This is a genomic window from Amycolatopsis sp. N2S4-7 (assembly GCF_058119595.1).
In genome coordinates this window covers 222,671-279,806 of record NZ_CP172299.1, presented here as the reverse complement: position 1 = coordinate 279,806, position 57,136 = coordinate 222,671, and the positions used below count along the sequence as shown (strand labels likewise).

The window sequence follows — 57,136 nt, the reverse complement described above, 5'->3', positions numbered from 1 at the left end:
ACCAATCACCGCGCCGGGTCTCCCCCGCGGTTCAAGCGCGGCCGCCGAGTCTGGCGCGCAAGCCGGTCCGCCGCCGCCGCGGTAGCCGCCCCTCGACCGCGTCCTCCAGCAGCGCCCCCACCGTCTCGCGCGCGCACGCCTTGTTCGCCCCGATGCCTCCCGACGGGCCGCGCTTGATCCAGCCGGCCACGTACGTCCCCGGCACGCCCGAAACCCGGCCGGCCACGTTCGGCACGGTCCCCGTCTCCTCGTCGAACGGCAGCCCCGGCACCGCGGCACCGCGGAAGCCCGCCGCGCGGATCACGCGGCCCGCCGGGATCTCCACCTCGCCCGCCGGGCCCGAGGCGACCACCCCTCGGACCTCCGTGTCACCGCGGAACGAAACCGGCGACGAATGGAACCGCAGGACGATCCGGCGGCCGTCCGGGGGCGGGGACGACCAGTCCACCACCGACCGCGGCACCCCCTGCAGCAGTGCCGCCTTGTCCCCCGGTGCGGCTTCGTCGATCGCCGTCTCGATGCGCGGGTCGTGGGTGTCCACCACCAGGTTGCCGCGGGCTGCCAGGGCCAGCAGTTCCGGCCGGGTGCAGGCCGCCGTCTCCGGGCCGCGGCGGGCCAGCAGCACCACCTCGCGCACCTTGGCCGACCGCAGCCGGGCCAGCGCGGACGGCGCGATCGCCGTCCCCGCCAGGGAATCCGGGTCCGCCGTGAGGATGCGGGCGATGTCGAGGGCGACGTTGCCGGTCCCCACCACGACGACCCGCTCGGCCGAGAGGTCGACGGGCACGGCGTCCGGGTGGCCGTTGTACCAGCCCACCACGGCCGCCGCCGGCAGACTGCCGGGCAGGTCCTCGCCCGGGACGCCGAGGCGCCGGGCTTCGGTGGCGCCGACCGCGTAGAGCACGGCGTCGTACTGGGCGGCCAGCTCGTCGGGGACGGCTTCGGTGCCGAGGCGCAGCCGGAGCCGCGGGTGGTCGTGGAGCCGCGCGAACGTCTCGCCGATCTTCTTCGTCGACGGGTGGTCGGGCGCGACGCCGTAGCGGATCAGGCCGCCGGCCACCGGCAGGCGGTCGATCAGCGTGACCCGGGAGTTGGTGTGCAGCAACAGGTCCTCGACGGCGTACATCCCCGCCGGGCCGGTGCCGACGACCGCGACGTCCAGCGGCGCGAAGTCGCTCGGCAGGATCCGGCCGAACTCCGGCGGCGCCCACCGGTGGAAGTTCGGGGCGGCCGTGGCCTGGGCGAGCACGTCCTGTCCCGCGTAGTACTCCGCGTTGATCTCCTCGTACGCCCGCAGCGGCCCGGTCAGGTCGCCGGCCGGGAAGATCGCGTCGACCGGGCAGGCGTCGGCGCAGGCGCCGCAGTCGATGCACGTGGCCGGGTCGATGTAGAGCATGTCCGTGCGCCCGAAGCCCGGCTCGTCCGGCGTCGGGTGGATGCAGTTGACGGGGCAGACCGACACGCAGGTCGCGTCGGCGCAGCACGTCTGGGTGATCGCGAAGGCCATGGCGTCAGATGAGGTGCGCGCGCTGGTAGAACCACAGCGACGGCTTGGTCAGCAGTCCGGCGGAGTGCAGGAACTCCATCAGCCCGGAGCAGCTCGAGCGCAGCATCGACTTGTGGTGCTCGTTCGCCTTCGCCTCGCGCCGCGCCCGCTTGCCGTCGAGCCCGGCGTTCTCGTAGACCCGGGCGTTCACCATGCTGGTGACGATGAAGTACGACGCGATCGCGACCACCAGGCCGTTGATCTGCCGCCGCAGCCAGCCGGCGCCCTCGAGCCGCTCGCGGGTCTCCTCGCGGGCGAACTTCATGTGGCGCGACTCTTCGACCACGTGGATGTTGTTGATGGTGCGCACGAACGGGGCCACGCGCTCGTCGCGCATCCAGTCGCGCTGCATGACGTCGAGGACCTCTTCGGCGACGAGGATCGCCGCGTAAGCCGCCTCGCCGGTGGCGGTGGCCTTGAAGACCCGGCCCAGCTCGACGACGAACCGGCGCGGCCGGTAGGCGGGCGCGCGCAGCTTCGCCGCGCCGCGGGCGAACATGATCGAGTGCCGGCACTCGTCGGCGATCTCGGTCAGCGCCCACTGGAACGCCGGATCGGTCGGGTCCTTGGCGTAGAAGTCGCGCAACACCATCTGCTGCAGGATCATCTCGAACCAGATCCCGGTGCTGGCCACCGACGCCGCCTCCTGGCGGGTCAGCTCGCGCTGCTGCTCCGGCGTCATCTCGGCCCAGTAGGAGGTGCCATAGAGCGTGCTCCACTCCGGACTCGCGCCGTGGTGGGCGGTGTCCAGCGGCGTCTCCCAGTCGACCTCCTTGACCGGGTCGTAGGAGAGCTGCTCCGACGAGTCGAGCAGGCGCCGCGCCACGGCCTCCCGGTCCGACACGCCCGGTTCGCTGATGCTCGTCACGACCGACCTCCTCGTCAGGTGTTACCGCAGTTCACTGTTACCAACCGTAACACATACTCGGCCGGGTGCACACCGGGACGCGGGACGCCGGACACGCCGAGGCCGGCTGCTCGCACCCGGAGCCAGTTTCGGTGTACATTCGTTCACTCAATCGCCTCGATCGGCAGGAACCGGTGCTCTCACCCAGCGACTCCCCCGCCCGGCCCGGCCCCTTCGGCTCCGGGCTGCTCGGGCCACTCGGCCAGAACGTCGCCGCGTTGCGCCGGCGCGTCCAGCGCCTGCTCACCGCGGCCCTGATCGCCACCAACGTCATCGGCGCCCTGGTCGTGGTCGGGCTCGCGGCCCTGCTCATGCCGGCCCCGGGCATGTCCGGCGACCTCCTGCGGGTCACCGCGGTCGCGGTGCCGGTGTACGTCGTCGCCGCGGTCGTCGCCGGCACGCTCTGGGGCACCCGCGGCGCGCTGCGGACCCTGCGCTGGGCCGCCGACGGTCGCCGCCCGACCGACGCCGAACGCGCCGCGAGCCTGCGCGTCCCGCTGCGGCTCACCGTCGTCCAGGCCGTGCTGTGGGGTATCGCGACGCTGCTGTTCGGCGGGCTCGCCGCGCTCGTCCAGCCGAAGGTGATGCTGACCGAGCTCCTGGTCGTCGCCTTCGCCGCCGTCGTCGTCTGCGCGATCGCCTACCTGTTCGGCGAGTTCGCGCTGCGGCCGTACGCGGCGCTCGCCCTCGCCGACACCACCGAGCCGCGCCCGGTCAACGGCGGCGTCAACCTGCGGATGCTGCTGTTCTGGTGCCTGGGCACCGGGGTGCCGGTGGCCGGGCTGGTGGTCACCGCGGTGCTGGCGTGGGTGCGCGGCGACGTCTCCACGACGAAACTCGCCGTGTCGGTGATCGCCCTCGGCCTGGTCGTGCTCTGCTTCGGCCTGCTGGTCACGGTGTTCACCGCCCGCGCCGTGGTGAACCCGATCCGCTCGGTGCGGGACGCGCTCGCCCGCGTCCGGGCCGGCGACTTCGACGTCCGGATCCCGGTCTACGACGGCACCGAGCTCGGCCTGCTGCAGGCCGGGTTCAACGACATGGCGGCCGGGCTGGCCGAGCGGGAACGGCTGCGCGACCTGTTCGGCAGGCACGTCGGCCACGAGGTCGCGACCGAGGCCATGCGGACGTCCGAGGGCAGCACCGCGCTCGGCGGCTCCGTGCGCACGGTGTCGGTGCTGTTCGTCGACATCGTCGGGTCGACGACGCTGGCCGCGAGCCGCCCGCCCGAGGAGGTCGTCGAGCTGCTCAACCGGTTCTTCGCGGTCGTGGTGGACGAGGTCGACCGGCACCACGGGCTGGTCAACAAGTTCGTCGGCGACGCCGCCCTGGCGGTCTTCGGCGCGCCCGCCCCGCTCGGCGACCACGCGACCTGCGCCCTCGCCGCCGGCCGCGCGATCGCCCGCCGGCTGGCCGCCGAGGTCCCCGACGGCCCGGCCGGGATCGGCGTCGCGACCGGGGACGCGGTCGCGGGCAACGTCGGCGACCCGCGCCGTTTCGAGTACACGGTGATCGGCGACCCGGTCAACGAAGCCGCCCGGCTGACCGAGCTGGCCAAGAACGCGCCGGGCCGCCTGCTCGCCTCCTGGACCGCCGTCGAAGCCGCCGCCACGGACGAGGCAGCCCAGTGGACGGCGACCGAGGACGTCACCCTGCGCGGCCGCACCCGCACCACGACCCTCGCGTCCCCGCGCGTCCCGGCCTAGCGCCGCGGGTCGATGTGGATCTTCGGGCCCCCGCCCGCCACCCGCTCCCCGGCCAGCACCGCGCCGGCTTCGCCGAGGCCGACGGTCGCCGCGACGAGCGGGCGGGGGTCGACCGCGCCGCTCGCGTAGGCGGCGATGGTTTCGGCCAGCCCGGGTGAGGCGGACAGGACGCCGACGGCCGTGACGTCCTTCAGCACCAGCGCCCGGGTGTCGAGCCGGCTGGGGCGGCCGGCCAGTCCGATGCAGACGACCCGGCCGGCGGGTTCCACGAGGTCCACGGCGAGCGCGGGCAGGTCGGCGGCGCCGGTGGCGTCGACGACCGCGTCGAAGGGCAGGTCCGGGAGCGTGTCGCGGGTCCAGACGTGCTCGAAGCCCAGGCCACGGGCGAACGTGTCGCCGTCCTGGCCCATGAGGTGGACTTCGGCGCCCGCCGCCCGCAGGAACATCGCGGTCAGCAGCCCGATCGTCCCGGGCCCGAGCACGAGGGCCCGGTCGCCGGCACCGGCTCCGGCCGCCCGCGCCGCGCGCAGCGCGTTGCCGCCCGGCTCGACCAGCGCGCCGAGCACGGCGTCCACCGAGCCGGGCAGGGCGTGCAGCGACCACGCGGGAACGGCGAGCTTCTCGGCCAGCGCGCCCGGCCGCCCGCCGCGGATGCCGACCTCCTGCCGGTTCTCGCAGGTGTGCTGGTGGCCCTTCCGGCAGCGGCGGCAGGTCCGGTCGCCCAGCATGGTGTCGCCCATGACCCGGCGCCCGAGCCAGGCGAGATCCACGCCGTCGCCCACCGCGGTGACCGTGCCGGCCCACTCGTGCCCGAGCCGCATCGGGTACGCGGAGTGGCCCTGGTGCAGGTAGGTCATCTCGCCGGTGAAGAACTCGACGTCGGTCCCGCACACGCCGGCCCGCTCGACGTCGACGACGACCTCCCCCGCCACGGCCTCGGGCACCGGGACTTCCCGCACCGAAAACTCCCGCGGCCCGGTGAGCACGAAGGCCCGCATCGTCGACGTCATGGCTGCATGCTCGCACCCGCCGCCCGGCGACGAACCGGCCCCCTGATGAACACTTGCCTTTTTATTGACAGCTGTCCATTATCTACGGCGTGGAGGCCGACTGGACGACCGAAGCCCCCGCCAAGGACCGGCGGGTGCGCCGGTCGCGTGCCGCGCTGATGCGGGCCGCCGTCGAGCTCGTCAGCGAGCGGGACTCGGCAGCCGTCCCCGTCTCCGACATCGCCGAGGCGGCGGACGTCAGCCGCCAGGTGCTCTACCAGCAGTTCGGGGACCGGGACGCGCTGGTGCTGGAGGCCGCGCTCGACCTCGTCCGCCGCGAACTGCTGGACGAGCTCGCCCGGGCCACCTACCCCGACGACTCCCGCGAGTCGATGCTCGCGCTGGCCCGGCACTTCGCCGCGCACCGGCGGTTCTACCGGGCCCTGCTGACCAGCTCGTCGGCGTTCGCCCTCAACAAGGCGCTGACCGGGCTGTTCCTGCCGCTCAACCGGCAGCTCATCGGCCGGCACGGCGACCGGCTCGGCCCGCGGGGGGTCGAGGACCTGGCCCTCTTCCTGACCGGCGGGGCCGCCGCGGTCGTCAACACGTGGGTCATCGAGGGGCCGGACCCGCTCGATCCCGAGGAGTTCGCCGACCGGCACACGCTGCTCCGGTCGGTCGTCACGGCGATGATCACGAAGGAGCCCGGCCGGTGAACCCGATCAGCCACCTCATCGAGCGTCTGCTCAAGCTGCCCCCGCCGGTCACGCGCGACCTCACCGTCCAGCGGGACCTGCGCGTCCCGATGGCCGACGGCGCCGAGCTGCTGGCCGACCGGTGGGCGCCGCGCACCGGCGGCGACGGGCTGCCGACCGCGTTGCTGCGCAGTCCCTACGGCCGCCGTGGGGTGTTCGGCACGGTGCTGGCCAGGCCGTTGGCGGAGCGCGGCTTCCAGGTGCTCATGCAGAGCACCCGCGGCGGTTTCGGCTCCGGCGGCGTCTTCGACCCGCTGCGGCAGGAACGCGAGGACGGCGTCGCGACGCTGGAGTGGGTCGTGCGGCAGCCGTGGTTCGGCGACGCGATGGTGCTCGTCGGCGGCAGCTACCTGGGTTACGTGCAGTGGGCGGTGGCCGACCGCCTGCCGCCGCAGGTCAAGGCGATGATCCCCCAGATCACCGAATCCGGGCTGACGCTGGAGTTCCTGCGGGAGGACGGCCTTTCGCTGGAGACGCCGTTCGGCTGGGGCGTCCAGGTCGCGGTCCAGGAGCGCCGCTTCGCGCTGCTGCGGCAGCGCGCCCAGGCGAAGAAGCTGAACCGCGCGCTGAACACGCTGCCGCTCGGCCGGGCCGACGTCGTCGCGATCGGCCACCGCTCCGACTACATCCAGGACGTCCTGGCCCACCCCGGGAACCACCCGCGGTGGGCCGCGATCAACCACCGCGACCGCGTCGCGGACGTCACCGTGCCGGTCAGCTCGATCGGCGGCTGGTACGACATCTTCCTGCCCGGCCAGCTCCGCGATTTCCGGACCCTGCAGGACGCGGGACGGCGGCCGCGGCTGACGGTCGGGCCGTGGACCCACGCGGGACGGCCCGACCTGCTGGCCGGCTTCGGCACCACGCTCCGGGAAACCCTCGGGTTCGGGCTCGCCCACGCCCGCGGCGAGGAACCGCCGGAGCGGGCGCCGGTCCGGCTGTTCGTGATGGGCGAGGAAGCCTGGCGCGACTTCGCGTCATGGCCGCCGGAGGGCTATGCGCCGCAACGGTTCCACCTCGGGTCCGGCGGCACGCTGACGCCGGGCGCGCCGGGCGCGTCGGAGCCCGACGGCTACCGCTACGACCCGGCGGACCCGACCCCGGCGGCCGGCGGCGTCCGCATGGCCCCCGACGCCGGCCGGGTGGACAACGCGGCGCTGGAAGCCCGCGCGGACGTCCTGACCTACACCACGGCCGTGCTGGACGAGGACGTCGAGGTCATCGGGGAGGTGAGCGCGGAGATCTGGTTCCGCTCGAGCCTGCCCTTCGCCGACGTCTTCGTCCGGCTCTGCGACGTCGGCCCGGACGGCCGTTCGGTCAACGTCTGCGACGGGCTCACCAGCCTCACGGACGCGGACGAGCTCGCCGCCGTCCCGGTGCGGTTGTGGCCGACGGCCCACCGGTTCCGGCGCGGGCACCGCATCCGGGTCCAGGTCTCCAGCGGCGCTTTCCCGCGCTACGCCCGCAATCCCGGCACCGGCGAGCCCCACGCGACCGCGGTCACGCTGCGCGCGGCGGACCAGGAGGTCCACCACGACCCCGGCCACCCGTCGGCGATCGTGCTCCCGGTCCGCACCTCGTGACCGGCCGAGGTGCGGGGGTAAGGCCCTGGCCGGCCAGGTGCGTCCCTCGCCGCCAGGTCGCACCCTAGCCAGCCGAGGGCTTTTCCCAGCGCCAGATCGCGCCCTAGCGGGCCAACCGCGTTCCCCGCCGCCAGCTCGCGCCCTAGCCGGCCAACCGCGCCCCCGCCGCCAGATCGCGCCCTCCCCCGCCAAGCGCTTTTCCCAGCGCCAGATCGCGCCCTAGCCGGCCAACCGCGCTCCCCGCCGCCAGATCGCGCCCTAGCCGGCCAACCGCGCTCCCCGCCGCCAGATCGCCCGCGTGTTCAGCGTGTCGCCGATGTCCACCGTCGGGTCGCCGTCGACCAGGAGGAGGTCGGCGCGGAGGCCTTCGGCGATGCGGCCCCGGTCGCCCAGGCCGAAGCGGCGCGCCGTGGTCGCCGTGGCCGCGCGCAGGGCCTGCGCCGGGGTCAGGCCGGCCGCCACGAGGTACTGCAGTTCGTGGTGCAGGCTCGCTCCGTGCGCCAGGCCGCCGAAGAACGTTTCGGCCATGGACGCGTCGGTGCCGGCCAGCAGGTCCACACCCGCGCCGTCCAGCGCCCGCACCGTGGCGAAGACGTCTTCGAGCTTCCCCTGCGGGTAGCGGTCGTAGCTGGAGCGCAGGGTCTCGTCCCACTTGGCGTCGAGCCGGCCGGCGACGCGCGGGTCGTCGGCGAGGTCGCCGCCGCCGATGCCCATCATCGAGGCGTTCAGGCAGATGCAGGGGACGACGAACATCCCCGTCTCCGCGATGAGGGTGATGATCTCCTCGGTGTGCGGGCGGTCCATGAACACATGGACGACGCCGTCGACCCCGGCCTCGGCGGCCATCCGGGTGGCGTCGAGGGTGAGGGCGTGCGCCACGGTGAGCGCGCCGTGCTTCTTGGCTTCGGCCACCCCCGCGTCCAACGTGGCCTGGTCGAGCATCGGCAGCCCCGGGTGCCCTTCGACGCTGCCGTCGTCGATCATGAACTTGATGTAGTCGGAGCCGCGCGCCAGCAGCTGCGGGACGAACGCGGCCGCCTCCTCCGGTGTGGTGGCGAACGGCATCAGCGGCCGGACCGGCGGCAGCTCCCCGGCCGGCCGGAACCCCTCCGGCATCAGCTCGCTCGGGTGCCCGCCCGGCGGCGTGATGGCGAAACCGGCCGACCGCACGTCGGCGACCGTGTCGTCGCCGGTGACCTGCCCGCGGTTCTCGCGGGTGTTCATGCCCTGCATCTCCAGCTCGGTCGTCACGCCGAACCGCAGGGCCAGGGCCAGGGAACCCGGGGCCGAGTGGACGTGCGCGTCGATGAGGCCGGGCAGCAGGGTCGCTCCCCGGCCGTCGACGACGTCGGCGCCGTCGGGCACCTCGCCGCCGACCTGGCGGATCCGGCCGCCCTCGACGACGACGGTCCGGACCCCGAGGGCCTTCTCCCCGTCGAAGACCCGGGCACCGGTGATGGCGGTGAGCGCCACGGCGACCCACCTCGCTTCCTGACTCGAACGGATTTACATACCCAATGCTATGCATTTGACCTAAGGTATGCAAATGCCGGGTGGTCCACTACGCTCCACCGGGTGAGCGCTTCCGGCGATGCCCCCCTGGACCAGATCGGCCCGGCGCTGTCGAGGCTGCGCCGGCGCACCCCGGCGTCGGGCAAGGACCTGTCCCGCAACCTCGTGCTGAACGTGGTCGCCGACGCACCGGGCGAGATGACGGTCGGCGGGCTCGCCACCGAGATGGGCGTCGCGCAGCCGGTGGCCAGCCGCACGGTGGCCGCCTGCATCGCCGACGGCCTCCTGCGCCGGGCGGCGTCCCAGGCCGACGGGCGCCGGACCGTGCTGGAACTCACCGAGCGCGGCGAAGCCGAACGCGGCCGCTTCGCCGCCGAGCAGCGGAAAGCGTTCGAGGACATCACCGCAGAATGGTCACCCGAGGACCGGGACCGGTTCGCGCGGCTGCTGGTCCGCTACAGCGCCGACGCGGCCGCCTGGTCCCGCCGGCGCTGAACCCGGCGGTTATTTTCCCATTTCCCCAAACGGTGCGAAAACCCACCATCACAGCCTGGGCCCCATTCCCGCGGACACGCCGGAAAGCGTGTAACGCACATCGGGCGAACCCGACTAACGCGGCGGAGAACGCCATCGGGGAGGCACCGTGGACGTCAAGACCGAACGGCCGTCCGGGCAACAGGAAGCCGTCGCCGCGCGAGCCGGCCGGCGCACCGAAGAACGGCGGGCCAAGATCGCCCTGCTGCGCACGCCCGGCGGCATCGCCCACGCCGACCAGCCGAGCCGCGTGGCCACCCGGATCGACCGCCTCGGCCGCTACTACCCCGACGTGCGGCCGGTCAGCCCCGCGGCGATCGCGGCGGGCGACCCGGCGGCGATGACCGCCGCGAGCGCCATCCTCGAGCGGATCATCCTCACCAACGACCTCCTCGGCGTGGGCTACCTCGAAGGCGGCGTCCGGGCTTCGAGCGCGGTCGGCCGGGTGAACATCCGCGACGACCGCGGCCGGCTCGCCGGCTACGGCACGGGTTCGCTGGTGTCGCCGGAACTCCTGCTCACCAACCACCACGTGCTGCCCGACGCGACGACCGCCGGGTTCAGCGTCGTCGAGTTCGACTACCAGGACGGCGTCGACGGCCTTCCCCGGCCCGTGCGGGCGTTCGGGCTGGACCCGGACCGCTTCTTCATCGCCGACGAAGGCCTCGACTTCGCCCTCGTCGCCGTCAAGGCGACCGCGGACGAACTGAGCCCCTTCGGCTTCAACCGGTTGATCGGCACCGAAGGCAAGGCGATCGTCGGCGACTTCGTCACCATCATCCAGCACCCCCAGGGCGGCAAGAAACAGGTCGCGCTGCGGGAAAACCGGATCGTCGACGTCCTCGAACAGTTCCTCCACTACGAAACCGACACCGAACCGGGGTCGTCCGGCTCGCCGGTGTTCAACGACCAGTGGGAAATCGTGGCGCTGCACCACGCCAGCGTCCGGGCCGACGGGCACGCCGAGTTCGGCAATTTCCTCAACGAGGGCATCCGGGTCAGCCGATTGCTGGAGTTCCTGCGCGGGAAACAGTTCCCCGCGGCGCAGCAGGCGCTCCTCGACCGGCTTTCCGCCCGGCCCGAACGCGCGACCCCGGCGCCGCGGCCGTCCCTTCCGGACGCCACGCCGCAGGTGCTCACCCTCACGACGCCGTTCGACATCCGGCTGCGCGCCGAACCCGCCGCCGCGAAACCGGAAACCGGCCGGATCGACCCCGACTACTCGAACCGCGAAGGCTACGACCCGGGCTTCCTGCCCGGGCACACCGTGCCGCTGCCCGGCCTGCCCGACGCCCTCGTCCCGCTGGCGGCGATCAACCGGCAGGCCACCCGCGAACCGCGGTACGTCCTGCCGTACCACCACTTCAGCGTCGTCATGCACAAGGAGCGGCGCCTGGCGCTGTTCACCGCGGTCAACATCGACGGGCGCACCAGCCAGTCCCTGCACCGCGAGGCCGACCACTGGTCGCTCGACCCGCGCGTGGACGTCGCCGAACAGGTCGGCGAGGAGATCTACCGGGACAACCCGCTCGACCGCGGCCACCTGGTGCGCCGTCTCGACCCGGCGTGGGGCGCGACGGAGGCGATCGCCCAGCTCGGCAACGACGACACGTTCCACTTCACGAACTGTTCGCCGCAGCACAAGGACTTCAACCAGAACAAGACCACGTGGGCCGGGCTCGAGGACTACGTGCTGAAGAACGCGGACAACGCCGACCTGAAGGTCAGCGTGGTGACCGGTCCCGTGCTGGCCGAGGACGACGACCGCTACCGCGGTGTGCGGCTGCCGCGCCAGTTCTGGAAGGTCGTCGCGATGGTCAAGGCCGACGGCACCCTCTCGGCGACGGCGTACCTGCTGAGCCAGGAAGAGCTCATCAAGGGCCTCGAAGCGGCGACGGAGTTCAGCTACGGCGCCTACCGCACCTACCAGGTCCCGGTCCGCCGGATCGCCGAGCTGACCGGGTTGACGTTCGGCGACCTGCCGGACGCCGACCCGCTGGCCGGCCTGGAGTCGACGAGCCAGGCGAAGGAGATCCGGGGCGAAGGGGACCTCGTGCTCTGACGCCTCAGCGGACTTCCGCGACCCGGTAGGCGATCCCGCCCTCGACCAGGTAGCCCGAGCCGACGCCGACGACGTCGTTGAGCCAGGCGTAGTCCGGCGAGCCGGTCTCGAAGAGCGGGTTGGTGCGGAAGTAGTACCGGGCGGGGTCGATCTCGTGCCGCCGTCGCGGATCGGCCACCTGCTCCCGCAGCTCGGGCGGGGTCACCCAGCGGCCGCCGTAGCTCATGTGGACCAAGGCGCCGTCGTGGGTGCGCAGCGTCAGGCGGACGTCGAGCGTCATCGTGCCGTCCCGGCGGAACCGCGCCCAGTCGCCGCCGCCGCGGACGACTTCGCCGCGCAGCCGCGGCCCGTGGAACGTGCCGCCGGCGGCGCCGAAGAGCACGCGGGGCCCGATCGGCAGCGGGTCGTTCAGGTCGACGACGAGGTCGAAGAGGTGCTCGGTGCGGACGTCCCCGACGTCCTTGATCCGCGGGTCGGTCACGCGGCCAGCCTTTCCAGGGCGGCGTCGGCGGAGACGCCGGAGCGGGCGCAGAGCGCCGCGAGGTCGAAGGAGAAGTGTTCGCTCGCGATGCGGTCGTCCGCGAAGGTGAACCGCAGGAACACCGGCAGCTCGGCGCGGCGGCCGTGCGGCGTGAGGCCGAGCCAGCCTCGTGCCATGGTCAGGTGGGCGGTTCCCCAGCACGCGAGCGTGCCGCCGGAGCACGCGTGGCCCTCCAGCGTCACGGCGTAGTCCGGGAACGACGTGAAGAACCCCCTGAGCGCCTTCTCGTTCTCGGCCAGGCCGCGCGCGGTCACGCCGAACGCGGGCGCCTCCAGCACCACGCCGGGGTGGAACAGCCGCAGCGCGGCCGGCACGTCCTGCCGGCTCTTCGCCTCGGCCAGGGCCTGGACCAGCTCGAACATCCGGTGATCGTCCATGACGGCTCCTTTCGCCCACAAAACATACGACCGGACGTATTCTTTTGGCAAGGGCTGTGCCAGGATGGTCCCGATGACCGAACTCGAGGACCGGCGGCTCCTGCGCGGCGCGCGAGCCCGGCAGCGGATCGCGCGCCGCGCGGTCGACATCGCGTCCGTGGAGGGCCTGACCGGCCTGAGCCTGGGGCGGCTCGCGACCGACCTCGGGCTGAGCAAGAGCGGGATCCAGACCCTGTTCAAGACCAAGGAGAACCTCCAGCTGGCCGCGGCCGAAGCGGCACTGGCGGAGTTCACCGCGGCGGTGCTCGTCCCGGCCCGGGAGGTCCCCGACGGCGCCGCGCGGCTGCGGGCGCTGACGGAGAACTGGATCGCCTACGCCGAGACCCCCCTGTTCGAGGGCGGCTGCTTCTGGTCCGCGACGCTGCCGGACTTCGACAGCCGCCCGGGCCAGGTCCGCGACGTCCTGCTCGCCCAGCACGACGCCTGGCTCGCCCACCTGGCGGCCCGGCTGCGGCACGCCGTCGAGGCGGGCGAGATCCGGGACCTGGATCCGGACCTCACGGCGTTCCAGCTCGACGCGGTCCTGGTCGCGGCCAACACGGCAATGCGCCTGGGTGACACGAGCGCCGCCGGGAAGGTGCGGCGGATCGTCGACCAGCTCTTCGGCAGCTGACCGGGGGCGCCAGGCCCGCGCCTGCCCCGGCCGAACGCCGGGAGCACCACCTCCGCGCCGCCGGGCGGGCGCCCGCCGCCAGTCCCGCGCCCGAGCGCCAAGGCGGGCCGATCGCTTCCTCCGCGTCCCCGCGATCGCGAACCGGCGCCCCCTCAGTGCGTCGGTCGCGCGGGCCGTCCATCGAGGATCTCGAAGGCGTGCCGCCGGTGCTCGGCGAACAGCTCGAGCGCCCCTTCTCGGTCGCGGTCCCTGAGGGCGTCGGCGAGCTGCCGGTGCTCGGCGGGAATCCCCGCCAAATAGCCCTCCGTTTCCACGCCGATCCGGGTGAGCAGGAACAGGTGGACCTGGGAGCGGATCGCCTGCCAGGCCTCGCGCAGGCGACGGTGGCCGGCGGCGGCGTACACCGCGTCGTGGAAGGCGAGGTCGCTGCGGACCATCTCGTGCTCGTCCGCCGCGCGTTCCATCCGCCTCACCGCGGCGTCGATCGCGGCCAGGTCTTCGTCGGACGCGCGGTCGACCACCAGCCCGACGGCGAGCCCTTCCAGCGCCGCGCGCAGGCTGTCCAGCTCGGCGACGTCCTCTTCGGACAGTGCGGTCACCGTCGTGCCCCGGTGCCACTCGCCGCGGACGAGGCCCTCGCGCTCCAGCTTGAGCAGCGCCTCCCGCACCGGCCCGCGGCTCACCCCCAGCGCCTCCGCCAGCTCCACCTCGCGCAGCGGGCTGCCGGGCGGGGAGACGCCGTCGAAGATCGCGTCCCGGATGCGGTCGGCGACCTCGTCGGCCAGCCCGCGGCGGCGGGCGGGCGCCATGCCCCGCGTACTCGTCATGTCCGAATGTTAACATTGCGACATGAGCATCCCCCGCTTCCACCTCGCCATGCCCGTGGACGACCTCGCCGCCGCCCGTCGCTTCTACGGGGAGGTCCTCGGCCTCGACCAGGGCCGCAGCAGCGAGACCTGGACCGACTGGAACCTGCACGGCCACCAGTTCGTGACGCACCTGGCGCCGGCCGGGCCGAAGCGGATCCACAACCCCGTCGACGGCCACGACGTGCCGGTGCCGCACTTCGGCCTGATCCTCACCGTTCCCGAGTTCCAGGCCCTCGCCGACCGGCTGCGCGCCGCGGGGACGGAGGTCGTGATCGAGCCCTACGTCCGCTTCGAGGGCCAGACCGGCGAGCAGTGGACCATGTTCCTGCTCGACCCGGCCGGGAACGCCCTGGAGTTCAAGGCGTTCGCCGACGACTCACAGGTCTTCGCGGTCTGAGACCGGTGAGCCATCTGAGACGTCGGAGGCCCGCAACGAACCCGGGTGCGCCTTCGCCGCCGGATCGCGCCGGGTCTTGACGAGGCTCGCGACCGTCACCACGACCAGGATGCCGATGATCACCGCGAGGCTGACCGGCGTGGCGATCTCGGGCACCCGCGCGTCGATGTCGACGTGCGCCCAGTGCAGGATCAGCTTGACCCCGATGAACGCGAGGATCACCGCGAGCCCGGCGGAAAGGTAGACCAGCCGGTCGAGCAGCCCCTTCACGAGGAAGTACAGCGCCCGCAGGCCCAGCAGGGCGAACGCGTTCGCGGCGAAGACGATGTACGCCTCTTCGGTCACGCCGAACACCGCCGGGATCGAGTCCAGCGCGAACAGCAGGTCGACACCGCCGATCGCGACCAGGACGACCACCAGCGGAGTGACCGCCCGGCGGCCCGCCACCCGGGTGGTCAGCCGGCCGCCGTCGTAGGCGTCCGAGACCGGCAGCACGCGCCGCGCGGTCCGCACCACGACGTTGTTTTCGATGTCGGGGTCGGAGTTCCGGTGCCGGAACAGCTGCACGCCCGTGTAGATCAGCAGCAGGCCGAACAGCAGGAACATGAAGGAGAACAGCGCCAGCAGGGTCGCGCCCAGAGCGATGAAGATCGCCCGCATGACCAGGGCGAGGACGATCCCGAACGTGAGCACCTTGTGCTGGTGCTCCTCCGGGACGGCGAACGTCGTCATGATGATCACGAAGACGAACAGGTTGTCGACCGACAGGCTCTTCTCGACGATGTAGCCGGCGAAGTACTCGGCGCCGAACTCGCCGCCGTGCGCCAGCGTCAGCCACACCCCGAACGCCACCGCGACGAGGATGTAGCCCACCGACCAGGCGACCGCCTCGCCGAACCCGACCCGGTGCGGCCGGACCGCGGCGAGCACGAGGTCGAGGGCGAGCAGCCCCAGGATGACGCCGATGGTGGCGAGCCAGGTGCCGACCCCGATGCCCATCCGCTCCCCCGCTCCCGGTCCTGCCCGCGATCCTAGGGGCGGACCGGCGAGCGCGCACGGCAGCTCCACAGTGGACGGTCAGGGCGCGGAGAGGTCGGCCGCCGCCAGCGGCGCGTGCGGATCGAGTTCGACGCCGCCGGCGCGGAGGGTGTCGTCCACGATCCCCCACACCCAGCGGGCCAGCAGGGCGGCCAGCTCGGCGCGGTCGACGCCGCGGGGGTGCTCCAGCCACCGCGAGGTGCTCGACTCGACCAGGCCGACCAGCCCGAACGCGACCGCTTCGCAGACGCGCGTCTCCACCCCGAACAGGCCGAGGTAGTGCTCGAACACCACGGTCAGCTGCCGCGCGATCGCGGTCTTGCCGTCGGCGAAGACGTCCGCGGCGCCGTCCGTGCCGGTCACCGCGTGCCGGGTCAGGTAGCGGTAGAGCGACCCGTGCTCGGCCAGCCAGCGGGTGTGCGCGCCGATCGCCGTGCGGATCAGGTCCATCGGCGTGCCGCTCGGGGTCCACAGCGGCGCGAACTCGGCGGTGATCAGCTCGGCCACCCGGCTCGCGATCGCGTGCTGCAGGTCGGCGGCGCCGTCGAAGTGCCGGTAGAGCCGCGTGCGGGCCACGCCGGCTTCGTCGGCGATCTGCTCGGTGGACACCTCGGGCCCGTGCCGGGCGATGGCGCGCAGGCCGGCTTCCACGAATTCGCGGCGACGGCGGTCGCGCTGGCCGGCCCACCGCGCGGCCCGGCCGTCGGGGGACCTCGGCGGGTTCGGCGACGTCATCACACCGGAGTGTAGCGGCGTCCGGTTATGACGTACGCTGCTGTACCTCTTACTTTGGGTACCCCCGGATGACGGAGCGTGCCGAACCGGGAGAAACACCATGGGACCAGCTGACGAAGAGCCACCGGACGCGGTGCTGCTCGCCGCGCTCCGCGGCGGCGACCTCGACGCCGGCGGCGTCCTGTACCGCCGGCACGCCGAGCCGCTGCGCCGGACGGCGAGCGCCTGGGCGAAGCAGCCCGCGGAGCGCGACGACCTGGTGGCCGAGACGTTCGCGCGGGTGCTGGCCGTCGTGCGCGCCGGCGGCGGACCGCACGGCGAGCTGCGGCCCTACCTGGTCGTCACGATGCGCAACCTGGTGGCCCGGTGGAGCAGGCAGGGCAGCCGGGTGGAACTCTGCGAGACGGTTCCCGAGGCGGCCGTCAGCACCGGGGGCGCCGAGGAGCTGGCCCTGCACCGGTCGATCGAGAAGCTGGTGTGGTCGGCCTACTGCACGCTGCCCGGCCGGTGGCGGACGGTGCTCTGGCGGACCGAGGCCGAAGGCGACACCCCGACGGAGGTGGCGCCGCTGCTGGGGTTGTCGCCCAACAGCGTCGCGGCACTGGCGATGCGGGCGCGGGAAGGGCTGCGGCAGGCGTACCTGCAGGTCCAGGTGCCCGACGCCGAGGAGCCGATCTGCCGCGAGCCCCGCCGCCGGATGGGCGCGTGGGTCCGGGGCACGCTCTCGCCGCGCCGGGCGAACGCGATCGCCGACCACATCGCCGGCTGCGGCTCGTGCCGGTCCGTCGCGTCCGGCCTGGACGAGGCGAACCGCGAGCTACCCGGTGCGGTGAACCGCCCCCGGCACCCGCTGCGCGCTCACTGACCGGGTTTGCGGGCCACCCCGCCGACCGCGGTCCGCACTGCGGCGCCCGGGTCCTCCGGGGTGTCCGGGTGCCACCGGCCCACCGGCACCAGGCCGGGCTCCACCAGCTCGAAGTCGCCGAAGAACGCCAGGATCTCCTCGTGGGTCCGCAGCACGCCCGGCGTGCTCGACTGCTTGCTGACGTTCTCCAGCCGGCGGAGCTGGCTCTGCTCGCCGTCGGCGACGTCGGAGTGCGACAGGTGCGAAAGGACGTACAGCGAGCCCGGCGGCAGCAGCTCGCGGTAGGCGCGGATGGCCTCGCGGACCCCGGTCGGGTCCGGGAGGAAGTGCAGCACGGCCACGGTGAGCAGCGCGATCGGCCGGGTGAGGTCGAGGATGCCGGTGTCCTGGACGGCGTCCCACACCTGGTCGGCGTGGCAGAGGTCGGCGTGGAGGACGGTGTGGCGGTCCGGGTCGCCGTCCTCGTCGAGCAGGATCCGGGAGTGCGCGACCGCCACCGGTTCGACGTCGACGTACACGCAGCGGCTCTCGTCGTCCAGGTTGTCGGCGACCTCGTGCACGTTGCCCATCGTGGGGACGCCGGAGCCGAGGTCGAGGAACTGGTTGATGCCGTTCGCCAGGCAGTACCGCACGGCGCGGCCGAGGAAGTCGCGGTTGGCCCGCACGGCGACGCGCAGCTGCGGATAGGCCTTGAGGGCCTGTTCGCCGTACTGCCGGTCGATCGCCCAGTTCGCCGTCCCGCCCAGCGCCCAGTCGTAGGTGCGGGCGGCGTTGGGCCGCTCCAGGTCGATTTCCGCCGGCAGGTGGTCGGAGTCCATGGGCGCTCTCCTCGGACGAGTCGGGGCAGTATGCCACCGCGTGGGCGTTGCGCGAAGGTTGCCGGGGCCCCGGCGTGCCGGGTTACCGTGAAGCCACGGCCCCAGGAGGTGCGGTGGACGAAGGAGTCTGCGCGGTCCGGCCCGGCACCGACGTGGCCGGGCACGCGCGCCTGCTCGCGGGCATCCACGACGTCGTCCTGGCCGGGCGGCCGCCCGCGTCGGCGCCCCGCCGGCTGGTCGAACGCTCGTGGCGCCGCGTCGCCGCGCAGGGCGTCGATCCCGACCGGCCGCCCGCCCCCGACCCGGTCGGCGCCGCCGAGGTCGAACGGCGGCGGACGGTCTGCCGGCTGAACGAGGTCCTGCCCGAGCTGCGGGGCGCGCTGACGTCGGTGGCCGAAGACGCGCACCACCTGATGGTCGTCACCGACGCCGACGGCGTCGTGCTGTGGCGCGAGGGCGCACGCCGGGTGCGCCACCGCGCCGACTCGCTCGGCTTCACCGAAGGCGCCACCTGGTCGGAACCCGCGATCGGCAGCAACGCGATCGGCACGGCGCTGGCCGAGGCGGCACCGGTGCAGCTGTTCGCGGCCGAGCACTTCGTGCGCTCGCACCACGCCTGGACCTGCACCGCCTCCCCCGTGCACGACCCGCGCACGGGCGAGCTGCTCGGGATCGTCGACGTCAGCGGCCCGGCCGAGACCGTCCACCCGATGACCGTCGCCCTGGTCGGCACGTCCGTGCGGCTCGCCGAGGCCGTGCTCCGGCAGCGGCACGAGGCCCGGCTGGAGGCGCTCCGGCAGCTCTCGGGCCACCTCCTCGCCGGCGTCGGCGGGCCCGGGCTCGTCGTCGACGACCACGGCTGGGTCGCCGCCCTGCGCGGTGTCGCGGGGATCGGCCGGGTCGCCGCGCCCCGCCCGGGCGTCCCGGTCGCGGTCCGCGGGGTCGGGGCGTGCGAGCCCGAGCCGGTGCCCGGCGGCTGGCTGCTGCGACCGAGCCGCCGGGAGGCCCTGCGGCTCACCCTCGACCTCGGCCACGAACCGCCGCGCGCGATCGTCGAAGGATCGGTGCGGTGGACGCACCCGCTGGGCCGGCGGCAGGCGGACCTGCTGCGGCTGATCGCGGCCGCCGGCCCCGCCGGGGTGCCGGCCGCGCAGCTGTCGGAGACGCTCTACGGCGACCGCACGCACCTGGTGACCGTGCGCGCCGAGCTGTCGCGGCTGCGCAAGCTCGTCGGCGACCTGCTGCTCGCCCGGCCGTACCGGATCGCGCCGGGCATCGAAGTCGTGCTGATGCAACCTTAGGGCAACCCTTACGCGGACCCGGCCCGCCGGGGTTGGCTGCGGTGAGCGCGCCGCCGACGAAGACGGTGCCCGAGACGGGGAGGTCCGCTCATGACCCAGACCCTCGAACCGGCCGCGGCCCTCGACGAGGCCCGGCAGCGCGTCGACGGCTGGCTCGCCGACTTCGAGGCCGCGCTCGCGGCCCGCGACGCCGGCCGGGCCGCCGCCCTCTTCGCCACGACGTCGTTCTGGCGCGACCTGGTCGCGTTCACCTGGAACCTCAAGACGGTCGAGAACCGCGACGGCGTCGAGGATCTGCTCCTCGCCACCATGGACAGCACCGACGCGAAGGGGTTCCACACGACCGAAGACCCGACCGAATCCGACGGCGTCGTCGAGGCGTGGATCGGCTTCGAGACGGCGGCCGGCCGCGGCCGCGGCCACCTGCGGCTCACCGGCGAAGGCGCGTTCACGCTGCTGACGACGCTCTACGAGCTCAAGGGCCACGAGGAGCCGCTCGGCGCCACCCGGCCGATGGGCGCCGAACACGGCATCCACCCCGACCGGGTCACCTGGGCCGAAGCGCGGCAGGCGGAGGCGGCGGAACTGGGCACGACGCGGCAGCCGTACGTCGTGGTCATCGGCGGCGGCCAGGGCGGGATCGCGCTGGGGGCCCGGCTGCGCCAGCTCGGCGTGCCGCACGTGGTCGTCGACCGGCACGCCCGGCCGGGCGACCAGTGGCGCGGCCGGTACAAGTCGCTGTGCCTGCACGACCCGGTCTGGTACGACCACCTGCCCTACCTGGACTTCCCGCGGACCTGGCCCGTCTTCGCGCCGAAGGACAAGATCGCCGACTGGCTGGAGATGTACACGAAGGTCATGGAGGTGAACTACTGGTCGTCGACGACCTGCAAGCGCGCCTCCTACGACGAAGAAGCCCGGGAGTGGACGGTCGTCCTCGACCGCGACGGCGAAGAAGTCGTGCTGCGCCCGAAGCAGCTGGTGCTCGCGACCGGCATGTCCGGCAAGCCGAACGTGCCGGTGCTGCCCGGGCAGGACCGCTTCCGCGGCGACCGGCACCACAGCTCGCAGCACCCCGGGCCGGACGCCTATCGCGGCAAGAAGGCGGTGATCATCGGGTCGAACAACTCCGCCTTCGACATCTGCGGCGCGCTGTGGGAGGCCGGCGCCGACGTCACCATGGTCCAGCGCAGCTCGACGCACATCGTGAAGTCGGATTCCCTGATGGAGCTGGGGCTGGGCGACCTGTATTCGGAGCGCGCGGTGGCGGCCGGGATGACGACACAGAAGGCGGACCTGACGTTCGCTTCGCTCCCCTACCGGATCATGCACTCCTTCCAGCAGCCGGTTTACGCGGCGATCAAGGAACGCGACCAGGAGTTCTACGACCGGCTCGAAGCCGCCGGCTTCCGCCACGACTGGGGTGACGACGACTCCGGGCTGTTCATGAAGTACCTGCGCCGCGGATCGGGCTACTACATCGACGTCGGCGCGGCGGACCTGGTGGCCAACGGGGACGTCAAGCTCGCGCACGGCCAGGTCACGTCGCTGACGGAGACGTCGGTCGTGCTGGCGGACGGCACCGAGCTCGAGGCGGACCTCGTCGTCTACGCGACCGGGTACGGCTCGATGAACGGCTGGGCGGCGGACCTGATCAGCCAGGAGGTCGCGGACAAGGTCGGCAAGGTCTGGGGCCTGGGCTCGGCGACGACCAAGGACCCCGGCCCGTGGGAAGGCGAGCAGCGGAACATGTGGAAGCCCACGCAGCAGGAGGGGCTCTGGTTCCACGGCGGGAACCTGCACCAGTCACGGCACTACTCGCTGTACCTGGCGCTGCAGCTGAAGGCCCGCGCCGAAGGCATCCCGACGCCGGTGTACGGGCTGCAGGAGGTCCACCACCTGTCCTAGGGCCTGTCCTCGAAGCCGGAGGAGCAGGGTGGCCAGGTCGGTCAGCCCTCGTCGCCGGGGTGTGCCGTCGGCGCAGGGAGAAGCGGATGGCCCGGCTGGAGTAGCCCTTGTCCGCCAGCACCCGGCTCGGCCGCGTCGGCGGACGGCCCGGACCGGGGCGGCGGAACTCGACACCCGCCATGACCGCGGTGAACTGGGTGCAGTCGTTGACGTTGCCGCCAGTCAGCACCACCGACAACGGCCGCCCGTGACCGTCGCAGCCGAGAGGGATCTTGGTGGTGGGTCCACCCCGGGACCGGCCGATGGCATGATCATCTGGCTCGCTGTGCCCGCCGCGCGCGTGTGCGCCGGTCACCCACCCGCGGGCGTCCCTTCGCCCCCGAAGCGGGCAGCAACGGCTCGATCACCGGCCACTGCTCATCAGTCAGCTCATGCCTACGCACCACAACCCAAGATCAAGCAGTCACCACCAGCTATGAGGACACGCCCTAGGACCCGGGCGCGCCCACGGGGTCGCCGAACAGCAGGGCGGTTCCGTGGGCGCGCTTGAAGTACAGGTGGGCGTCGTGCTCCCAGGTGATCGCGATCCCGCCGTGGAGCTGGATCATCTCCGCCGCCGCGTGGGAAAACGCTTCGCCGCACACGACCTTCGCCGTCGTGACGGCTTCGGGATCACCGTCCACAATGGCCGCGTACAGCGCCGAACGGGCCGCTTCGACGTGGACGTGCACGTCTGCCATCCGGTGCTTCAGCGCCTGGAACGAGCCGATCGGGCGGCCGAACTGACGGCGTTGCTTCGTGTACTCGACCGTCAGCTCCAGCGCGCGGGCCGCCGCGCCGACCTGTTCGGCGGCGACGGCGATCACCGCCGTGTCCCGCAGCTGCCGCAGCTGCTCGGTGAACCCGCCGGTGTCCAGGCGCCGGGCCGGGCTCGACGCGAAGTCGGCCACGGCGAGCCGGCGGGTCGGGTCGAGCGTGGTGACGCGCTCGCGGCGGACGCCGGCCAAGGGCACTTCGAACAGGCCGACGCCGTCCGCGGTGCGGGCCACGGCCAGGAGGACGTCCGCGAGGTCGCCGTCGAGGACGTAGTGGGCGCGGCCGTCGAGTCCGGCGGCCGACGCGGTGAGCCCGGGCGCCCACTCCTCGTCGGCCCAGGCCAGCGCGGCGAGGCTGGTGCCCGCGGCGATGCCCGGCAGCAGCCGCTCGCAGGCTTCGTCGTTCCCCGTGCGCAGCACCGCTTCCCCGCACAGCACGGCGGAGCCCAGCATCGGCGCGGGGGTGAGCGTCCGGCCCAGTTCCTGCAGGACCACGCACGTCTCGGCGAGTCCCGCGCCCGCGCCGCCGTAGCGCTCGGGGATCGCGAGGGCGGCGACGCCGATCTGCTCGCACAGCGTCGACCAGAGCTTGTCGTCGTAGCCCAGCGGCGACTCCATCGCGGCCCGCACCGCCTCCGGCCCCGACCGCCGGGTGAGCAACGCGCGCACGGCGGCCCGCAGCGCCTGGGCTTCTTCGGTCTCCAGCGGATCCGTCATCCCGCACCCGCCAGCACCCGCGCGCGGTGGAACGCCCCGCTCCCCCAGGCTCCGGCCAGCGCGCGCACCTTCGTCAGCCGCAGCCCGAGGTCGTGCTCGGCGGTGTAGCCGATCGCGCCGTGGACCTGCAGCGCCGTGCGCGCGGCCAGGTTCGCCGCGTCGCCGGCCATGACCTTCGCCGCGGAGACGTCGCGGTCGAAGGTGTCCCCGGCGACGGCCGCGCCGTAGAGCAGCGGCCGGGCCAGCTCCAGCCGCGTCACGACGTCGGCGAGCAGGTGCTTGACCGCCTGGTACTCCCCGATCAACCGGCCGTACTGGCTGCGTTGTTTCGCGTACGCCACCGAGGTGTCGAGCAGCCATTGCCCGGCCCCCAGGAGCTGGGCGGCCACGGCCAGGACACCGCGGTCGAACGCGGCCGTGCCGGCCATCGGGGTGCCGGGGACGCGGAACAGCCGCCGGACCGGGTCGATCGAGCGGACCAGTTCCGCGGCAGTGCGCTCCGCGCCGGTGAGGTCCAGCACCACGCCCGCGACGTCGGCGTCCAGCGCGAGGGGGACTTCCGGCGGCGCGACGACGGTGGCCAGGAGGTCGCCCTCGGCCAGCGCGGTGAGCCGGTCGCCGGTCAGCAACGCCGGGGCGACCGCCGCCGACTCGACGAGCGGGCCGGGGACGGCGTGGTAGCCGAGCGCTTCGAAGGCGACCACCAGGTCGACCGGACCGGCGCCGAGGCCGCCGTGTTCTTCGTCCACGAGCAGCGCGAAGACCCCGAGGTCGGCGAGCGCGCGCCAGAGCTTGAGGCCGCGGTCGTGCTCACCGGCGGCCCAGGCCCGCGCGGCGGCCGCGGTGTCCGCCCCGCCCAGCAGTTCGTGCAGGGTCGCGGCGAACTGCCGTTGCTCCGGGGAGAGCTGGAACTTCATCGGCGGGCCTCCCTCGGGAGCTTCAGCAGCCGCTCGGCGATCGTGTTCCGCTGGATCTGGTCGGTGCCGCCGTAGATCGGCCCGGCGAGGGAGAACAGGTAGCCGTGCACCCACGCCGGGTCGGTCTCCGCCTCCGGGCCGAGCACCTCGAGCGCGGTCTCGTGGAGGTCGACGTCGAGGTGGGACCAGAACAGCTTGTTCACGCTGGACTCCGGGCCCAGCTCCCCGCCTTCGGCGAGCCTGCTCACGGTCCCGAACGTGTACAGCTGGTAGGCGCGGGCGCCGATCCAGGCGTCCGCCACCCGGTCCTGTGTGGACGGTGGCGACCCCTGCGCACGCCACAGGTCGACCAGCCGGCCGGCCGCGGCGAGGAACCGGCCGGGACTGCGCAGGGACAGGCCGCGCTCGTTGTTGGCGGTCGTCATCGCGACCCGCCAGCCCTGCCCCGCCTCGCCGATGACGTCGGCGTCGGGGACGAACACCTCGTCGAAGAAGATCTCGGCGAACCCGGGCTCGCCGTCCAGCTGCGGGATCGGCCGGACCGTGACGCCGTCGGCGCGCAGATCCGCCATGAAGTACGTCAGGCCGTGGTGGCGCCGCGCGTCGGGGTCGGTCCGGAACAGGCCGAACGCGCGGTCGGCGAAGGCCGCGCGTGAGCTCCACGTCTTCTGCCCCGACAGCAGCCAGCCGCCGGCGGTCCGCACCGCCGTGCTGCGCAGCGCCGCGATGTCGCTGCCCGCTTCGGGTTCCGACCACGCCTGCGCCCACACCTGCTCGCCGCGGGCCATCGGCGGGAGGATCCGGTCCCGCTGCTCCGGCGTGCCGTGCGCGAACAGGGTCGGGCCGAGCATGAAGATCCCGTTCTGGCTGACCCGGCCCGGCGCGCCCGCCGCGTAGTACTCCTCCTCGAACAGCAGCCACTGCAGCAGCGAGGCGTCGCGCCCGTGGTACTCGCGCGGCCACGACACCACCGACCACCGCGCCTCGGCCAGCTCGGCCTCCCACTCGCGGTGCGCGGCGAACCCTTCGGCGGTGTCCATCGACGGCAGCGCCCGGACGTGCCCGGCCAGCCACGCGCGGGCCTCGTCGCGGAAGGCCGCGGAAGCCTCGTCGACGTCGAGGTCCATCAGCCCCCCTGGTTCGCGTCGCGCATCGACCGCGCGGACTGCCCGCCGAGCGGGTCTTCCGACGTCTCCGCGTTGTGGGCGTGCGCCAGGTGGTGCAGCCCGAACACCGAGTCCATGCCGGACCGCAGGCCCATCAGGTCCTCGGCCTGGTTGACGGCCTTCTTCGCCAGCGCGAGGCCGAACTGCGGCATCGCGCTGATCTTCTCCGCCAGCTCGAGGGTGTGCTGCTCGAGTTCGGCGCGCGGCACGATCCGGTTGATCATGCCCCAGTCCTTGGCCTGCTGGACGGAGAAGCGCTCGCCGGTGAACAGGACCTCCTTCGCGGCGCGCGGCCCGAGCGCCCACGGGTGCGCGAAGTACTCGACACCCGGAATCCCCATCCGCACCACGGGATCGGCGAAGAAGGCGTCGTCGGAGGCGACGACGAGGTCGCAGATCCAGGCGAGCATCAGCCCGCCCGCGATGCAGGCGCCCTGGACGCTGGCGATCATCGGCTTCGGGATCTCGCGCCAGCGGCGGCACATGCCGAGGTAGACCTCGGACTCGCGGGCGAACCGCTGGTCTCCCCCGGCCCGGTCGGTGTGGTCCCACCACAGCACCGCGCGGCGGTCGAACGACTGGTCCACGTCCCGGCCCGGGGTGCCGATGTCGTGCCCGGCGGAGAAGTGCTTGCCCGCCCCCGCCAGCACGATCACCTTCACCTCGGCGTCGTCCACGGCCCGGGCGAAGGCGTCGTCGAGCGCGTACGTCATCGCCGAGTTCTGGGCGTTGCGGTAGTCGGGCCGGTTCATGGTGATCAGCGCGACCGGTCCGCGCCGCTCGGAGCGGACCACCGGTTCACTCATGCCTTCTCCTCACTGAGCAGCCGCTTCAGCACCTTGCCGGAAGCGTTGCGGGGCAGCTCGTCCAGGAACTCGACGAACCGCGGGGTCTTGTAGTTGGCGAGCCGCTCGCGGCAGAAGGCGACGACGGCGTCCGCGCTCAGCCCGGAGCCGACGACGAAGGCCTTGCCGACCTCGCCGAGCCGGGCGTCCGGGACGCCGACGACGGCGACGTCGCGGACGCCGGCCAGCTCGGTCAGCGCGTGTTCGACCTCGGCCGGGTAGACGTTGAAGCCACCGCAGATGTACATGTCCTTGAGCCGGCCGGTGATGGTGAGGTTGCCGTCGTCGTCGAGCTCGCCGACGTCGCCGGTGTGCAGCCAGCCCTCGTCGTCGATCGCCTGCGCCGTCGCTTCGGGGTCGTCGAGGTAGCCGAGCATGACGTTGGGCCCGCGGAGGACGATCTCGCCCGGCGAGCCCTGGATCGCCACCTCGAAGCCCGCCGTCGCGCGGCCGGACGTCCGGGACACGAGCTCGGCGTCGTCGCCGGGGCGGCACATCGTCACCACCACGGCTTCGGTGAGGCCGTAGGCGGTGAGGACGGTGTCGAAGCCGAGCTCGGACCGCATCCGGCGGACCAGGGACGCCGGCACCGTCGCCGCGCCGGTGACCGCGAGCCGCAGCGACGAGACGTCGTGGTCGCGCGTTTCGCGCAGCAGGGAAGCGAAGATCGTCGGCGCGCCCGGCAGCACCGAGATCCGCTCCCGCTCGATCAGCTCGAGGGCCGCGCGGACGTCGAACACCGCCTGCGGGACGATCGTCGCGCCGGTGAGCAGGCCGACGACGATCCCGGCCTTGTAGCCGAAGCTGTGGAAGAACGGGTTGACCACCAGGTACCGGTCGCCGGCGGTGACCTGGCCGCACTCCGCCCAGGCCGCGGCGACGTCGACCACCTGGCGGTGGGCCGAGAGCACGCCCTTGGACCGGCCGGACGTGCCCGAGGTGAACAGGACGTCGCTGACGTCGCCCGGGGCGACCGCGTCCGCGCGCGCCTCGGCTTCCACCTCCGTGACCTGCTCGGCCCGGGCGAGGAACTCGTCCCAGCCGAGTGTCCCCGGCACCGGCCGGTGCGGCTGCTCCAGGGGCACGCGGACGACCGTGGCGAGGTCCGGCAGCGCGACGCCGGTCGCGACGATCGCGGCGTGGCGGTCGGCGCCGAGGAAGTCCGCCGCCACGACCAGCGCCTTCGCGCGGCTGCGGGCGAGCAGGTCGACGGTCTCGGCGGCGGTGAACCGGGTGTTGACCGGCACCAGCGTCGCGCCCGCGTAGAGCGCGCCCAGCGCCGCGAGGACCCAGTGGTGGGTGTTCGGGAGGGTGATCGCCACCCGGTCGCCGGGCCGGACGCCGGACGCCATGAACGCCCGGGCGGCGGTCCGAACACGTTCCAGAAGCGCGTCGAAGCCGAGCCGCAGCGCGCCGTCTACGAGAGCCTCCGCGGACCCGAACTTCGCGGCGGCATCGCGGACTACGGCCGGGATCGTGGTCTGTCCCACCACACCCTCCTCTGGACCGGCAAACTAGAACGTGTTCTCATTACCCTAGGTCCCGGACCGGCCCGGCAGCAAGGAGGCGTGCGTGGAACCGACGCGATTCCGCCGCGAGGTCGCGGGCTGGCTCGCCGACAACCTGACCGGCGAGTTCGCTCGGCTGCGTGGCCTGGGCGGGCCGGGCCGCGAGCACGAGGCGTTCGACCTGCGCCTGGCCTGGGAACGCCACCTGGCCGCCGCGGGCTGGACCTGCGTCGGCTGGCCGGTCGAGCACGGCGGCCGCGGCCTGTCGCTGGAGGAGCAGGTCGCCTTCCACGAGGAGTACGCGGCTTCGGGTGCCCCCGCGCGCGTCAACCACATCGGCGAGCAGCTGCTCGGCCCGACGCTCATCGCCTTCGGCACGCCCGAGCAGCAGCGGCGGTTCCTCCCCAAGATCGTCACCGTCGAAGAGCTCTGGTGCCAGGGCTACTCCGAACCCGGCGCCGGCTCCGACCTCGCCGCCGTCGCGACGTCGGCGGTCCGGCGCGGCGGCGAATGGGTGCTCAACGGCCAGAAGATCTGGACGTCCCTGGCCCACGTGGCCGACTGGTGCTTCGTCGTGGCCCGCACCGAACCCGGATCCCGGCGCCACCACGGCCTGTCGTACCTCCTGGTCCCGCTGCGCCAGGACGGCGTCACCGTCCGGCCGATCCAGCAGCTCACCGGCACCTCCGAATTCAACGAGGTGTTCTTCGACGACGCCCGCACGCCCGCGGACCTGGTCGTCGGCGAACCCGGCGACGGCTGGAAGATCGCCATGGCCACGCTCGGCTTCGAACGCGGCGTCTCGACACTGGGCCAGCAGATCGGCTTCCGCCGCGAACTGGACGACATCGTCGCCGACGCGAAGCGGACCGGGACCTACGACGACCCGCTGCTGCGCGCGGACCTCACCCGCGCCCGGATCGGCCTGCGGGTGCTGCGCGCCCACGCCCTGCGGACGCTCGGGCGGCCCGCCGGGCCGGAGGTCGCCGTCGGCAAGCTGCTGTGGGCGCAGTGGCACCGCGGGCTCGGCGAGCTCGCCATGCGGGCCCGCGGGGCGCGGTCGCTGGCCGCCGGCGGGGCCGAGCTGGACGACGCGCAGCGGCTGTACCTGTTCACCCGCGCGGACACGATCTACGGCGGTTCGGACGAGATCGAGCGGAACATCATCGCCGAGCGCGTGCTCGGCCTGCCGAGGGAGGCACGCCCGTGAGCCCGCAGACAGCGCCTTCGAAAGGCGTACCCGGCCACGACCTGCTGTCCGGGAAGGTCGTCGTGGTCACCGCCGCGGCCGGCACCGGCATCGGCTCGGCCGTGGCCCGCCGGTGCCTCGAAGAGGGCGCGAGCGTCGTCGTCAGCGACTGGCACGAGCGGCGCCTCGGCGAGAAGGCGGCCGAACTGGCCGCACTGGGCAAGGTGCACGCGATTCCGTGCGACGTCACGCAGGAAGACCAGGTCCAGGCGCTGATCGACGGCGCGGCCGACCACTTCGGACGGCTCGACGTGCTGGTCAACAACGCCGGGCTCGGCGGGACGAAGTCCGTCCTGGACATGACCGACGACGAGTGGTCGCGCGTCCTCGACATCACGCTCACGGGGACGTTCCGCTGCACGCGGGCCGCGCTGAAGCGGTTCGTCGCCCAGGGCGGTGGCGGCGCCATCGTCAACAACGCGTCGGTGATCGGCTGGCGCGCCCAGGCCGGGCAGGCGCACTACGCCGCCGCGAAGGCCGGGGTGATGGCGCTGACCCGGTGCTCGGCCCTCGACGCCGCCGAACACGGTGTCCGGATCAACGCCGTCGCGCCGAGCCTGGCCATGCACCCTTTCCTCGCCAAAGTGACCAGCGACGAACTCCTCGACGACCTCACGAAACGGGAGGCGTTCGGCCGCGCGGCCGAGCCGTGGGAGGTCGCCAACGTCATGGTCTTCCTCGCCAGCGGCTACGCGAGCTACCTCACCGGCGAAGTCGTCTCCGTCAGCAGCCAGCACCCCTAGGAGCCCCTGTGCCCGAAGCCTTCCTCCTCGACGCGGTCCGCACCCCGGTCGGCCGGCGCGGCGGCGCGCTGTCCGGGTGGCACTCCGCCGACCTCGGCGCGCACGTCATCAAGGCCGTCGTCGACCGCACGGGCGTCGACCCGGACCTGGTCGACGACGTCATCCTCGGCTGCACGGACACCCTCGGCCCGCAGTCGGGCAACATCGCGCGCACGGCGTGGCTGGCGGCGGGTTTCCCGGACCACGTGCCCGGGGTGACGATCGACCGGCAGTGCGGGTCGAGCCAGCAGGCCGTGCACTTCGCGGCGCAGGCCGTCATGTCCGGCACGCAGGACCTCGTCCTGGCCGGGGGTGTGCAGAACATGAGCCGCATCCCGATCAGCGCGGCGATGCTGGCCGGGCGCGAGTACGGCTTCGACGACCCGTTCTCCGGTTCGAAGGGCTGGCAGGAGCGCTACGGCAGTGCCGAGGTCTCGCAGTTCCGCAGCGCGGACATGATCGCCGAGCACTGGGACATCAGCCGCGAGGCCATGGAGGAGTACGCGCTGCGCAGCCACCGGCGGGCGCTCGCGGCCATCGACTCCGGCCGGTTCGACGCGGAGATCGCGCCGGTCGACGGATTCCGGCACGACGAGGGGCCGCGCCGGGACACGTCGGCGGAGCGGATGCGCGGCCTCAAGCCGTTGAGCGAAGGGTCCCGGCTGACGGCGGCGGTGGCCAGCCAGATCTCCGACGGCGCGAGTGCGGCGCTGCTGGCGTCGTCGTCGTTCGTCGAGGAGCACGGCCTGACGCCGCGGGCCCGCATCCACCACCTGTCGGTCCGCGCGGCGGACCCGGTGTGGATGCTGACCGGCCCGATCCCGGCCACCGCGCAGGCACTCCGGAAGACCGGGCTGGGCATCGGCGACATCGACCTGTTCGAGGTCAACGAGGCGTTCGCCAGCGTGGTGCTGGCGTGGCTGGACGAAACCGGCGCGGATCCCGACCGGGTGAACGTGAACGGGGGCGGCATCGCCCTCGGCCACCCGATCGGGGCCACCGGCACGAAGCTCCTCGCGACGCTCCTGCACGAGCTGGAGCGCCGCGAGGGGCGTTACGGCCTGCAGACGATGTGCGAAGGCGGTGGCACCGCCAACGTCACCATCATCGAACGGCTCTGATCAGCCGAGGGCGCGCAGCTTCGGCAGGACGTCCTCGGAGAACTGGGTCAGGAAGCGCTCCTGGTCGTGGCCCGGGCCGTGGAAGACCAGGTGGTTCAGGCCCGCGTCCAGGTACGGCTTGATCTGGGCCACGGCCTCGTCCGGGTCGGACGCCACGATCCAGCGCTTGGCGACCTGCTCGATCGGCAGCTCGTCGGCCAGCCGCTCCATCTCCTCGGCCGAGGAGACGCTGTGCTTCTGCTCCGCCGAGAGCGACAGCGGCGCCCAGAACCGGGTGTTCTCCAGGGCCTTCTCGTGGTCGCGGTCGTAGGACAGCTTGATCTCGATCGTCCGGTCGACGTCCTCGACGGTCTTCTCCGCCGCCTCGGCGCCTTCCTTGACCGCGGGCATCAGCTTCTCGGTGTAGAGGTCCATGCCCTTGCCCGAGGTGCAGATGAACCCGTCCCCCGCGCGGCCCGCGTACTTGGCCACCACCGGGCCACCCGCCGCGATGTACACCGGCACCGGCTGCTCCGGCCGGTCGTAGATCTTGGCGTCGACCAGCTCGTAGTAGTCGCCCTTGAAGTTCACGTTGTCGCTGGTCCACAGTTCGCGGATCAGCTTGATCGACTCGCGCAGCCGCGCGAAGCGCTCCTTGAACTCCGGCCACTCGCGCCCCGAGACGGCGATCTCGTTCAGCGCCTCGCCGGAGCCCACGCCGAGGATCACCCGGCCGCCCGAGAGCAGCGACATCGTCGCGAACGCCTGCGCGATCACGGCCGGGTTGTACCGGAACGTCGGGGTCAGCACGCTCGTGCCGATCTGCACCCGCTTCGTGCGCTCGGCGACCGCCGGCATCCACGCCAGGGCCCACGGCGCGTGGCCGCCCTCGTGCCGCCACGGCAGGAAGTGGTCGGACACCCAGACCGAGTCGAGGCCGACCTCTTCGGCACGCACCGCGTACTCGACCAGGTCCCGCGGTCCGAACTGCTCCGCCGACGCCTTGTAACCGACCTTGAGCGCCACGCTCATCCTCCCGTTTCCCGGCCGAGTCGCCGCAGGATCTCACCTGCCTCGGCCACTGTGCCCTCGACGATCCCGGCCACCGTGGGCAGGTCGTGGATCATGCCCACCACCTGTCCCGACGCTAGCACTCCCGCGTCCGTCCGGCCCTCGACCAGCCCCGCCCGCAACAGCATCGGGGTGTTGGCCGCCATGACCAGCTGACTCCAGGTCAGATCGTTGCCGTGCTTCATCGCAAGGCCTTCTTTGACCATGGCAACCGGGGACAGTCCGGTGATATTCCGGAACCGCAAGGCATTGCGCGCGGCCTGCGCCAGACCGCGGATCCGGCCGGTGCGTTCCAGCTTGTCGACGAGGTCCGTGCGCAGCACGCGGTGCGGCAGGCCGTCGACGCGCCGGGTGACGACCGTCCCGGTGAGACCCTGCCCGAGGTAGAGGCGCTTGACGTCGTCGGGGACCGTGCTCTCCTTGCTCAGCAGGAACCGGGTGCCCATCGCCACGCCCGCCGCGCCGTAGGCGAGTGCGGCGGCGAGGCCGCGCCCGTCGAAGAAGCCGCCCGCGGCGACGACCGGGATGTCGACGGCGTCGAGCACGCTCGGCAGCAGCAGGGTGGTGGCCACTCCCCCGGTGTGCCCGCCGCCTTCGCCGCCCTGGACGATGACGGCGTCCGCGCCCCAGGCGGCGACCTTCTCGGCGTGCCGCGCGGCGCCGACCGAGGGGATCACGACGACGCCGTGGTCGCGCAGCTTCGCGATCATCTCCTTGCGGGGCGCGAGCGCGAAGGACGCCACCTTGACGCCCTCGCGGATCAGCAGGTCGACGCGGGCGCCGGCGTCGGCCGCGTCGGCACGGAGGTTCACCCCGAACGGCTTCTCCGTCCGCTTCTTGACTTCGGCGATCGCCGCGTCCAGCTCGTCGAAGGTCATGGTGGCCGACGCCAGGATCCCGAGGGCGCCCGCTTCCGCGGTCGCCGAGACCAACCGCGGGCCGGCGACCCAGCCCATCCCGGTCTGCACGACCGGGTGCTCGACCCCGACCAGCTCGGTCAGCGCCGTCTTCACGCCGGGACTTCCTTGTCGCGCAGGCTCTTCGGATCCACGACTTCGCGGATGAGCCGCAGTTCCTCGTCGGTCGGTTCGCGGCTGACGCCCACGTCGGTGAAGCCGATCTCGAACGCGCTCGCCGCGATCACCTCGTCCGGGGTGACGCCGGGGTGCAGCGACACGGCCCGCATCGAGTGCTCCGGCGTCGCGAAGTCGAAGACGCCGAGGTTCGTGACCACCCGGTGGACGTCGTGGTACTTCTCGGCCGACGGGCCCGCCTTCGCCGCGTTGTCGTAGCCGACGCCCGAAACGACGTCGACGCTCTCGACGAAGACCCGCGTGCTGTGCCGCGGCACCCAGTAGCTGGTCCGGTGGTTGACGGTGTTGCCCGGCGCGCCCCGCACGCCCAGCAGCTGCTTCTTCGGCCGGGCGTGGTCGCCGATCGCGGAGATGTTCTGGTTGCCGTACCGGTCGACCTGGTTCGCGCCCATGACGACGTGCCGCCGCCCGTGCGGGACGATCGTGTCGAGCATCTTCCGGAACGGCTGCCAGCCCTCGACCACGCCGTCGGGGGTGACCAGGTACGCCTCGCCGTCGGACATGAGGAGATCGGGTTCGAACGTCAGCCGCGCGAGCTTCGCGCCGAGCTGCGGGACCAGGCCCATCGGGCTGACCACGATCTCGCCGTCGCCGCGGAACACCTCGGCCATCGCCACGACGACGATCTCGGCCCGGGTCGCGCTCATGCCGCCTCCGCCTCGAACTTGTCCACTTCGGACAGGTAGCTGCGCTCGTCTCCCGACAGGAACCGGTCCACGAAGCCCGGCCACGCGTCGGGATCCTTGGCGCAGGCGGCGTAGTGCCGCTGGAACCGCTCGTCCCGGCCGTAGTCCGGCACGGCCGTGGTGAAGTGCGCGCCACGCGGGGCCTCGACGACACCGTCGACGGCGCCGCGGTTGAGCAGCAGCGACTGCACCGGCCCGCCCGCCGTCAGCTCGGTCGTGTCGACGATTTTCTCCACCGACACGAACCGTTTCTCCGCGGCCAGGCAGAACAGGTCGTCGAAGTAGGGGTCCGGGCCGAGGTACTGGGCGTTGCCGCGGGCGTCGGCGCGGTTGAGGTGCACGAGCGCGACGTCGAGGTGCTGCGCCGGGACCGCGACGAGCTCCTCGCCGTCGGCGTAGGGCGAGCGCACGGTCCGCAGGTCCGGGTTGGCGCGCATCACCTCGGAGCCGAGCCCGGCGCGCGTCGGCAGGAACGGAAGCCGTTGCGCGGCCGCGGAAAGCGCGGCCCCGAACATGCCTTCGTCGTACTCGGTGACGGCGATCGCGCCGGTCTCGCGGGCGCGGCCGAACCACGGGTCGAAGGGAATCGAATCGAGCGTCACGAACCCGAAGACCACCCGCTTCACCTTGCCCGCCGCGCACAGCAGGCCGACGTCGGGGCCGCCGTAGGAAACCACCGTCAGGTCGCGCACGGGGGTGCGGAGGATCGCGCGGACCAGGGCCATCGGCTTGCGCCGCGAGCCCCAGCCGCCGATGCCGATCGTCATGCCGTCCGTCAGCTCGGCCGCCACCTCGTCGGCGGTCGTGCGCTTATCGGCCATTCAAGAACTCCTCGCGGGCTTCGTCGGACGCGCCGAGCAGGTTGAGCTCGAAGGTGAAGCCCTGCTCGAACCGGTAACTGCGGTGCACCTGCTGGGTGTCGATGCCGTTCAGGGCCTCTTTCGCCGCCCGGATCACCCGCGGGTCCTTCTTCGCGATGTCGCGAGCGATCGCCAGCGCCGCCTCGTCCAGCTCCGCGCGGGGCACGACCTGGTAGACCGAACCGTGCGCGTGCAGCTCGGCGGCGGTGATCTTCCGCGCGGTGAAGTAGAGCGTGCGCATCAGGTGCTGCGGCACCAGGCGGGCGAGGTGGGTCGCCGCCCCCAAGGCCCCGCGCTCCACCTCGGGGACACCGAAAGTCGCGTCCTCCGAGGCGATGACCACGTCGGCGTTGCCGACCAGGCCGATCCCGCCGCCGAGGCAGAACCCGTGCACCGCGGCGACCACCGGGACCTCGCAGTCGTAGACGGCCCCGAAAGCCGCGTAGCAGCCCCGGTTCGCGCCGACCAGCGCGTCGTAGCCCGCGCTGCGCTGGATCTCCTTGATGTCCACGCCCGCGTTGAACCCGCGGCCTTCCGCGCGGAGGATCACGACGTGCACGTCGGGGTCGCGGCCCGCCTGCGTGAGCGCGTCGGCCAGGTCGAACCAGCCCTGCACGGGCAGCGCGTTCACCGGCGGGAAGTCGACGGTGACGACCTCGACGTGGCCGTCGCGCTTGGTGAGGATGCCCATCAGCTCGCTCCGTAGACGGGTTCGGGCTCGGGCGCGCGCTCGAGCAGGTCCTTCACCACCGGGCCGAGTTCGGCCGGGTCCCACCGGTCGCCCTTGTCCACGGCCGGGCCGTGCCGCCAGCCCTGCGCCACGGAGACCTTGCCGCCCTCGACCTCGAACACCCGGCCGGTCACCTGCGACGACTCCTCGCTGCCCAGCCAGACCACCAGGGGCGAGACGTTCTCCGGCGCCATCGCGTCGAAGCCGTCGTCCGGACGCGCCATCGACGCGAACACCGCCTCGGTCATCCGGGTCCGCGCGGCCGGCGCGATCGCGTTCACCGTCACCCCGTAGCGCGCCAGCTCGGCCGCCGCCACGACGGTCAGCCCGGCGATGCCCGCCTTCGCCGCCGAATAGTTGGCCTGGCCGACACTGCCCAGCAACCCGGCACCCGAGCTCGTGTTGATCACCCGGGCGCTCGGCGGCCGCCCGGCCTTCGCCTCGGCTCGCCAATGGTCCGCGGCGTGCCGCAAGGGCGCGAAATGTCCCTTCAGGTGCACGCGAACCACCGCGTCCCACTCGTCCTCGCCGAGGTTGACGAGCATCCGGTCCCGGACGAACCCCGCGTTGTTGACCAGCACGTCCAGGCGGCCGAAGTGCGCCAGCGCCGTCCCGATCAGGTCCCCCGCCCCGGCCCAGTCGGCGACGTCGGAGGTGTTCGCCACCGCCCGCCCGCCCAGCGCCTCGACCTCGGCGACGACCCCGGCGGCGGCGTCCCCGTCCACGTCGTTCACCACCACCGGCGCGCGCTCGGCCGCGAAGCCCAGGGCGTGGGCGCGTCCGATGCCGCGGCCGGCGCCGGTCACCACGACCACGCGGTCCTGGCACAACCTGCTCACTGATCCTCCCGATGGTTGACGTCGGCCGCGGCGAGGAACGCCGGGACCTCCCCGCCGCCGTGGACGCGCAGGGTCGCGCCGGAGACGTAGGAAGCCAGGCCCGAGGCGAGGAACGCCGCGCACGCCCCCACTTCCTCGGGTTCGGCGAGGCGGCCCAGCGGCACGGTTTTGCCGACCGCCTCGATCGCGGCTTCGCTGCCGTAGTGCAGGTGGGCCTGCTCGGTGCGGACCATGCCGACGTCGAGCGCGTTGACCCGCACCTTCGGCGCCCACTCCACGGCGAGGCTGGCGGTGAGGTTGTCGAGCCCGGCCTTCGCGGCGCCGTAGGCCGCGGTGCCCGGCGACGGGCGGGTGCCGCTGACGCTGGAGATCATGACGATGGACCCGCCGCCGTCCTGGCGTTGCATGACGGCGTTGGCGTGCTGCGAAACCAGCAGCGGCGCCAGGAGGTTCAGCTGCACGATCTTGTCGTGCAGCCGCGGCGAGGCCTCGCCCGCGGCCACGTGCGGCGCCCCGCCGGCGTTGTTCACGACCACGTCGAGGCGCCCGTGCCGCTCGACGATCCCGTCGACCAGGGCGGCGACCTGGGTGGCGTCGCGGACGTCGCACCGGACGAACTCCGCCTCGGTGGGGGCCTCGCGCCGCGCGCAGGTCACGACGTGGGCGCCGTGCGCGCGGAACACCGCGCTGATGCCCCGGCCCACCCCGCGGACGCCGCCGGTCACCAGCACCACGGCACCGGTCAGGCCCAGATCGGTCTTCACTCCCCAAAACTAGAACACGTTCTCGCTTTGGGCAAGGTGGTGGCGAACCACCCCGAGCTGGATCCCGACGGGACTCGCCCGCCGTGACTGGAACCCGTATCAGTCCCGCTTCGCGGCGTCGTACTCGGCGTTGGCCGCCATGACCTCGGGCATCTGCCCTTCGACGTCCTCGATCAGGGCCAGCAGCAGCGCGGCGGTGCGCCGGCCGCGCGGGGTGAGGCTGTACTCGACCTTCGGCGGGATGGTCGACTGGGCTTCGCGGTGGACGAAGCCGTCGCGTTCGAGGGCCTGCAGCGTCTGGGCGAGCATCTTCTCGCTGACCCCGCTGACCCGGCGGCGCAGCGCGTTGAACCGGAGCGTGCCGTCGTGGAGGGCGGCCATCGCCAGGATTCCCCAGCGGCCGGTGATGTGCTCCAGCGTCGCCCGGGACGTGCACGCCTGCGCGAACACGTCGAACAGCACCTGCCCGTGCTCGTCCCACTCCCGCGCTTCGCTCATGACGTCAACGGTACCTCGACGGCCGGGGCCGCCCAGGTGAGGATGCTCACCAAAAGTTTGCACTTTCTCAAAGTTAGTACACTCTGTCGGTAAGCAGCCCAACCGCGAGGAGTGAACGCATGATCGTCGTCACCGGTGCCACCGGACAGCTCGGCCGTTTGGTCGTCGAGGGCCTGCTGGAGAAGGTCCCGCCCGCCGAGGTCGTCGCGGCCGTGCGCGACCCGCGGAAGGCGGACGGGTTCGCCGCCCGCGGCGTGCAGGTGCGGACCGCCGACTACGACGACCCGGCGACCCTCGCCGCGGCGTTCGCCGGCGCGGACAAGGTGCTGCTGATCTCGAGCAGCACGCCCGGGCAGCGGCTCGCCCAGCACTCGGCCGTGGTCGCGGCCGCGCGGGAGGCCGGGGCCGGCCACCTCGCCTACACCAGCGTCCTGGCCGCCGACACGACCCGGCTGTCGCTCGCCGCCGAGCACAAGGCGACCGAGCAGGTCATCCGCGAGTCGGGCGTGCCGTTCACGTTCCTGCGCAACGGCTGGTACACCGAGAACTACGCGCAGACGGTCGCGCAGGCGCCGGCGTCCGGGTCGTTCGTGGGCAGCGCCGGCGAGGGCCGCCTCGGCGGCGTTCCGCGCCTCGACTTCGCGGAGGCGGCGGTCGAGGTCCTGACCGGCGAAGGCCACGTGGGCCGGGTGTACGAGCTCGCCGGTGACGAGCCGTGGAGCTACGCCGACCTGGCGGCCGCGATCACCGCGGCCGCGGGCAAGCCGGTGTCCTACCAGGACCTGCCGCCCGCGAAGCACCAGGAGATCCTGCTGGGCGCGGGCCTGCCGGAGCCGCTCGCGGCCATGCTGGTCGACGCGGACCGCGGCATCGCCGACGGCGAGCTGTCCTCGGCTTCGGGTGACCTGCGCCGCCTGCTCGGCCGCCCGACGACGCCGCTGGCCGAAGCCGTCGCGGCCCTCGTGAAGAGCTGACGTTCACGCGCCTCGGGACCGCAGTCCCGAGGCGCGCAGGGCGGCCTGCATCGCGAACCGCGCGTCCGGGTCGTCCAGGCGCTCCCCGAACGCCTGCTTCAGCTGCCGCACGCGGTACCGGACCGTCTGCGGGTGCACCGAAAGGTCCACCGCGATCTTCTCGGAGTTGCCCCCGTTCTCCAGCCAGGACAACAGGGTCTCCCCCAGCCGGCGCCGCGTGCGGTCGGGGAACTGCGCCAGCGGGGCCAGTTCGCGCTGGGCGACCTGGTCCGCCAGGTCGTCGTCCGACAGCAGCCACAACGTCGTCAGGTGGTCGGCGCACCACGTCACCGGGGCGTCCGGCAGCACGCCGTCCGCCACCAGCCGCAGCGCCGTCCGCGCCCAGCGCAGGGAATGCGCGGCCGCCGCGAGGTCCGTCGGAGGACCCACCGCGACGCGCGTGCCGAGCCGGGCCAGGCCGTCCGGGTCCACCGGCGCCGGCACCAGCAGGTACGGCTGCGGCGGCTCGAGGTCGGCGAGCACCTCGGGGCCCCACGGGCGGCTCACCGCGGACTCGGCGGCCACGGCCGCCACTTCGGCGGGCACCGGCCACCCGGCCGCCGACGCGAGTTCGGCGAGCACCGCGTCCGGGACCGCACCGGGACCGGTGAGCAGCCGCAGCAACCGGCGGCGCAGGCCCGCCCGCGTGCCGTCGATCTCCGCCCGCGCTTCGCGGTACCCGCGCATCGACACGCGCGCGAGGTCGTCCGCGTAGCCGAAGAGCATCTCGGCGAGCTGGGCCATCGCGGCCGAGGACAGCCGGTGCCGCCGGCCCAGCCGCATGATCCAGCGCCAGCCCACCCGGGTGCCGACCCGGTAGGCCGCCTGGAGGTCGTCGAGCGTCCGGCCCTCGTGCGCCTCGCCGGCACCGAGCCGGCGGCACGTCTCGTAGAGCCGGTCGCGCGACGCCAGCGGATCGTCGACGAGGTCCACGAAGAGGGCGACGGCGCACTCGACGCCGTGCCGGGTGACGCGGCCGTACGAGCCGTCGCCCGGCCGGGCGTAGACGGGCACGGCCCGCCACACCTCCCGGACGATCCAGTCCACCAGCGCCGGGACGGCCGGCCGCATGAGTGCGGCCAGCTCCGCTCTCCCGAGCACCTCCTCGCCCGCGTCCCGGGCGACCGGGACGCGCTGTCGAGCACTGTCGCGGGGCACCAGCTTCCTCCACGGGGAGAAGCGCGCTTTACCGGGCAGTAAAGCAGGGGAGACCGTACAGTACACCTCCATGAGCGGGCAGAGTTCTCCTGATCGATCCAGCACTCGCCGCAGCCCGGCCGCCCGGCCCACCGACGACGAACTGCTCGACGCCGCCCGCGCCGTGTTCGCCGAGCGGGGGTTCGCGCAGGCCACGATGGGGCTGATCGCCGACCGCGCCGACTCCACCAAGCCGACGCTCTACGCGCATTTCGGCGACAAAGCGGCCCTTTTCCGCGCGACCGTGACGCGGGAGGTCGCCGCGTTGCAGAACTGGGTGATCGCCGCCTACGAGACGGCGAACGCCCGCCCCCTGGAGGACCGGGTCCGGCTCTCCGTGATGGCGATGTTCAGCTACGCCGGGGCCCACCCGGACAGCTTCCGGCTGCTGTTCGATTCGGCCGTCGACGAGATGTCGAACGAGCGCCGCGCGCTGGCCGACACGATCTCCGCGCACGTGGTCACCCAGATCCGCGAGCACCTCCTCGCCCACGGACGGCCGTCCGGCCCGGGCGCGGATCTCCTCGCGGCGATGATGGTGGGTCTGGTGGGCCGCGCCGCGATGCACGTGTCCCACTCCCCCGGCCTCGACCCCATGGCGGCGGGCGAACTGGCGACGGGCTTCGTGATGGCCGCCCTCCGCGGCCTCGACCCGGGTCTGCTGGAGCGCGTCGACGCCCCCCAGGCCGCCGGACAGTGCGTCACCTGAGCATCCACACCGGACCGATTATCACCTGCTGAACAATTCCCGGCGCGAACCGGAACACCCTCTTGCTCCGGTCGGCAACCGCTGCGACGCTGCCGTTACCGCAAGCGACGCACTCATTTCCGCTCCCCACGGAAAGCGCTTGCCGACCCCATTTCTCCGCAAAAGAGGTGTTGATCGCCATGATTCGCGTCCCCAAAACCCGCTGGCTTTCCGCCATCGCCACGGCCGGCCTCGCCATCGCCGGCCTCAGCGTCGCCGCCGCGCCGGCGGCTTCGGCCGCGCCGTGCACCGACATCGACGTGGCCGTCGCCCGGGGTACGGGCGAGCCCGGCTCGCTGGGCCTCATCGTCGGCGACCCGGTCTTCCAGGCCGTGCAGAACCGGCTGCGGCCGCGGTCGGTGAGCAGCTACGGGGTCAACTACCCCGCCGACCTGATCCAGCCCGCGTCGGTGCAGCGCGGCAACACCGACCTGGTGAACCACGTGCGGTCGCAGGCCGCGTCCTGCCCGCAGCAGCGGTTCATCCTGGTCGGTTACTCCCAGGGCGCCAACGTCGTCGACAACTCGATCGGCATCAGCAGCGCCGGCGCCGTCGTCGGCGGCCCGATCGCCGCGACCATCCCGGCGGACCTGGCCCCGCGGATCGCGGCCATCCTGTTGTTCGGCAACCCGATCCGCGCGATCGGCCGTCAGGTCACCGGCACCTACCAGAGCCGCACCAAGGACTACTGCGCCTTCGGCGACCCGGTCTGCCAGGCGGGCGGCCTGAACATCCTGGCCCACCTCAGCTACGGCGGCAACGCCGCCGACGCGGCCGCGTTCGCCGCCGGCAAGGTCTGACCCACGTTCGTGAAGGCCCCGCCGAAGAACTCGGGCTTGGCTTCCGGTGGTCGTTGCAACACCTGAGCTGTTCAGGGGTTTCAGTGTTCGAGATCCGCGACGACCGGTCGCCTCGAGGTCCGAGGAAGCCGGGCGATGGCGCCAGACCCATCTTGATCTTGTGGCGCGAGGCCACGGCCGGGCGGGAGACAGAGCGACGGTCTTCCGCCCGGCCGCTGCCTTCGGTGGGACGTTTCCTCCCGGTCGCGGAACGGATCCTGATCGCGGATCCGCCGCGCGAGGGCCGCTCAATGCGGGCCATCGCCGCCGAGCTGGGCCGCGATGCTCGGCCGGGGCACTCCAGCCGAGCGTTTCGCCGAACTCCTGGCCAAAGCCGGACCAAGCGGGGCCTTCACGGACCTGTTCTCAGCAGTTCGACGGCGCCGGTTCCCCGGCGAACCGCTTCACGATCCACTGGTGGGCGTCCGCGTTGCCGGCGAGGATGCCCGTCGCGTGGTCGGCGAGGTAGGTCTGCCACTGCTCGCGGACCCCGGCCGCGCAGTACGCCCGGTGCAGCGTCTCCGCCTGCGGCGTGTTGACGATCTCGTCGACGCTCGCGTGGTACTGGAAAACCGGCACCCGCGGCGGGTTCGAACCCAGCTTGTTCTCGGCCAGCCGCGCCTGCCACTGCGGTGTCGGCAGCGGATTGGCCGTGGTGTAGTCGCCGATCTTCTTGAACGCGTAGTTCAGCAGCAGTTCGGCCGTGCAGGCGTTCTTCTTCGCGTCGGCCAATTGCCGGCGGCCGGTGTCGTTGAGGAAGGAATCCAGTTTCAGGTCCGGGTAGGCGGCGTCGAGCCCGACCGCGGCGAAGGCGAGGAACCCGAAGCCGATGTAGCCGTCGAGGCCCTTGGCGACCTCGTTCAGGTCGGCCGGGACCCCGCCCGCGACGACCCCGACGACATTGAGTTCCGGCGCGTACGAGGGCTGCTTCTCCCCCGCCCACATCGAGCCGCCGCCGCCCTGCGAGTACCCCTGGAAGATCACCTTCGCCGACTTCGCCAGCCGCGCGGCCGGGAGGTTCTGCGCCGCCCGCACCGAGTCGATCACGGCGGGGCCCATGGACTGCCCGGTGATGTAGGTGGGCACGGTCGTCGGCGAGTAGCCCTCGTAGTCGGTCACCGCGACGGCGTAGCCGCTGGAGATCGTGTCGTTGATCGCGGGCTGGTCGTAGAGCGTGCCCCGCTCCATCGCCTTGGACGCCGTGCACTTGAACGCCGGGCCCTGCGTGCCGACGGCGTACCCGACGATCGGCGCCGTGGCGGGGTCCTTGCCCTTCGGCACCAGGATGGTCCCGGTCACCGCGTCCGGGCGGCCCCGCGCGTCGGTCGACAGGTACATGACCTGCCACGCGTCGGCGTTGGCCGCGTTCAGCAGCGGCACCGACGGCCGCCAGCGGATGACGTCACCGGGCTTGCCGGCCGGCAGCGGCGACGGCGGGGTGTAGAAGGAGTCGTCGAACGGCCCGGGCAGCACGGGAGCCGCGCCGGCCGGTGGGCTCGTGGCCAGCACCCCCAGCGCCGCCAGGGAAACGCCCAGGAGCGCCGACAGCACGCGTCGCCAGTGGACAGACTTCACCGCAACCTCCATCAGGGAAGGGGATCCGCTCAGGCCGGGAGGCCGAGCGCGCCGGCCAGGACCGGCCACGAGTTGTGCAGGGCCCGCTGCCAGTACGGCCAGCTGTGCGTGCCCGGCCCGTAGTAGTCGACGGTCGCCGGGACGCCGGCCGCCCGCAGCTTGTCCGTGAAGCTGCGCGACGACAGCAGCGCCGACGGTTCCAGCACGTCGGACTGCCCCGGCGGGTCGAGCGGCCCGGTCTGCCCGTTGCCGCAGGAGATGTAGAGCGCCGTGCCGCGCAGGGCGTCGACGTGGTCGTACGGGTTGTTCGCGGACCAGATCGGCTGCATCCCGAAGGAATCGCCCCAGAGGTTGAGGTAGTTGAAGATCCCGGCGCGGGCCAGGATGCCGACGATCCAGACCGGGATCCCCGGGTAGAGCGTGTTCGGCACGCCGCTGTAGGACGCCGCCGCGCCGAACATGCCCGGGTGCTTGAACGCGTACGCGAGCGCGCCGTACCCGCCGATCGACAGCCCGGCGACCGCGCGGCGCGTGCCGCCGCGGTACCCGCGTTCCACCAGCTGGCGCACTTCGGCCGTGTGGAACGTCTCCCAGTCGGGGGTGCTCTTCAGGCCGAAGTTCCACCACTTCGTGTACATCCCCGCCGGCCCGTCGGTCGGCATCACGACGAGCGCGTCCTTCGCCGCGGTGAACGCCTTGACGTCGGTGAACTGGTCCCACGAGCGGTAGTCGACCGGCTCGCAGCAGCCGTGCAGCAGGTACAGCACCGGCCAGGTCCGCGTCGGCTGCGCCGCCCAGCCGGACGGCACGATCAGCCGCACCATCCCGGTGGTGCCCAGGGCGGGCGAGCTGATCTTCAGGTCCACGGTCCGGGCGTCCAGCCAGGTTTCCTCGACGACTTTCGCGCCGTCGTCGGCCATCGCCGGGCTCGCCTGGGCGGCCGTGACACCACCACCGGCGATCAGGAGGACGACGGACAACGCCAGCAGGGCGATCCGGTTCACAGCGGCTCCTCAGAGGGGGATGTTTCCGTGTTTCTTCGCCGGCAGGGTCTGGCGTTTCGTGCGCAGCGCGCGCAGGGCCCGCGCCACCTGCAGCCGGGTCTGCGACGGCGCGACGACCTGGTCGACGTAGCCGCGCTCGGCGGCCAGGTACGGGCCGGTGTGGCGCTCGCGGTACTCGTCGGTGAGCCGGCGGCGGGCGGCCTCCCGCCGCTCCGGCGGGAGTTCGGCCAGCTCGCGCCGGTAGAGCACCTGCACCGCGCCCTCCGCGCCCATCACCGCGATCTCCGCGGTGGGCCAGGCCAGGCAGACGTCGGCGCCGAGGTGCTTGGAGCCCATCACCGCGTAGCCGCCGCCGTAGGCCTTGCGCACGACGACGGTCACCTTCGGCACCGTCGCCTCGGAATAGGCGTAGATCAGCTTGGCGCCGCGGCGGATGATCCCGCCGCGTTCCTGGCCGGTGCCCGGCAGGTAGCCGGGGACGTCGGCGAGGGTCAGCAGCGGGATGTTGAAGGCGTCGCAGAAACGCACGAACCGGGCGGCCTTCTCGGACGCGTCGATGTCGAGCACGCCGGCCTGGTGCCGCGGCTGGTTCGCCACGACGCCGACCGTGCGGCCCTGGACCCGGCCGAAGGCGCAGATCATGTTGGGCGCGAAGGCGCTGTGCACCTCGGTGAACTCGCCGTCGTCGACGAGCCGGACGATCAGCTCGGCCATGTCGTAGGTCTGGTTCGGCGAGTCGGGCACGAGCCGGTCCAGCTCGAGGTCGGCCGGGGTGAGGGCCGGGCTGGTGTCGTCGGCGTACTCCGGGGCGGGGTCGAGGTTGTTCGAGGGCAGGTACGCGAGCAGGGTCTGCACCCATTCGATCGCGTCCTGCTCGCCGGCCGCGCGGTGGTGGGCGTTGCCGGCCACTTCGCTCTGGACGGCGGCGCCGCCGAGTTCCTGCGCGGTGACCCGCTCGCCGGTGACGGCCCGCACGACGTCCGGGCCGGTGACGAACATGTGCGAGGTTTCGTCGACCATCACGGTGAAGTCGGTGATCGCGGGCGCGTAGACCGCCCCGCCGGCGCACGGGCCCATGATCATCGAGATCTGCGGGACGACCCCGGAGGCGTGCGCGTTGCGGCGGCCGAGCTCGGCGTAGTACGCCAGCGAGACGACGCCTTCCTGGATGCGGGCGCCGCCGGAGTCGTTGATCCCGACGACCGGGCAGCCCAGCGACAGGGCCAGGTCCATCACCTTGAGGACCTTTTCGCCGGAGACCTCCCCCATGCTGCCGCCGAAGACGCTGAAGTCCTGGGAGAAGACGCAGATCTGCCGGCCGTCGACGGTGCCGTGCCCGGTGACGACGCCGTCGCCCCACGGCCGGTTGGCGTCCATCCCGAACTCCGCGCAGCGGTGCCGCGCGAACTGGTCGAGCTCCACGAAGGAGCCGGGGTCCAGCAGCAGCCCGATCCGTTCGCGGGCGGTCAGCTTGCCCTTGGCGTGCTGCCGGTCGACGGCCCGCTTTTCGGCGATCCGGACGACTTCGTCCTGGCGCGCGGCCAGGTCGGCGATCCGGAAGGCCGTGGTCGGCGTGAGGTCGTCGAGCGTCATCGGGCTCCTTCCCCCACCGGCGTGGCCAGCCGCCCGGCCAGCGCCGCGGCGAGCACCGCCACGTGCGGCGGGTCGATCATCGACACGTGGTCGCCCGGCACCCGCACCACTTCGAGCGCGCTCGAGAACGCGTCCCAGCCGAGGGTGTCGTCGGTGCGCAGGTAGCGCGGGTCCAAAGTGGTCGTCAGCGGGTGGGGGTCCTGCGCGCGCAGCAGCAGCACCCGCCCGTCGTAGCGCTCCGGCGTGTAGCGTTCGGCGACCCGCGCGTCCACATAGGACTCGTACTGGTGCCGCAGGACGCCGGCGCCCAGCTCGGGCACCCGCTCGGTCAGCTTCTCCAGGACCCACCGGATCTGGGCGTCCTCGTCGAGCCGCACGAGCTCGTCGCGCGGGACCGTGAACGGCACGCCGTACGTCCGCGACACGTGGTCGGCGAACCGGTCGAAGCGGTCCAGCAGCAGCTCGCCCACCGGCGTGCCCGGTGCGGGCAGCGGCAGGATCGTGTCGATCAGGAAGACCAGCTCGACCGGCTCCCCGGCCGCGGTCAGCTGCCGCGCCGTCTCGTACGCCAGGCAGCCGCCGAACGACCAGCCACCCAGCCGGTACGGGCCGTGGGGCTGGATCTCGCGGATCAGCTCGGTGTAGCACGCGGCCTTGCCCTCGACGGTGTCCTCGTCGTCGATGCGTTCGAACCCGTACACCGGCTGCCCTTCCGGCAGCAGCCGGACGAGCTCGCGGTACACGCTCGACGGCCCGCCGGCCGGGTGGAACAGGAACACCGGCTCCGGGCCGACGCCGTCGCGCAGCAGCCGCACCGGGCCGCCGCCGTGGCCTTCGAGCTCCGCGCGCAGCAGGTCGGCCATCGCGGCGACCGTCGGCGTGGCGAACAGCCGGTCCACGGCGGGGACGCCGCCGAGCTGCTCCGCGAACGCCGCCCGCAGCCGCCGCGCGCGGTCCGGATCGCCGCCCACGGCGAAGAAGTCGTCGTGCACGCCGGGTGCGGGACCGCCCAGCTCGGCCTGCCAGTGGCGGGCGACCCAGCGCTCGGCGGGGTCGCGGGGACCGGCCGTCACCGTCGGCGCGGCCGGCGCAGCCGTCCCGAACCCGGCCTGCTCGGCGAGGTGCGCGGCCAGCTCCGCGAGGCTGGCGCCGCGCAGGAGCAGCGGGATGGGCAGCGGCAGCCCGAAGTCGCGTTCCACCGCACCCCGGGCGCGCATCGCGGACAGCGAGTCCAGGCCGAGCCGGGTCAGCGGCACGTGCCGGTCGACCTCGGCGTAGCCCAGGAGTCCCCCGACGAGCCCGGCCAGGTGGTCGGCCATCGCGGCCCGCGCGGCTTCCGGTGAGCCGCCGCGCAACGCCGCCATTCCGTCCCAAGTGGACGGTTCGGCCCGTGGGGTGAAGAGCCCGAAGAACGGCCGCTCGGCCAGGCGCGGGAAGAGGTCGAGCACCGTCTCGGCGTTCACGCGGGCGACGCCGGTCGACGCGCGATCGCGTGCCAGGACGGCATCCAGGGCCGCCAGGGCCTCCTCGGTGCCGAGCGGGTCGAGCACGGGGTTGCGGGACCCGGCCGCGGCGCCCACCTCGCCCCAGGCGCCCCACCCGATCGTCGCGGCCGGGAGGCCCTGGGCGCGGCGCCACGCGACCAGGGCGTCGGCCCACGCGTTCGCGGTGGCGTAGGCGGCCTGCCCGGGCGAGCCGAACAGCGCGGCCGCCGACGAGTAGACCAGCCACCAGTCGAGATCGTGCCCGGCGGTCGCCTGGTGCAGCCGCCAGGCCCCCAGGGCTTTCGGCCGCCACACGGCGTCCAGCGCGCCGGCGTCGAGGGTGATCGCGGCACCGTCGGCCAGCACCCCGGCGGCGTGCAGCACCCCGCGCAGCGGCACGCCCCCCTCGACGGCCGCCGCGACCAGCGCCTCGGCCGTACCGGGCTCGGCGATGTCCCCGGCCACGACCCGGACGTCGATCCCCAGCTCGCCGAGGCTCGCAGCGGCGGCGGCGTGCGGGCGGCTCGGCACCGGCCGCGCCGCCCCAGGCTCGGCGACGTCACCCGCCACGAGACCCACGTCGGCGGCGGCGGCGTGCGGTCGGGTCGGCACCGGCCGCGCCGCGCCGGGCTCGGCGACGTCACCCGCCACGAGACCCGCGTCGGCGGCGTGGCGGCTGGTCGGCACCGGCCACGCCGCGTCCGGCTCGGCGATGCCACCGGCCACGAGCCCCAGGTCACCAAGCTCCGCGTCGGCGGCGTGGCGGCTGTTCAACACCAGACGCGTCGCGCCGTGCTGCGCCAGCCACTTCGCCGCCACCCGGCCGAGGCCGCCGAGGCCACCCGTGAGGATGTACGCGCCGTCGCGGACCGGGTCGCGCAGCGGTTCGCCGAGCTCCGGGCGGACCAGGCGGCGCGTGTGGCGGATCCCCTCGCGCCAGGCGATCTCGTCGTCCGGCCCGTCCGCGCGGACCTCGTCCCGCAGCTGCCCGGCCCACAGCCGGGCCGGATCCGGGCCCGCGTCGAAGTCGACGTGGCTCACCCTGAGTTCGGGGTGTTCGAACGCGAGCACCCGCACGAGCCCGCGCAGCGCGGCCAGCCCGGGGTCGCCCGGCTCGCCGGGTTCGACGCTCAGCGCCCCGGAGCTGACCAGCCACAACCGGGGCGCCGACGGCACTTCGGCCAGCTCGGCGACCACGCCGGACAGCGTGCCGACCAGCCGCGCGGCCCGCGCCGGGTCCGGTTCGCCCGCCTCGCCCAGCAAGACGAGCACCCCGGACGCTTCCCCGTCACGCAGCAGCTTCGCGAGCGCGGCCCGGTCGCCGAGGCGGGCGGTGACCAGGTCGTCGCCGGCGAAGGCGTCGCCCAGGTCCTCTTCGGACAGCACGATCCAGCGCCGGGCCCGCTCGGGCGCGGCCGGCAGGTCGGCCGGCTGCCAGGCGGCCTCGAACAGCAGCCGCGCCAGCGCCGCGTCGCGGAACCGCCGGCAGTAGACGTCGCGGAACTCCACCAGGACGACGTCGTCGGCGTCGACGAGCTGGACGCTGCCGAGCAGGCCGTCCCCGGACGGATCGACCGAACCGACGACGGCATCCACGCGCACGCCGCGGCGTGGCTCGCCGGCGAGCACCACCTCGCCGATCGTGAGCGGCAGGTAGAGCGCGTCCGCGTCCCCGACGGCCGCGGCGAGCGCGTGCAGGCAGGCGTCGGCGAGCGCGGGGTGCAGCCGGAACGCGGGGTGGTCGGCTCCGGGCAGCGTGATCGACGCCGACGCGCGGCCGTCCGCCGCCACCACCCGGCGCAGGCCGCGGAACGCCGGGCCGTAGTCCTGGCCCAGCTCGGTGAGCACGCGGTAGAGGTCCAGGGGCTCGCCGGTGGTCTCGCCGAACGGCGCCGACGGGGTGCCGCCGGTCTCGATCCGCGCCGTGGCGTGGCGGACCCACTCGCCCTGCGCGGACTTGGCGTGCACGCTCAGCTCGGTGCCGGCGAGGCTGGTCGTCACTTCGGTGTGCTCGTCCAGCGGCAGGACTTCCCGCAGTTCGAGGTCGCGGATCCGCCCGGTCCCCGCGGCGGCGAGCGCCAGTTCGAGGAAGCCGGTGGCGGGGAACACCGGCGTTCCCCGCACGGTGTGGTCGGCGAGCCACGGCAAGGCGCCGGTGCCGGCGTCGCCGCGCCACAGGTGGCCGTCCGGGTGTTCGATGTGGACGCCCAGCAGCGGGTGGGCGCCGCCGGTGCGGGTGATCCGGCGCGGCCAGAACCGCTCGTGCCGCCAGACGGGGCCGGGCAGCTCGACCGGCGACGTCCGGGGGCGGCCGGTCAGGACTCCGTGACCGCCGCGGACGTGCACCCGCGCGAGGCTGGTGAGGAACGCCGTGCGCTCGTCGATCCGGCGGCTCGCCGAGGGCAGGCACCGGGCCCGCTCGCCGACGGTCTGTTCGATCGCGGCCAGGGCCACCGGGTGCGGCGCAACCTCGACGAACACGGTGTGCCCGTCTTTCGCGGCGGCGTCGAGCGCCTGGCTGAACCGCACCGGGCGGCGCAGGTTCGCCGCCCAGTACTCGACGTCGAAGGCGGGGGTTTCGCGCGGATCGTCCAGAACGCTGGTGTAGCACGGGATTTCCGGCTTCCCGGGCCGGATCCCGGTCAGGCCGGCGCGGAACCGGCCGAGCACGGCGTCGACGGCGGCGGAGTGCCCGGCCCCGCCCACGGGCAGCCGACGGGCCAGCCTGCCGAGGCTTTCGGCGTGCTCGACCAGGGCATCGACCTCACCGGCGGCCCCGCTGACGGTGCACTGAGTCGGCGACGCGTACACCGCGACGGTGACTTCGGGGAACTTCGCGAGCTCCGCCGGGGAAAGTTCCACGACGGCCATCGCACCGTCGCCACGCTGGTCGAGCTCGGCGAGCAGCCGCGCCCGGGTGGCCATGACGCGCAAACCCTCGCCGGCCTCGAGCGCCCCGGCGACCACCGCCGCGGCGACCTCCCCCATCGAATGCCCGAGGACGGCCGCGGGGGTGATCCCGTGGGCCCGCCACAGCGCGGCGAGCGCGAGCTGCATGCCGAAGAGGGCGAGCTGGGTCGTGGCCAGGTCCGGAGCTTCGTGCTCGAGGGTTTCGCGCAGGGAGAACCCGGCTTCGGCGCGGAAGACGGGATCGAGCGCCTCGACCTCGGCCCGGAAGGCGGGTTCGGACCGGAGCAACAGGCGGCCCATACCGGACCACTGCGAGCCATAACCGGAGAAGACGAACACAACGCCTGCATCGGCGCCGGGGCTGGGCTCGGCCACGCGCCGGTCGGCGGCGGCGTCACGGACCTCGCCGACCCGGACGCCGCGACCGGCGGCCGGTTCGCCGGAAACCGCCGGACCGGCGGCCGCGTCCCGGACCTCGCCCGCGGCCGCAACCCGGCCCGGCCCGGCGGCTTCACCGATGATCCCTCGTCCCGCCGCCAGTTCCCGCAGCCCGTCGACCACTTCGGCCCGGCTCTCGCCGACCACCGCGCCGCGAACCGGCAAATGCTCCCGCCCGTGCGCCAGCGTCGACGCGACCGCGCCCAGCGGCACCTCCGACCCCTCGAGCCAGTCCGCCAGTTCCCCCGCCCGCGCCCGCAGAACCTCCGCCGACCGGGCCGAGAGCGCGAACACCTGCGGTCCCCCGGCCTCCGCTCGCGGCGGGAACGACGCCGCCGGCCACTCCTCGATCACCACGTGCGCGTTCGTCCCGCCGAAGCCGAACGCCGACACCCCCGCCCTCGCCGTGCCCGAGTAGCGCGGCCAGTTCTCGCCCTCCGCGACCACGCGCAAGCCCGTGAAGTCGATGTGCGGGTTCGGCGCCCGGAAGTGCAGGCTCGGCGGCAGCCGCCGGTGCGTCATCGCCAGCACGACCTTCACCAGCCCGGTGATCCCGGCCGCGCCTTCGAGGTGGCCCAGGTTGCTCTTCACCGAACCCAGCAGCAGCGGGCGGCCGGGGTCTCGCCCCGCCGCGAGCACCGTCGCGAGCGCGGCCGCCTCCAAGGGATCACCCAAGGGCGTCCCGGTCCCGTGCGCCTCGACGTAGTCCACAGAGGACGGATCGACCCCGGCGGAAGCGTAGGCGTCACGCAGCAACGCCGCCTGGGCGTCCGGGTTGGGGGCCGTCAGGCCGTTGGACCGGCCGTCGGAGTTCACCGCGCTGCCGCGGATCACCGCCAGCACGCGGTCGCCGGCCCGGCGGGCCGCCCGCAGCGGCTTGAGCACGACGACGCCGCAGCCCTCACCGCGTGCGATCCCGTCGGCGCCGGCGTCGAACGGCTTGCAGCGGCCGTCGGCGGCGAGCACCCCGGCGCGGTGGAAGCCGGCCGTGATGCCGGGCGACAGCAGCACGTTCACCCCCGCGGCGAGCGCGGTCTCGCTCTCGCCGCGACGCAGGCTCTGCACCGCCTGGTGCACCGCGACCAGCGACGACGAGCACGCCGTGTCGAGGGTGAGACTGGGTCCGCGCAGGTCGAGCAGGTAGGAGAGCCGGTTCGCGGCGATGCTCGCCGCGGCGCCGGTGCCGGACCAGACGTCGACGCCGGTGACGTCGGTCATCGTCAGCGAGCCGTACTCGGTCGCCGACAGCCCGACGAACACCCCGGTCCGGCTGCCGCGCAGGGTCGCGGGCGGGATCCCCGCGTGCTCCAGCGCCGCCCAGACGACCTCGAGCAGGATCCGCTGTTGCGGGTCCATCGCCTCGGCCTCGCGTGGGGTGATGCCGAAGAACGCCGCGTCGAACCCGGCGACGTCGCCGAGGAACCCGCCGGACGACGGCAGGCCGGCGAGGTCCGCGGCCGCCGCGAACGTCTCCCAGCGACCTTCCGGGACGCCGCCGATGCCGTCGCCGCCGGAGTCGAGGAACCGCCAGAAGGCCTCCGGCGACTCGATCCCGCCCGGCAGGCGGCAGCCGAGACCGACGACGGCGATCGGTTCCTCCGCCTCGCGCTGCGGCAGCGGAACGGGCGCCGGCCCCGGCTCCGCTGTGGACAGGTGTTCGGCGAGCGCGTTGATCGTCGGGTACCGCCAGACCAGCGTCACCGAGAGCGGACGGCCGACGAACCCGCCGAGGTCCGCCGCGAGGCTCGTCGCGTCCCGTGAGGACAGTCCGGTCTCCTGCAGCGGCCGGTCGGGGTCCACCTCGCCGACGCGGGCGGCGAGCCAGGCGCGGATCGCGGCGGCGCCCGGCGCGGTCATCCGAGCCGCCGGGCGGTCAGCGCACCGTCCAGGTAGGACTTCCGGCAGCGGGCCCGGCTGATCTTGCCGCTCGAGGTGCGGGGCACTTCGCCCGGCGCCAGGAAGACGACGTCGTGCAGGCGCAGGCCGTGCCCGGCCGACACCGCCGCCCGCAGCGCGGCCGCCGCCTCGGCGAGGTCGGCGCCGGAATCCTTGGCGCGTTCGAGCACGACGACCGCGGCTTCGCCTTCTTCGCCGTCGATCGCGAAGGCCGCGGCCGAGTGCGGCCGGACCGCCGGGTGCTCTTCCACGGTCTGCTCGATGTCCTGCGGGTAGTGGTTGCGGCCGTCGACGACGACCAGGTCCTTCAGCCGGCCGGTCACGAACAGCTCGCCGTCGAAGACCACCCCGAGGTCGCCGGTCGCGAGCCAGCCCTCGCCGGTCTCCGGATCGAGCGGCGGCAGGCCGAACGTGGCCGCCGACGCTTCGGGCCGTCCCCAGTAGCCGCGGCCGACGTTCGGGCCGCTGACCCGGATCTCGCCGACCTCGCCCGGCGCGGCCGGTCGCCCGCTGACGGGGTCGGCGATCCGCACGCGCTGCCCGGCCGGGCGGCCGCACGAAACGAGCGTCGTGCCGGACGCGGCCGGCTCGGCGAACCCGGCGGCGAGCCGGGCCCGGTCGAACGTGACCTGCCGCGCCGGTTTCCCGGCGTCGGTGACGGAAACGAGCACGGTGGCTTCGGCCAGGCCGTAGGAGGACCGGTGGACCTCCGGCCGCAGCCCGCATTCGCCGAAGGCGTCCTGGAACTGCGCGATCGTGGCCGGCAGCACCGGTTCGCTGCCGTTGATGAGCGAGACGACCCGGCTCAGCTCCAGGTAGTTCTTCTCGGCCTCGGTGACGCGGGAAGCGCAGTAGCCGTAGGCGAAGTTGGGCGCCGCGCTGATCGCGCCGGGACTGGCCGAGAGCGCGCGCAGCCACCGCGACGGCCGCTCGAGGAACGCCACGGGGTCCATCAGCACCGACGCCAGGCCGCCGGCCATCGGCGCGCCGATGCCGAGGATCAGGCCCATGTCGTGGAACAGCGGCAGCCAGCTGACCGTCGACGTGGTGCCGGTCTCGGCGCCGTAGGCGGCGCACGCCTGCCGGGCGTTGGCGAGCACGTTGCGGTGGGTCAGCACGACGCCGGCGGGCGAGCGGGTGGAACCCGACGTGTACTGGAGGTACGCCGGGGCGCCGGGGTCCGGCCGGGGCCAGTCGCGCGGCGCCGCCCCGGCCGGGGCCGGCGCGTCGGCGGCGACGACGGCCGGTTCGAGGCCGGTGCCGGCGAGGAACCCGGTGACCCCGTCGATCTCCCCGGCCGTGGTGAGCACGACCCGCGGGGCGCAGTCGGCGAGCGTCGCGGCCAGCCGGCCCGCGTGCCCGGGCAGGTCGGGGGTGAACAGCGGCACCGCGACCAGCCCGGCCCGGATCGCGCCGAGGAAGGCCACGACGTAGTCGGCGGACTGCCCCGCCAGCACCGCCGCGCGCTCCCCGGCGACGGCGAGCTCGCCCAGCCGCGCGGCGACCGCGTCGACCCGCTCGTCGAGCTGCCGCCAGGTGAGCGTGACGGCTCGGCCGTCCGCGCCGGCGCGGTGGTCCAGGTGGGTCACGGCGACCTCGTCGCCCAGCAGCCGCGCCCAGTGGCCCAGCAGGGTCGCGAACGACTCGCCGTCGCGGGCCGCAGCACCCGTGACGGAAACCGGCTCGGAAATGGTTTCCATGGCTCCTCGCAGATAGCGTTTACCGGCGCAGTGAATATCTGCTCCCGGGCGATTGTCAATCGGCGGATCCCGCTTGCTCACGCGGAAACGGATTACGGGACAGCACGTTTGTCACGCGGCGACGAGGTTGTGGCGACGGGGGTCCGCAACACGCGCACGGCGAGCAGCGCGCCGGTGAGCGTCAGCCCGGCCGCGACGAGCAGCCCGGCCGTGTAGCCACCGGCCAGTGCCGGTCCGGCCGCGGCGCCCGCGCCGAGCCGGGCCGCGCGGACCGCCGTCAGCACGGCGCCGATCAGCGCGACCCCCAGCGCACTCGACACCTCGCGGGACGCCGTGAGCAGCCCGGACGCCGTGCCGGACGACCGTTCGGCCACGACGTCCAGCGCGTGCGACGTCAGCGGGGTGGTGAAGGCCGAACCGGCGCCGATCAGCACCAGCCCGGGGATCCGCGGGGCGATCGCCGGGACGTGGTTCACCACGGCCAGGGCGAGCAACCCGGCGCCGACCACGGCCAGCCCGGCCGCCACCGTCCTCTGTGGACCGGCGCGGGCCACCGCCCACGGGACCAGCGGCGTCGCGGCCATGACCGCGACGGCGACCAGCGCCAGCGGCAACCCCGCGCGGACCGGGTCGAGGCCGAGGAACTCCTGGTGGAGCAAGGGCGTGAAGAAGAAAACGCCCGAAATCCCCAGTCCCCAGAGGACCTGCACGGCGAGCGAGCCGGCGAACACCCGGTTGCCGGTCAGAGCCGGCGGCACCAGCCGCTCGCGCGCCCGCCGTTCCCGGACCACGAACGCGGCGCCGAGCGCGGCCCCCGCGGCGAGCAGCGGCAGCCCGGCCCCGCTCCGCCGGTCGCCGCCGAGCTCGACCAGCGCCGCGGTGAGCAGGACCAGGCTCGCGGTCACGACGATCATCGCCGGCACCGCCGGGCGCGGGCCGGGCGGCTCCCGGCCGGGCGGGACGGTCGCCGGCAGCAGGACGAGCATCGCCGCCACGAACGGGAGGTTGACGAAGAAGATCCAGCCCCAGCCGAGGTATTCGCTCAGCACGCCACCCAGGGCCGGGCCGAGGGCCAGCGCGGCGGCCAGGCAGGCCGTCCACACCGCCGCGCCGAGCGTCCGGCCGCGGGCGTCGAGGTTCGTGCGCAGCAGGCTCAGCAGGCCCGGCACGAGGAACGCGGCCGCCGCGCCCTGCAGCACCCGGGCGGCGACCAGCAGCCACACCGAACCGGCCAGCCCGCCGGCGGCCGCGCCGGCGCCGAACGCGAGCAGCCCGGCCGGCAACGTCCGGCGCCGGCCCCAGCGGTCCACCAGCGTGCCCGCCACCAGCAGCAACCCGGCGAACGGGAGCATGTAGCCGAGGGCGACCCACTGCAGCGTCCCGAGGTCCAGGGCGAGGTCACGGGCGATCGAGGGCACGCCCGCCGCGACGATGGTGTTGTCGAGCGTCGTGACGAACGCACCGAGCGCGATCAGCACCAGCGTCGGGACCCGGCGCGTCACCGCGCGCTCCGCTGCAGCTCACGGCGGACGCGCGGGACCGGGGCCTGCGCGCCCGGGAACCACCAGTTCGCGGCGCCGAGCCGGGCCATCACCGCCGGCACGAGCACGCACCGGACCACGACCGCGTCGAGGAGCACGGCGACGGTCAGCCCGACGCCCGCCTCGCGCACGACGCGGGCGTCCACGAAGGCGAAGGACACGAACACCAGGGCCATGATCAGCGCGGCCGCGGTGATGGTCCGCCCGGTCGCCGCGACGCCGTCGACGATGGCTGCCTTCGTGTCGCCGTGGCGGCGCCAGGCCTCCTGGATCCGGGCGATGAGGAAGACCTCGTAGTCCATCGACAGCCCGAACAGCCCGGCGAACAGGAACACGGGCAGGTACGGCTCGATCGGCGCACCGAAGGCGAACACGACCGCCCCCGTCGTCGCGGCCGCGGTCAGCAGGTTCATCACCGCCGCCGTCAAGGGGATCAGCACGCTGCGGAACACCCAGGCGAGCAGCAGCACCGAAATCCCGACGACGCTCGCGAGGAACAGCGGCAGCCGCGCGGTGATCGCCGCCGAGAAGTCGGCCCGCGCCGCGACGACCCCGCCGACGTGCGTGTCCGGGCCGGTCACCACGGTGGCCATCACCCGGGTCGAGGCCAGCAGTTCGCCGGTGGCCGGGTCGCCGGGCGCGGTCCACGGGGTCACCGTGAGCAGCCAGCCCCCGCCGGGCAGGGCGGTGGGCGGGCCGACGCCGGCGCTCGCGAGCAGCGCCTCCCGCAGCATGCCGACCGACGAGCCGTCGGTCCCGGTCACCAGCAGCGGGGCGTCCGCGCCCGGCCCGAACCCCTGTTCCAGGAGTTCGGCGGCGGTCTTCGTGACGCTGCCGGGCGGGTCGTGGGCGGCGTCCGGCACCCCGAGCCGCAGCCCGGTCACCGGCAGCGCGAGCACGGCCACGGCCAGCAGCGCGGCCAGGGTGTACGGCCCGGGCCGCGCGGTCACCGAGCGCGCGAGCCGGGCCCAGCGGGCGCCGGTTTCCCCCGCGCCGGCACGCATTCGCCGGGCGACCGGGCGCATGAGCGCGGGCAGCAGGGTCAGCGCGGCCAAGGCGGTCAGCAGCACCGAAACCGCGGCGGCGACCGCGATCCCGTCGAGGAACGGCAGGCCGACGGTCAGCATGCCGGCCAGCGACACGCAGACGGTGACCCCGGCGAAGACCACGCTGCGGCCCGACGTCGCCGCCGCGCCGGCCAGCGCCACCGCCGGTTCCGCGCCGTCCCGGCGGCCCTGCCGGTAGCGGGTGAGCACGAACAACGCGTAGTCGACGCCGACGCCGAGCCCGAGCAGGGCGGCGATTTCCGTGCTGATCTTCGGCACGGTCATGACGTGCGACAGCAGCGTGACGACGGCCAGTGCGCAGCCCACCGACACCGACGCGGTGAGGACCGGGAGCAGCACGCAGGTCAGCGAGCCGAAGGCCACCAGCAGCACGAGGGCCGCGGCGAGCAGGCCGATGCCCGCGTTGCCCAGGTCCGGCGCGGCCGCCGTCATCGCGGCGAGCTCGCCGGAGACGCCGGCGGTGAGGCCGCCGGCGTCGCGGACGACGGCGGCCAGTGCCTCGGCCGTCCCCTGCCCGAGGTCGGCGGCCGGCGCGTCGAACCGCACGGTGAGCACCGCGGTCCGCCGGTCGGCGGACACCTGGCCGGGCGGCGGGTCGACCGAGACGACGTGCGGGAGCGCCGCCAGCCGGGCGGCGAGCGCGTCGAGCCGGGCGCGGCCCGTGCCGGTGTCGACCGGGCCGTCCGCCGCGCGGGCGACGACCCGTTCCGCGGCGCCGGCCGGGCCGCTGCCCCGCAGCAGGTTCGCCGCGGCCGTGCTGTCGGCGGCGGGCAGGTCCACCGTGTCGCGGAAGGCCGCGCCGGTGTGCAGCGCGGCGAAGCCGAGCCCGCCGAGTGCCACCAGCCACAGCACGGCGACCACGCCGGCGCGCCGGAAGCACCACGAAACGAGCGTCGTCATCGGCGTCTCCTCCCGCGTGCTCGGTTGATCACGCTAACAACGGAAAGGGGCACGAAGATACCGTCCCGCTTCACAAATTGGTTCGCGAAAACCCTTGTGCCGATGAGTGTTCCGCCGTTTGTCGGACGGGTGACAAACTCCGGCGCCGCGGTTGGTCCCGGCGTGACAGAACCCGCTCCCGCGCCAGGAGCGCCGGTTGCCAAGGCCGTTTCCGTGTGAGTACATGACGTCCGCGCCGGAGCAGGAAGGGGTGTCCCATGACTCGGACGATCACGCCCGCGACGATCCCCCACCCACGGGGCACCGGCCGCGCGCGGCAGCTGTGGTGCTCGTTGCCGACGGAGCTCGCGCGGCGGTTCCGGCCGCACGCGGACTCGCTGGCCCGGCGGATCCTCGAAGAGGTCCAGCGGGCCGTGCCGGAGTACGCCAAGCCCCTCGAAGGCGAGTTCGGCAAGATGATCGTGCTGGCGATCGAGC

At 73.5% G+C, this 57,136-nt stretch carries 48 protein-coding genes and 1 pseudogene (1 of these 49 only partly in view); 17 read left to right on the top strand and 32 right to left on the bottom strand.

The window, feature by feature from the left end; genetic code table 11:
• Window positions 1–31: 31 nt before the first annotated feature.
• A complete protein-coding gene (locus ACH54P_RS01340) occupies window positions 32–1,507 on the bottom strand; it encodes an FAD-dependent oxidoreductase (RefSeq protein ID WP_489910450.1) in 1,476 nt (491 codons plus the stop codon).
• 4 nt (window positions 1,508–1,511) lie between these two features.
• Window positions 1,512–2,414: an AurF N-oxygenase family protein gene (locus ACH54P_RS01335; protein ID WP_489910449.1), complete on the bottom strand. Its 903-nt coding sequence runs from the start codon at window positions 2,412–2,414 to the stop codon at window positions 1,512–1,514.
• Window positions 2,415–2,587: 173 nt separating this feature from the next.
• On the opposite strand from ACH54P_RS01335, the gene ACH54P_RS01330 reads away from it, so the two are divergent.
• Complete coding sequence (locus ACH54P_RS01330; RefSeq protein ID WP_489910448.1) at window positions 2,588–4,156, top strand: adenylate/guanylate cyclase domain-containing protein; 1,569 nt, start codon at window positions 2,588–2,590, stop codon at window positions 4,154–4,156.
• Here ACH54P_RS01330 and ACH54P_RS01325 read toward each other — a convergent pair.
• Entirely contained in the window at window positions 4,153–5,166 is a 1,014-nt protein-coding gene (locus tag ACH54P_RS01325) for a zinc-dependent alcohol dehydrogenase (RefSeq protein WP_489910447.1), read from the bottom strand. The genes ACH54P_RS01330 and ACH54P_RS01325 overlap by 4 nt on opposite strands.
• 89 nt (window positions 5,167–5,255) lie before the next feature.
• Between ACH54P_RS01325 and ACH54P_RS01320 the strand changes: the two genes are divergently transcribed.
• Together ACH54P_RS01320 and ACH54P_RS01315 are read left to right on the top strand one after the other, a co-directional pair.
• Window positions 5,256–5,861, top strand: coding sequence for a TetR/AcrR family transcriptional regulator (locus ACH54P_RS01320; RefSeq protein WP_489910446.1), 606 nt, complete (start codon window positions 5,256–5,258; stop codon window positions 5,859–5,861).
• Window positions 5,858–7,483, top strand: coding sequence for a CocE/NonD family hydrolase (locus ACH54P_RS01315; protein WP_489910445.1), 1,626 nt, complete (start codon window positions 5,858–5,860; stop codon window positions 7,481–7,483). Before ACH54P_RS01320 ends, ACH54P_RS01315 begins: the two co-directional genes overlap by 4 nt.
• A 258-nt stretch (window positions 7,484–7,741) precedes the next feature.
• Here ACH54P_RS01315 and ACH54P_RS01310 read toward each other — a convergent pair whose 3' ends face one another.
• On the bottom strand, window positions 7,742–8,956 hold the full coding sequence (locus ACH54P_RS01310) for an amidohydrolase family protein (protein WP_489910444.1): 1,215 nt from the start codon (window positions 8,954–8,956) through the stop codon (window positions 7,742–7,744).
• A 102-nt stretch (window positions 8,957–9,058) separates the two neighbouring features.
• Between ACH54P_RS01310 and ACH54P_RS01305 the strand changes: the two genes are divergently transcribed.
• Window positions 9,059–9,490, top strand: coding sequence for a MarR family winged helix-turn-helix transcriptional regulator (locus ACH54P_RS01305; RefSeq protein ID WP_489910443.1), 432 nt, complete (start codon window positions 9,059–9,061; stop codon window positions 9,488–9,490).
• A 148-nt stretch (window positions 9,491–9,638) separates the two neighbouring features.
• Window positions 9,639–11,591, top strand: a complete 1,953-nt coding sequence (locus ACH54P_RS01300; RefSeq protein WP_489910442.1) for a DNA/RNA non-specific endonuclease — start codon at window positions 9,639–9,641, stop codon at window positions 11,589–11,591.
• A gap of 4 nt (window positions 11,592–11,595) precedes the next feature.
• On the opposite strand, the gene ACH54P_RS01295 is transcribed toward ACH54P_RS01300, so the two are convergent.
• Together ACH54P_RS01295 and ACH54P_RS01290 are read right to left on the bottom strand one after the other, a co-directional pair.
• Window positions 11,596–12,072, bottom strand: a complete 477-nt coding sequence (locus tag ACH54P_RS01295; RefSeq protein ID WP_489910441.1) for a DUF3237 domain-containing protein — start codon at window positions 12,070–12,072, stop codon at window positions 11,596–11,598.
• Window positions 12,069–12,509 carry an ester cyclase gene (locus tag ACH54P_RS01290; RefSeq protein ID WP_489910440.1) on the bottom strand — a complete coding sequence of 147 codons (441 nt, stop codon included), beginning with the start codon at window positions 12,507–12,509 and terminating at the stop codon, window positions 12,069–12,071. The genes ACH54P_RS01295 and ACH54P_RS01290 overlap by 4 nt, the downstream gene beginning before the upstream one ends.
• A 73-nt stretch (window positions 12,510–12,582) precedes the next feature.
• On the opposite strand from ACH54P_RS01290, the gene ACH54P_RS01285 reads away from it, so the two are divergent.
• Window positions 12,583–13,182 carry a TetR/AcrR family transcriptional regulator gene (locus ACH54P_RS01285; protein ID WP_489910439.1) on the top strand — a complete coding sequence of 200 codons (600 nt, stop codon included), beginning with the start codon at window positions 12,583–12,585 and terminating at the stop codon, window positions 13,180–13,182.
• A gap of 152 nt (window positions 13,183–13,334) precedes the next feature.
• Here ACH54P_RS01285 and ACH54P_RS01280 read toward each other — a convergent pair whose 3' ends face one another.
• A complete protein-coding gene (locus tag ACH54P_RS01280) occupies window positions 13,335–14,009 on the bottom strand; it encodes a GntR family transcriptional regulator (RefSeq protein WP_489910438.1) in 675 nt (224 codons plus the stop codon).
• Window positions 14,010–14,031: 22 nt separating this feature from the next.
• Between ACH54P_RS01280 and ACH54P_RS01275 the strand changes: the two genes are divergently transcribed.
• Complete coding sequence (locus tag ACH54P_RS01275) at window positions 14,032–14,448, top strand: VOC family protein (RefSeq protein ID WP_489910437.1); 417 nt, start codon at window positions 14,032–14,034, stop codon at window positions 14,446–14,448.
• Here ACH54P_RS01275 and ACH54P_RS01270 read toward each other — a convergent pair.
• Complete coding sequence (locus tag ACH54P_RS01270) at window positions 14,428–15,447, bottom strand: TerC/Alx family metal homeostasis membrane protein (protein WP_489910436.1); 1,020 nt, start codon at window positions 15,445–15,447, stop codon at window positions 14,428–14,430. The two genes, ACH54P_RS01275 and ACH54P_RS01270, sit on opposite strands and share 21 nt — an antisense overlap.
• A 78-nt stretch (window positions 15,448–15,525) precedes the next feature.
• Window positions 15,526–16,221 carry a TetR/AcrR family transcriptional regulator gene (locus tag ACH54P_RS01265; protein WP_489910435.1) on the bottom strand — a complete coding sequence of 232 codons (696 nt, stop codon included), beginning with the start codon at window positions 16,219–16,221 and terminating at the stop codon, window positions 15,526–15,528.
• 100 nt (window positions 16,222–16,321) lie between these two features.
• Between ACH54P_RS01265 and ACH54P_RS01260 the strand changes: the two genes are divergently transcribed.
• Window positions 16,322–17,086 (top strand): sigma-70 family RNA polymerase sigma factor, encoded by a 765-nt coding sequence (locus ACH54P_RS01260; protein ID WP_489910434.1) that lies wholly within the window; start codon window positions 16,322–16,324, stop codon window positions 17,084–17,086.
• On the opposite strand, the gene ACH54P_RS01255 is transcribed toward ACH54P_RS01260, so the two are convergent.
• On the bottom strand, window positions 17,080–17,904 hold the full coding sequence (locus ACH54P_RS01255) for an SAM-dependent methyltransferase (protein ID WP_489910433.1): 825 nt from the start codon (window positions 17,902–17,904) through the stop codon (window positions 17,080–17,082). The two genes, ACH54P_RS01260 and ACH54P_RS01255, sit on opposite strands and share 7 nt — an antisense overlap.
• 113 nt (window positions 17,905–18,017) lie before the next feature.
• On the opposite strand from ACH54P_RS01255, the gene ACH54P_RS01250 reads away from it, so the two are divergent.
• Together ACH54P_RS01250 and ACH54P_RS01245 are read left to right on the top strand one after the other, a co-directional pair.
• Window positions 18,018–19,205 carry a GAF domain-containing protein gene (locus ACH54P_RS01250; RefSeq protein WP_489910432.1) on the top strand — a complete coding sequence of 396 codons (1,188 nt, stop codon included), beginning with the start codon at window positions 18,018–18,020 and terminating at the stop codon, window positions 19,203–19,205.
• Between the two features lie 90 nt (window positions 19,206–19,295).
• Window positions 19,296–21,113: a flavin-containing monooxygenase gene (locus ACH54P_RS01245; protein ID WP_489910431.1), complete on the top strand. Its 1,818-nt coding sequence runs from the start codon at window positions 19,296–19,298 to the stop codon at window positions 21,111–21,113.
• Between the two features lie 37 nt (window positions 21,114–21,150).
• Here the strand turns inward: ACH54P_RS01245 and ACH54P_RS01240 are convergent.
• The 6 genes and pseudogenes from ACH54P_RS01240 to ACH54P_RS01215 all read right to left on the bottom strand — a co-directional run.
• Window positions 21,151–21,456 (bottom strand): annotated as a pseudogene (locus tag ACH54P_RS01240) (transposase); the annotation flags it as partial.
• Between the two features lie 145 nt (window positions 21,457–21,601).
• The gene (locus ACH54P_RS01235; RefSeq protein WP_489910430.1) at window positions 21,602–22,645 is read right to left on the bottom strand and encodes an acyl-CoA dehydrogenase family protein; all 1,044 of its coding nucleotides are present in this window, start codon (window positions 22,643–22,645) and stop codon (window positions 21,602–21,604) included.
• Entirely contained in the window at window positions 22,642–23,562 is a 921-nt protein-coding gene (locus ACH54P_RS01230; RefSeq protein ID WP_489910429.1) for an acyl-CoA dehydrogenase family protein, read from the bottom strand. The genes ACH54P_RS01235 and ACH54P_RS01230 overlap by 4 nt, the downstream gene beginning before the upstream one ends.
• The gene (locus ACH54P_RS01225; protein ID WP_489910428.1) at window positions 23,559–24,689 is read right to left on the bottom strand and encodes an acyl-CoA dehydrogenase family protein; all 1,131 of its coding nucleotides are present in this window, start codon (window positions 24,687–24,689) and stop codon (window positions 23,559–23,561) included. Before ACH54P_RS01225 ends, ACH54P_RS01230 begins: the two co-directional genes overlap by 4 nt.
• Window positions 24,689–25,534 carry an enoyl-CoA hydratase gene (locus ACH54P_RS01220; protein WP_489910427.1) on the bottom strand — a complete coding sequence of 282 codons (846 nt, stop codon included), beginning with the start codon at window positions 25,532–25,534 and terminating at the stop codon, window positions 24,689–24,691. Before ACH54P_RS01220 ends, ACH54P_RS01225 begins: the two co-directional genes overlap by 1 nt.
• A complete protein-coding gene (locus tag ACH54P_RS01215; protein ID WP_489910426.1) occupies window positions 25,531–27,063 on the bottom strand; it encodes a FadD3 family acyl-CoA ligase in 1,533 nt (510 codons plus the stop codon). The genes ACH54P_RS01220 and ACH54P_RS01215 overlap by 4 nt, the downstream gene beginning before the upstream one ends.
• Window positions 27,064–27,145: 82 nt before the next feature.
• Between ACH54P_RS01215 and ACH54P_RS01210 the strand changes: the two genes are divergently transcribed.
• The 3 genes from ACH54P_RS01210 to ACH54P_RS01200 are packed head-to-tail and all read left to right on the top strand — an operon-like array spanning window position 27,146 to window position 30,233.
• A complete protein-coding gene (locus ACH54P_RS01210) occupies window positions 27,146–28,291 on the top strand; it encodes an acyl-CoA dehydrogenase family protein (RefSeq protein ID WP_489910425.1) in 1,146 nt (381 codons plus the stop codon).
• Complete coding sequence (locus tag ACH54P_RS01205) at window positions 28,288–29,073, top strand: SDR family oxidoreductase (protein WP_489910424.1); 786 nt, start codon at window positions 28,288–28,290, stop codon at window positions 29,071–29,073. Before ACH54P_RS01210 ends, ACH54P_RS01205 begins: the two co-directional genes overlap by 4 nt.
• An 8-nt stretch (window positions 29,074–29,081) precedes the next feature.
• Window positions 29,082–30,233, top strand: coding sequence for an acetyl-CoA C-acetyltransferase (locus ACH54P_RS01200; RefSeq protein WP_489910423.1), 1,152 nt, complete (start codon window positions 29,082–29,084; stop codon window positions 30,231–30,233).
• Here the strand turns inward: ACH54P_RS01200 and fgd are convergent, their stop codons facing one another.
• From fgd to ACH54P_RS01160, 8 genes are all read right to left on the bottom strand, one after another.
• The gene (fgd, locus tag ACH54P_RS01195; protein WP_489910422.1) at window positions 30,234–31,238 is read right to left on the bottom strand and encodes a glucose-6-phosphate dehydrogenase (coenzyme-F420); all 1,005 of its coding nucleotides are present in this window, start codon (window positions 31,236–31,238) and stop codon (window positions 30,234–30,236) included.
• Window positions 31,239–31,240: 2 nt separating this feature from the next.
• Entirely contained in the window at window positions 31,241–32,296 is a 1,056-nt protein-coding gene (locus ACH54P_RS01190; RefSeq protein WP_489910421.1) for an NAD(P)H-dependent flavin oxidoreductase, read from the bottom strand.
• Entirely contained in the window at window positions 32,293–33,024 is a 732-nt protein-coding gene (locus ACH54P_RS01185; RefSeq protein ID WP_489910420.1) for a CoA-transferase subunit beta, read from the bottom strand. The genes ACH54P_RS01190 and ACH54P_RS01185 overlap by 4 nt, the downstream gene beginning before the upstream one ends.
• Window positions 33,021–33,884, bottom strand: coding sequence for a CoA transferase subunit A (locus ACH54P_RS01180; RefSeq protein ID WP_489910419.1), 864 nt, complete (start codon window positions 33,882–33,884; stop codon window positions 33,021–33,023). The genes ACH54P_RS01185 and ACH54P_RS01180 overlap by 4 nt, the downstream gene beginning before the upstream one ends.
• Window positions 33,874–34,614, bottom strand: coding sequence for an enoyl-CoA hydratase family protein (locus ACH54P_RS01175; protein WP_489910418.1), 741 nt, complete (start codon window positions 34,612–34,614; stop codon window positions 33,874–33,876). Before ACH54P_RS01175 ends, ACH54P_RS01180 begins: the two co-directional genes overlap by 11 nt.
• Entirely contained in the window at window positions 34,614–35,492 is an 879-nt protein-coding gene (locus ACH54P_RS01170) for an SDR family oxidoreductase (protein WP_489910417.1), read from the bottom strand. Before ACH54P_RS01170 ends, ACH54P_RS01175 begins: the two co-directional genes overlap by 1 nt.
• A complete protein-coding gene (locus tag ACH54P_RS01165; protein ID WP_489910416.1) occupies window positions 35,489–36,256 on the bottom strand; it encodes an SDR family oxidoreductase in 768 nt (255 codons plus the stop codon). Before ACH54P_RS01165 ends, ACH54P_RS01170 begins: the two co-directional genes overlap by 4 nt.
• A 99-nt stretch (window positions 36,257–36,355) precedes the next feature.
• Window positions 36,356–36,754 (bottom strand): winged helix-turn-helix transcriptional regulator, encoded by a 399-nt coding sequence (locus tag ACH54P_RS01160; protein WP_489910415.1) that lies wholly within the window; start codon window positions 36,752–36,754, stop codon window positions 36,356–36,358.
• Between the two features lie 119 nt (window positions 36,755–36,873).
• On the opposite strand from ACH54P_RS01160, the gene ACH54P_RS01155 reads away from it, so the two are divergent.
• A complete protein-coding gene (locus ACH54P_RS01155; protein WP_489910414.1) occupies window positions 36,874–37,728 on the top strand; it encodes an SDR family oxidoreductase in 855 nt (284 codons plus the stop codon).
• Between the two features lie 3 nt (window positions 37,729–37,731).
• Here ACH54P_RS01155 and ACH54P_RS01150 read toward each other — a convergent pair whose 3' ends face one another.
• Window positions 37,732–38,925 (bottom strand): PucR family transcriptional regulator, encoded by a 1,194-nt coding sequence (locus tag ACH54P_RS01150; RefSeq protein ID WP_489910413.1) that lies wholly within the window; start codon window positions 38,923–38,925, stop codon window positions 37,732–37,734.
• A gap of 70 nt (window positions 38,926–38,995) precedes the next feature.
• Here ACH54P_RS01150 and ACH54P_RS01145 point away from each other — a divergent pair, with 70 nt between their 5' ends.
• Together ACH54P_RS01145 and ACH54P_RS01140 are read left to right on the top strand one after the other, a co-directional pair.
• Window positions 38,996–39,673 (top strand): TetR/AcrR family transcriptional regulator, encoded by a 678-nt coding sequence (locus ACH54P_RS01145; protein ID WP_489910412.1) that lies wholly within the window; start codon window positions 38,996–38,998, stop codon window positions 39,671–39,673.
• Window positions 39,674–39,852: 179 nt separating this feature from the next.
• Window positions 39,853–40,512, top strand: coding sequence for a cutinase family protein (locus tag ACH54P_RS01140; RefSeq protein ID WP_489910411.1), 660 nt, complete (start codon window positions 39,853–39,855; stop codon window positions 40,510–40,512).
• A gap of 405 nt (window positions 40,513–40,917) precedes the next feature.
• Here the strand turns inward: ACH54P_RS01140 and ACH54P_RS01135 are convergent, their stop codons facing one another.
• The 7 genes from ACH54P_RS01135 to ACH54P_RS01105 form a co-directional block, all read right to left on the bottom strand.
• Window positions 40,918–42,126, bottom strand: a complete 1,209-nt coding sequence (locus ACH54P_RS01135; protein WP_489910410.1) for a lipase family protein — start codon at window positions 42,124–42,126, stop codon at window positions 40,918–40,920.
• A 29-nt stretch (window positions 42,127–42,155) separates the two neighbouring features.
• Window positions 42,156–43,130 carry an alpha/beta hydrolase gene (locus tag ACH54P_RS01130; RefSeq protein ID WP_489910409.1) on the bottom strand — a complete coding sequence of 325 codons (975 nt, stop codon included), beginning with the start codon at window positions 43,128–43,130 and terminating at the stop codon, window positions 42,156–42,158.
• A 9-nt stretch (window positions 43,131–43,139) separates the two neighbouring features.
• Window positions 43,140–44,723, bottom strand: a complete 1,584-nt coding sequence (locus tag ACH54P_RS01125) for an acyl-CoA carboxylase subunit beta (RefSeq protein ID WP_489910408.1) — start codon at window positions 44,721–44,723, stop codon at window positions 43,140–43,142.
• A complete protein-coding gene (locus tag ACH54P_RS01120; protein ID WP_489910407.1) occupies window positions 44,720–51,412 on the bottom strand; it encodes a beta-ketoacyl synthase N-terminal-like domain-containing protein in 6,693 nt (2,230 codons plus the stop codon). Before ACH54P_RS01120 ends, ACH54P_RS01125 begins: the two co-directional genes overlap by 4 nt.
• A complete protein-coding gene (locus tag ACH54P_RS01115; RefSeq protein ID WP_489910406.1) occupies window positions 51,409–53,151 on the bottom strand; it encodes a fatty acyl-AMP ligase in 1,743 nt (580 codons plus the stop codon). Before ACH54P_RS01115 ends, ACH54P_RS01120 begins: the two co-directional genes overlap by 4 nt.
• Before the next feature lie 92 nt (window positions 53,152–53,243).
• Window positions 53,244–54,653, bottom strand: coding sequence for an MFS transporter (locus ACH54P_RS01110; RefSeq protein WP_489910405.1), 1,410 nt, complete (start codon window positions 54,651–54,653; stop codon window positions 53,244–53,246).
• Entirely contained in the window at window positions 54,650–56,659 is a 2,010-nt protein-coding gene (locus tag ACH54P_RS01105; protein WP_489910404.1) for an MMPL family transporter, read from the bottom strand. Before ACH54P_RS01105 ends, ACH54P_RS01110 begins: the two co-directional genes overlap by 4 nt.
• 257 nt (window positions 56,660–56,916) lie before the next feature.
• Here ACH54P_RS01105 and ACH54P_RS01100 point away from each other — a divergent pair, with 257 nt between their 5' ends.
• Window positions 56,917–57,136, top strand: partial view of a PucR-like N-terminal domain-containing protein gene (locus tag ACH54P_RS01100; protein WP_489910403.1) — the start only. 1,028 nt of this gene lie beyond the right edge of the window; the window shows 220 of its 1,248 coding nt (coding positions 1–220); the start codon lies at window positions 56,917–56,919; its stop codon lies off the right edge, out of view.

What these genes read in the sequence shown, in the direction of transcription:
- ACH54P_RS01180 (WP_489910419.1), bottom strand. Translation starts at nt 33,884, where the DNA reads ATGGCCGATAAGCGCACGACCGCCGACGAGGTGGCGGCCGAGCTGACG.
- ACH54P_RS01145 (WP_489910412.1), top strand. Translation starts at nt 38,996, where the DNA reads ATGAGCGGGCAGAGTTCTCCTGATCGATCCAGCACTCGCCGCAGCCCG.
- ACH54P_RS01260 (WP_489910434.1), top strand. Translation starts at nt 16,322, where the DNA reads ATGGGACCAGCTGACGAAGAGCCACCGGACGCGGTGCTGCTCGCCGCG.
- ACH54P_RS01220 (WP_489910427.1), bottom strand. Translation starts at nt 25,534, where the DNA reads ATGAGTGAACCGGTGGTCCGCTCCGAGCGGCGCGGACCGGTCGCGCTG.
- ACH54P_RS01125 (WP_489910408.1), bottom strand. Translation starts at nt 44,723, where the DNA reads ATGACGCTCGACGACCTCACGCCGACCACGGCCTTCCGGATCGCCGAC.
- ACH54P_RS01235 (WP_489910430.1), bottom strand. Translation starts at nt 22,645, where the DNA reads ATGACGGATCCGCTGGAGACCGAAGAAGCCCAGGCGCTGCGGGCCGCC.
- ACH54P_RS01185 (WP_489910420.1), bottom strand. Translation starts at nt 33,024, where the DNA reads ATGAGCGCGACCCGGGCCGAGATCGTCGTCGTGGCGATGGCCGAGGTG.
- ACH54P_RS01175 (WP_489910418.1), bottom strand. Translation starts at nt 34,614, where the DNA reads ATGGGCATCCTCACCAAGCGCGACGGCCACGTCGAGGTCGTCACCGTC.
- ACH54P_RS01290 (WP_489910440.1), bottom strand. Translation starts at nt 12,509, where the DNA reads ATGGACGATCACCGGATGTTCGAGCTGGTCCAGGCCCTGGCCGAGGCG.
- ACH54P_RS01340 (WP_489910450.1), bottom strand. Translation starts at nt 1,507, where the DNA reads ATGGCCTTCGCGATCACCCAGACGTGCTGCGCCGACGCGACCTGCGTG.
- ACH54P_RS01265 (WP_489910435.1), bottom strand. Translation starts at nt 16,221, where the DNA reads ATGACGTCGCCGAACCCGCCGAGGTCCCCCGACGGCCGGGCCGCGCGG.
- ACH54P_RS01285 (WP_489910439.1), top strand. Translation starts at nt 12,583, where the DNA reads ATGACCGAACTCGAGGACCGGCGGCTCCTGCGCGGCGCGCGAGCCCGG.
- ACH54P_RS01230 (WP_489910429.1), bottom strand. Translation starts at nt 23,562, where the DNA reads ATGAAGTTCCAGCTCTCCCCGGAGCAACGGCAGTTCGCCGCGACCCTG.
- ACH54P_RS01155 (WP_489910414.1), top strand. Translation starts at nt 36,874, where the DNA reads ATGATCGTCGTCACCGGTGCCACCGGACAGCTCGGCCGTTTGGTCGTC.
- ACH54P_RS01160 (WP_489910415.1), bottom strand. Translation starts at nt 36,754, where the DNA reads ATGAGCGAAGCGCGGGAGTGGGACGAGCACGGGCAGGTGCTGTTCGAC.
- ACH54P_RS01270 (WP_489910436.1), bottom strand. Translation starts at nt 15,447, where the DNA reads ATGGGCATCGGGGTCGGCACCTGGCTCGCCACCATCGGCGTCATCCTG.
- ACH54P_RS01255 (WP_489910433.1), bottom strand. Translation starts at nt 17,904, where the DNA reads ATGGACTCCGACCACCTGCCGGCGGAAATCGACCTGGAGCGGCCCAAC.
- ACH54P_RS01105 (WP_489910404.1), bottom strand. Translation starts at nt 56,659, where the DNA reads ATGACGACGCTCGTTTCGTGGTGCTTCCGGCGCGCCGGCGTGGTCGCC.
- ACH54P_RS01115 (WP_489910406.1), bottom strand. Translation starts at nt 53,151, where the DNA reads ATGGAAACCATTTCCGAGCCGGTTTCCGTCACGGGTGCTGCGGCCCGC.
- ACH54P_RS01275 (WP_489910437.1), top strand. Translation starts at nt 14,032, where the DNA reads ATGAGCATCCCCCGCTTCCACCTCGCCATGCCCGTGGACGACCTCGCC.
- ACH54P_RS01225 (WP_489910428.1), bottom strand. Translation starts at nt 24,689, where the DNA reads ATGGACCTCGACGTCGACGAGGCTTCCGCGGCCTTCCGCGACGAGGCC.
- ACH54P_RS01325 (WP_489910447.1), bottom strand. Translation starts at nt 5,166, where the DNA reads ATGACGTCGACGATGCGGGCCTTCGTGCTCACCGGGCCGCGGGAGTTT.
- ACH54P_RS01245 (WP_489910431.1), top strand. Translation starts at nt 19,296, where the DNA reads ATGACCCAGACCCTCGAACCGGCCGCGGCCCTCGACGAGGCCCGGCAG.
- ACH54P_RS01120 (WP_489910407.1), bottom strand. Translation starts at nt 51,412, where the DNA reads ATGACCGCGCCGGGCGCCGCCGCGATCCGCGCCTGGCTCGCCGCCCGC.
- ACH54P_RS01140 (WP_489910411.1), top strand. Translation starts at nt 39,853, where the DNA reads ATGATTCGCGTCCCCAAAACCCGCTGGCTTTCCGCCATCGCCACGGCC.
- ACH54P_RS01280 (WP_489910438.1), bottom strand. Translation starts at nt 14,009, where the DNA reads ATGACGAGTACGCGGGGCATGGCGCCCGCCCGCCGCCGCGGGCTGGCC.